This is a genomic window from Streptococcus sanguinis, assembly GCF_019928825.1.
GTDB lineage: Bacteria > Bacillota > Bacilli > Lactobacillales > Streptococcaceae > Streptococcus > Streptococcus sanguinis_L.
In genome coordinates, this window is record NZ_JAHZOP010000002.1 from 345625 (window position 1) to 402313 (window position 56689).

59 protein-coding genes and 1 pseudogene (2 of these 60 running past the window's edge) are annotated in these 56689 nt (G+C 43.8%); 47 read left to right on the plus strand and 13 right to left on the minus strand.

Annotated elements, in window-relative coordinates:
* On the plus strand, nt 1–965 hold the 3' portion of the coding sequence (locus K1J09_RS05240) for a 2,3-butanediol dehydrogenase (protein ID WP_223323207.1). It extends 82 nt beyond the left edge of the window; the window shows 965 of its 1047 coding nt (coding positions 83–1047); the start codon falls outside the window, past its left edge; it ends in the stop codon at nt 963–965.
* Nucleotides 966–1068: 103 nt separating this feature from the next.
* Here the strand turns inward: K1J09_RS05240 and K1J09_RS05245 are convergent.
* Together K1J09_RS05245 and K1J09_RS05250 are read right to left on the minus strand one after the other, a co-directional pair.
* Nucleotides 1069–1173: pseudogene (locus K1J09_RS05245) on the minus strand (transposase); the annotation flags it as partial.
* A 68-nt stretch (nt 1174–1241) separates the two neighbouring features.
* The gene (locus tag K1J09_RS05250; RefSeq protein WP_223323209.1) at nt 1242–1868 is read right to left on the minus strand and encodes a TVP38/TMEM64 family protein; all 627 of its coding nucleotides are present in this window, start codon (nt 1866–1868) and stop codon (nt 1242–1244) included.
* A gap of 134 nt (nt 1869–2002) precedes the next feature.
* Here K1J09_RS05250 and K1J09_RS05255 point away from each other — a divergent pair, with 134 nt between their 5' ends.
* The 32 genes from K1J09_RS05255 (at nt 2003) to K1J09_RS05410 (ending at nt 28856) form a co-directional block, all read left to right on the plus strand.
* Nucleotides 2003–2530, plus strand: coding sequence for a YqeG family HAD IIIA-type phosphatase (locus K1J09_RS05255; protein ID WP_223323211.1), 528 nt, complete (start codon nt 2003–2005; stop codon nt 2528–2530).
* 2 nt (nt 2531–2532) lie between these two features.
* Nucleotides 2533–3639 carry a ribosome biogenesis GTPase YqeH gene (gene yqeH, locus K1J09_RS05260; protein WP_223323213.1) on the plus strand — a complete coding sequence of 369 codons (1107 nt, stop codon included), beginning with the start codon at nt 2533–2535 and terminating at the stop codon, nt 3637–3639.
* Between the two features lie 107 nt (nt 3640–3746).
* Nucleotides 3747–4058 carry a ribosome assembly RNA-binding protein YhbY gene (gene yhbY, locus K1J09_RS05265; RefSeq protein WP_002896287.1) on the plus strand — a complete coding sequence of 104 codons (312 nt, stop codon included), beginning with the start codon at nt 3747–3749 and terminating at the stop codon, nt 4056–4058.
* A 28-nt stretch (nt 4059–4086) separates the two neighbouring features.
* Complete coding sequence (locus K1J09_RS05270; protein ID WP_125445290.1) at nt 4087–4719, plus strand: nicotinate-nucleotide adenylyltransferase; 633 nt, start codon at nt 4087–4089, stop codon at nt 4717–4719.
* Nucleotides 4716–5303: a bis(5'-nucleosyl)-tetraphosphatase (symmetrical) YqeK gene (yqeK, locus tag K1J09_RS05275; RefSeq protein ID WP_125445289.1), complete on the plus strand. Its 588-nt coding sequence runs from the start codon at nt 4716–4718 to the stop codon at nt 5301–5303. The genes K1J09_RS05270 and yqeK overlap by 4 nt, the downstream gene beginning before the upstream one ends.
* 25 nt (nt 5304–5328) lie before the next feature.
* Nucleotides 5329–5694 carry a ribosome silencing factor gene (gene rsfS, locus K1J09_RS05280; RefSeq protein ID WP_223323215.1) on the plus strand — a complete coding sequence of 122 codons (366 nt, stop codon included), beginning with the start codon at nt 5329–5331 and terminating at the stop codon, nt 5692–5694.
* A gap of 75 nt (nt 5695–5769) precedes the next feature.
* The gene (locus K1J09_RS05285) at nt 5770–6504 is read left to right on the plus strand and encodes a class I SAM-dependent DNA methyltransferase (protein ID WP_009659918.1); all 735 of its coding nucleotides are present in this window, start codon (nt 5770–5772) and stop codon (nt 6502–6504) included.
* 1 nt (nt 6505) lies between these two features.
* Nucleotides 6506–7600 carry a nucleotidyltransferase gene (locus K1J09_RS05290; RefSeq protein ID WP_223323217.1) on the plus strand — a complete coding sequence of 365 codons (1095 nt, stop codon included), beginning with the start codon at nt 6506–6508 and terminating at the stop codon, nt 7598–7600.
* A 205-nt stretch (nt 7601–7805) separates the two neighbouring features.
* Nucleotides 7806–8609: a DUF6612 family protein gene (locus K1J09_RS05295; RefSeq protein WP_002911901.1), complete on the plus strand. Its 804-nt coding sequence runs from the start codon at nt 7806–7808 to the stop codon at nt 8607–8609.
* Between the two features lie 226 nt (nt 8610–8835).
* On the plus strand, nt 8836–9201 hold the full coding sequence (locus K1J09_RS05300) for a hypothetical protein (RefSeq protein WP_317627843.1): 366 nt from the start codon (nt 8836–8838) through the stop codon (nt 9199–9201).
* Between the two features lie 267 nt (nt 9202–9468).
* The gene (locus K1J09_RS05305; protein WP_002907099.1) at nt 9469–10185 is read left to right on the plus strand and encodes a YebC/PmpR family DNA-binding transcriptional regulator; all 717 of its coding nucleotides are present in this window, start codon (nt 9469–9471) and stop codon (nt 10183–10185) included.
* 123 nt (nt 10186–10308) lie between these two features.
* Entirely contained in the window at nt 10309–11415 is a 1107-nt protein-coding gene (locus tag K1J09_RS05310; RefSeq protein ID WP_002907098.1) for a DUF4352 domain-containing protein, read from the plus strand.
* Nucleotides 11416–11527: 112 nt separating this feature from the next.
* Entirely contained in the window at nt 11528–12673 is a 1146-nt protein-coding gene (locus tag K1J09_RS05315) for a M20 peptidase aminoacylase family protein (RefSeq protein WP_223323220.1), read from the plus strand.
* 115 nt (nt 12674–12788) lie between these two features.
* Nucleotides 12789–13616 (plus strand): amino acid ABC transporter substrate-binding protein, encoded by an 828-nt coding sequence (locus K1J09_RS05320; RefSeq protein ID WP_011836610.1) that lies wholly within the window; start codon nt 12789–12791, stop codon nt 13614–13616.
* Nucleotides 13617–13733: 117 nt separating this feature from the next.
* Entirely contained in the window at nt 13734–15116 is a 1383-nt protein-coding gene (locus tag K1J09_RS05325; RefSeq protein WP_223323222.1) for a M20/M25/M40 family metallo-hydrolase, read from the plus strand.
* Nucleotides 15117–15137: 21 nt separating this feature from the next.
* Nucleotides 15138–15731 carry an MptD family putative ECF transporter S component gene (locus tag K1J09_RS05330; RefSeq protein WP_223323224.1) on the plus strand — a complete coding sequence of 198 codons (594 nt, stop codon included), beginning with the start codon at nt 15138–15140 and terminating at the stop codon, nt 15729–15731.
* Between the two features lie 31 nt (nt 15732–15762).
* Nucleotides 15763–16608, plus strand: coding sequence for an SAM hydrolase/SAM-dependent halogenase family protein (locus K1J09_RS05335; protein ID WP_223323227.1), 846 nt, complete (start codon nt 15763–15765; stop codon nt 16606–16608).
* An 11-nt stretch (nt 16609–16619) separates the two neighbouring features.
* The gene (locus tag K1J09_RS05340; RefSeq protein WP_002907093.1) at nt 16620–17162 is read left to right on the plus strand and encodes an ECF-type riboflavin transporter substrate-binding protein; all 543 of its coding nucleotides are present in this window, start codon (nt 16620–16622) and stop codon (nt 17160–17162) included.
* 705 nt (nt 17163–17867) lie between these two features.
* Nucleotides 17868–18512 carry a fructose-6-phosphate aldolase gene (fsa, locus tag K1J09_RS05345; RefSeq protein ID WP_223323228.1) on the plus strand — a complete coding sequence of 215 codons (645 nt, stop codon included), beginning with the start codon at nt 17868–17870 and terminating at the stop codon, nt 18510–18512.
* Nucleotides 18513–18789: 277 nt separating this feature from the next.
* Entirely contained in the window at nt 18790–18990 is a 201-nt protein-coding gene (locus tag K1J09_RS05350) for a hypothetical protein (protein WP_223323230.1), read from the plus strand.
* Nucleotides 18974–19171 (plus strand): helix-turn-helix transcriptional regulator, encoded by a 198-nt coding sequence (locus tag K1J09_RS05355; protein ID WP_002896268.1) that lies wholly within the window; start codon nt 18974–18976, stop codon nt 19169–19171. Before K1J09_RS05350 ends, K1J09_RS05355 begins: the two co-directional genes overlap by 17 nt.
* Before the next feature lie 14 nt (nt 19172–19185).
* Entirely contained in the window at nt 19186–19677 is a 492-nt protein-coding gene (locus K1J09_RS05360) for a DUF6773 family protein (RefSeq protein ID WP_125381913.1), read from the plus strand.
* A gap of 138 nt (nt 19678–19815) precedes the next feature.
* Entirely contained in the window at nt 19816–20802 is a 987-nt protein-coding gene (gene trhO, locus K1J09_RS05365) for an oxygen-dependent tRNA uridine(34) hydroxylase TrhO (RefSeq protein WP_060553014.1), read from the plus strand.
* Between the two features lie 158 nt (nt 20803–20960).
* On the plus strand, nt 20961–21764 hold the full coding sequence (locus tag K1J09_RS05370; protein ID WP_223323232.1) for a helix-turn-helix transcriptional regulator: 804 nt from the start codon (nt 20961–20963) through the stop codon (nt 21762–21764).
* A 56-nt stretch (nt 21765–21820) separates the two neighbouring features.
* On the plus strand, nt 21821–22234 hold the full coding sequence (locus tag K1J09_RS05375; protein ID WP_223323234.1) for a VOC family protein: 414 nt from the start codon (nt 21821–21823) through the stop codon (nt 22232–22234).
* Between the two features lie 9 nt (nt 22235–22243).
* Nucleotides 22244–22603, plus strand: a complete 360-nt coding sequence (locus K1J09_RS05380) for a TfoX/Sxy family protein (RefSeq protein WP_223323236.1) — start codon at nt 22244–22246, stop codon at nt 22601–22603.
* Between the two features lie 293 nt (nt 22604–22896).
* Nucleotides 22897–23814, plus strand: a complete 918-nt coding sequence (locus tag K1J09_RS05385) for a DUF4299 family protein (RefSeq protein WP_223323238.1) — start codon at nt 22897–22899, stop codon at nt 23812–23814.
* Between the two features lie 181 nt (nt 23815–23995).
* Complete coding sequence (locus K1J09_RS05390; protein WP_049553433.1) at nt 23996–24256, plus strand: hypothetical protein; 261 nt, start codon at nt 23996–23998, stop codon at nt 24254–24256.
* Nucleotides 24257–24474: 218 nt separating this feature from the next.
* The gene (locus tag K1J09_RS05395; RefSeq protein ID WP_049553434.1) at nt 24475–25236 is read left to right on the plus strand and encodes a nucleoside phosphorylase; all 762 of its coding nucleotides are present in this window, start codon (nt 24475–24477) and stop codon (nt 25234–25236) included.
* A 9-nt stretch (nt 25237–25245) separates the two neighbouring features.
* The gene (locus K1J09_RS05400; protein ID WP_223323240.1) at nt 25246–26931 is read left to right on the plus strand and encodes an ABC transporter ATP-binding protein; all 1686 of its coding nucleotides are present in this window, start codon (nt 25246–25248) and stop codon (nt 26929–26931) included.
* A complete protein-coding gene (locus K1J09_RS05405; RefSeq protein ID WP_223323242.1) occupies nt 26924–27760 on the plus strand; it encodes an energy-coupling factor transporter transmembrane component T family protein in 837 nt (278 codons plus the stop codon). The genes K1J09_RS05400 and K1J09_RS05405 overlap by 8 nt, the downstream gene beginning before the upstream one ends.
* Before the next feature lie 106 nt (nt 27761–27866).
* Entirely contained in the window at nt 27867–28856 is a 990-nt protein-coding gene (locus K1J09_RS05410) for a hypothetical protein (protein WP_223323244.1), read from the plus strand.
* Between the two features lie 101 nt (nt 28857–28957).
* Here K1J09_RS05410 and rsmG read toward each other — a convergent pair whose 3' ends face one another.
* The 5 genes from rsmG to K1J09_RS05435 form a co-directional block, all read right to left on the minus strand.
* Nucleotides 28958–29671 (minus strand): 16S rRNA (guanine(527)-N(7))-methyltransferase RsmG, encoded by a 714-nt coding sequence (gene rsmG / locus K1J09_RS05415; RefSeq protein ID WP_223323246.1) that lies wholly within the window; start codon nt 29669–29671, stop codon nt 28958–28960.
* Between the two features lie 81 nt (nt 29672–29752).
* Nucleotides 29753–30496 carry an ABC transporter ATP-binding protein gene (locus K1J09_RS05420; RefSeq protein ID WP_223323248.1) on the minus strand — a complete coding sequence of 248 codons (744 nt, stop codon included), beginning with the start codon at nt 30494–30496 and terminating at the stop codon, nt 29753–29755.
* Between the two features lie 57 nt (nt 30497–30553).
* Nucleotides 30554–32890: an ABC transporter permease gene (locus K1J09_RS05425; RefSeq protein ID WP_223323249.1), complete on the minus strand. Its 2337-nt coding sequence runs from the start codon at nt 32888–32890 to the stop codon at nt 30554–30556.
* Nucleotides 32865–34148, minus strand: coding sequence for an MFS transporter (locus tag K1J09_RS05430; protein ID WP_223323252.1), 1284 nt, complete (start codon nt 34146–34148; stop codon nt 32865–32867). Before K1J09_RS05430 ends, K1J09_RS05425 begins: the two co-directional genes overlap by 26 nt.
* 62 nt (nt 34149–34210) lie before the next feature.
* The gene (locus tag K1J09_RS05435) at nt 34211–34828 is read right to left on the minus strand and encodes a TetR/AcrR family transcriptional regulator (protein ID WP_223323254.1); all 618 of its coding nucleotides are present in this window, start codon (nt 34826–34828) and stop codon (nt 34211–34213) included.
* A 153-nt stretch (nt 34829–34981) separates the two neighbouring features.
* Between K1J09_RS05435 and K1J09_RS05440 the strand changes: the two genes are divergently transcribed.
* From K1J09_RS05440 to K1J09_RS05460, 5 genes are all read left to right on the plus strand, one after another.
* Nucleotides 34982–35551: a LemA family protein gene (locus K1J09_RS05440; protein WP_002898080.1), complete on the plus strand. Its 570-nt coding sequence runs from the start codon at nt 34982–34984 to the stop codon at nt 35549–35551.
* A 1-nt stretch (nt 35552) separates the two neighbouring features.
* Complete coding sequence (htpX, locus tag K1J09_RS05445) at nt 35553–36449, plus strand: zinc metalloprotease HtpX (RefSeq protein WP_223323255.1); 897 nt, start codon at nt 35553–35555, stop codon at nt 36447–36449.
* Nucleotides 36450–36525: 76 nt separating this feature from the next.
* Nucleotides 36526–37905: an ABC transporter permease gene (locus tag K1J09_RS05450; protein ID WP_317627835.1), complete on the plus strand. Its 1380-nt coding sequence runs from the start codon at nt 36526–36528 to the stop codon at nt 37903–37905.
* Between the two features lie 455 nt (nt 37906–38360).
* A complete protein-coding gene (locus K1J09_RS05455) occupies nt 38361–39242 on the plus strand; it encodes a helix-turn-helix domain-containing protein (protein WP_223323259.1) in 882 nt (293 codons plus the stop codon).
* 69 nt (nt 39243–39311) lie between these two features.
* Nucleotides 39312–44015 carry a glycoside hydrolase family 70 protein gene (locus K1J09_RS05460; protein ID WP_223323261.1) on the plus strand — a complete coding sequence of 1568 codons (4704 nt, stop codon included), beginning with the start codon at nt 39312–39314 and terminating at the stop codon, nt 44013–44015.
* A gap of 131 nt (nt 44016–44146) precedes the next feature.
* Here the strand turns inward: K1J09_RS05460 and K1J09_RS05465 are convergent, their stop codons facing one another.
* Nucleotides 44147–45388, minus strand: coding sequence for an MFS transporter (locus tag K1J09_RS05465; RefSeq protein ID WP_223323262.1), 1242 nt, complete (start codon nt 45386–45388; stop codon nt 44147–44149).
* 349 nt (nt 45389–45737) lie between these two features.
* On the minus strand, nt 45738–46607 hold the full coding sequence (locus K1J09_RS05470) for an Rgg/GadR/MutR family transcriptional regulator (RefSeq protein ID WP_223323264.1): 870 nt from the start codon (nt 46605–46607) through the stop codon (nt 45738–45740).
* A gap of 99 nt (nt 46608–46706) precedes the next feature.
* Between K1J09_RS05470 and K1J09_RS05475 the strand changes: the two genes are divergently transcribed.
* Nucleotides 46707–47237: a DUF177 domain-containing protein gene (locus K1J09_RS05475; RefSeq protein ID WP_223323266.1), complete on the plus strand. Its 531-nt coding sequence runs from the start codon at nt 46707–46709 to the stop codon at nt 47235–47237.
* Nucleotides 47238–47341: 104 nt separating this feature from the next.
* Nucleotides 47342–48820, plus strand: a complete 1479-nt coding sequence (locus K1J09_RS05480) for a flotillin family protein (RefSeq protein ID WP_002896230.1) — start codon at nt 47342–47344, stop codon at nt 48818–48820.
* A 255-nt stretch (nt 48821–49075) separates the two neighbouring features.
* Here the strand turns inward: K1J09_RS05480 and K1J09_RS05485 are convergent, their stop codons facing one another.
* Genes K1J09_RS05485 through K1J09_RS05500 form a run of 4 tightly spaced genes read right to left on the minus strand, consistent with a single transcriptional unit; the run spans nt 49076 to nt 51814 of the window.
* A complete protein-coding gene (locus K1J09_RS05485; protein ID WP_223310843.1) occupies nt 49076–49369 on the minus strand; it encodes a DUF5960 family protein in 294 nt (97 codons plus the stop codon).
* Nucleotides 49347–49721, minus strand: a complete 375-nt coding sequence (locus K1J09_RS05490) for a hypothetical protein (RefSeq protein ID WP_023915864.1) — start codon at nt 49719–49721, stop codon at nt 49347–49349. Before K1J09_RS05490 ends, K1J09_RS05485 begins: the two co-directional genes overlap by 23 nt.
* Nucleotides 49718–51133 (minus strand): Y-family DNA polymerase, encoded by a 1416-nt coding sequence (locus K1J09_RS05495; protein ID WP_223323268.1) that lies wholly within the window; start codon nt 51131–51133, stop codon nt 49718–49720. Before K1J09_RS05495 ends, K1J09_RS05490 begins: the two co-directional genes overlap by 4 nt.
* 3 nt (nt 51134–51136) lie before the next feature.
* On the minus strand, nt 51137–51814 hold the full coding sequence (locus K1J09_RS05500; protein ID WP_223323270.1) for a helix-turn-helix domain-containing protein: 678 nt from the start codon (nt 51812–51814) through the stop codon (nt 51137–51139).
* Nucleotides 51815–51956: 142 nt separating this feature from the next.
* Between K1J09_RS05500 and K1J09_RS05505 the strand changes: the two genes are divergently transcribed.
* The 7 genes from K1J09_RS05505 to K1J09_RS05535 form a co-directional block, all read left to right on the plus strand.
* On the plus strand, nt 51957–52445 hold the full coding sequence (locus tag K1J09_RS05505; protein ID WP_002910357.1) for a YcxB family protein: 489 nt from the start codon (nt 51957–51959) through the stop codon (nt 52443–52445).
* A 70-nt stretch (nt 52446–52515) separates the two neighbouring features.
* Nucleotides 52516–53064: a 16S rRNA (guanine(966)-N(2))-methyltransferase RsmD gene (rsmD, locus tag K1J09_RS05510; RefSeq protein WP_002910356.1), complete on the plus strand. Its 549-nt coding sequence runs from the start codon at nt 52516–52518 to the stop codon at nt 53062–53064.
* Complete coding sequence (gene coaD / locus K1J09_RS05515) at nt 53054–53548, plus strand: pantetheine-phosphate adenylyltransferase (protein WP_223323272.1); 495 nt, start codon at nt 53054–53056, stop codon at nt 53546–53548. The genes rsmD and coaD overlap by 11 nt, the downstream gene beginning before the upstream one ends.
* Nucleotides 53535–54578, plus strand: coding sequence for a SepM family pheromone-processing serine protease (locus K1J09_RS05520; RefSeq protein WP_223323274.1), 1044 nt, complete (start codon nt 53535–53537; stop codon nt 54576–54578). The genes coaD and K1J09_RS05520 overlap by 14 nt, the downstream gene beginning before the upstream one ends.
* 181 nt (nt 54579–54759) lie before the next feature.
* A complete protein-coding gene (locus tag K1J09_RS05525; RefSeq protein WP_223323276.1) occupies nt 54760–55341 on the plus strand; it encodes a YutD family protein in 582 nt (193 codons plus the stop codon).
* On the plus strand, nt 55338–56426 hold the full coding sequence (gene rlmN / locus K1J09_RS05530; protein ID WP_223323277.1) for a 23S rRNA (adenine(2503)-C(2))-methyltransferase RlmN: 1089 nt from the start codon (nt 55338–55340) through the stop codon (nt 56424–56426). Before K1J09_RS05525 ends, rlmN begins: the two co-directional genes overlap by 4 nt.
* Nucleotides 56413–56689, plus strand: the 5' portion of a protein-coding gene (locus K1J09_RS05535; RefSeq protein ID WP_223323279.1) for a VanZ family protein. Its footprint extends 263 nt past the window's final position; the window shows 277 of its 540 coding nt (coding positions 1–277); it begins with the start codon at nt 56413–56415; its stop codon lies off the right edge, out of view. The genes rlmN and K1J09_RS05535 overlap by 14 nt, the downstream gene beginning before the upstream one ends.

A 56689-nucleotide genomic window follows, 5' to 3' on the forward strand; every position in this document is an offset into this window, starting at 1 on the left:
ATCAGGTTAAAATTGCGGTCAAGTTCACAGGAATCTGTGGTACTGACCTGCATGAATATATGGACGGACCGATTTTTATTCCGACAGAAACAGAGCATGTCTATTCTGGCCAGAAAGCGCCTGTAACTTTAGGACATGAGTTTGCTGGGGAAATTGTTGAGGTCGGCAGTGCCGTGAAACGGGTCAAAGTTGGCGACCGGGTGACAGTTGAGCCCATTTTGGCTAAGAATAATCTTGTCGGTGATTATAATCTGGACCCTAATCTAAACTTTGTCGGTCTGGCGGCAGACGGTGGTTTTGCCAAATACTGTGTTTTGGACGGAGACATTGTTCACAAAGTTCCAGACAGCCTTAGCTATGAGCAGGCAGCTTTGACAGAACCTGCTGCTGTAGCTGTTTACGCAGTCCGTCAGTCAGCTCTTAAGACGGGCGATACAGCGGTTGTCTTCGGTTTGGGGCCAATCGGGCTCTTGATAGTTGAGGCTTTGCGGGCAGCCGGTGCCTCTAAGATTTATGGAGTTGAATTATCTCCAGAACGTCAAGCCAAGGCAGAGGAGCTTGGGGCGATTATTGTGCGACCAGAAGAAGGCGAAGACGTGGTAGCTGCTATTCATCGTTTAACTGGTGGCGGGGCAGATGTGTCTTATGAAGTGACTGGGGTGCCGGTTGTGCTGGGACAAGCTTTGGCTGCTGTTCACAAGGCTGGAGAATGTATGGTAGTTTCTATTTGGGAGCGAGAAGCCAGCATCAATCCTAATGAATTTGCCATTCAAGAAAAATCACTCAAGGGCATTATCGCTTACCGGCATATTTTTCCTAAGGTGCTGGAACTGATGGAGCAGGGCTATTTCTCTGCAGATAAGCTGGTGACCAAGAAGATTAAGCTAGAGGATATTGTGCAAGAAGGCTTTATCGAGCTGACTCAGGACAAGGCGCAGATCAAGATTTTGGTGTCGCCAGAATAAATCTTTGCTTAATCATGAGATGAAAATCAGTCAAAACTGGCTGATTTTTCTTTATGGTTTGTGCTGTAATAAGTAAAGTTTTAGAAAGAGGTTGGGATGTCAAAAGTTTTGAAAGGTTCATTCCATATTTTTCTGAAAGTCGCTTTAAGCTGATTCCTTGTTTTCTTAGTTCATAGATTCGAACTTTATCCTCATAAGTTAGTTTCATTTAAAAACCCCCCAAAAGTTAGATTTTTTCTGTCTAACTTTTGGGGTGCGGTGCAATTCAACTTCTTTTCATTTGGAGACCATTTTCCAGAAAAAATCAATGATATAGGTCAATCCGTAGGTATAGATGACGAGAGTGATAGGCTTGCAGAGAAGGATAATCAGCATGTACTTTTTAAAAGTCATCTTGGTCAGGGCGGCCAGCATACATAGAAAGTCGGCTGGACTGATGGGCCAAATCATCATGAAAATAAAGAAGCGCTCAAAGCGGTTGCCCTTATCCAGCCAGCCGATATATTTATCATAGGTGCGCTTGCTGACGACAGACTGGACAAAAGCCGGACCGTAGGTGCGGGCCAGGTGAAATATAATGGCGCAACCAATGACAATACCGATATAGTTATAAATGGTGCCGACGATATGACCGTAGATGAAAACACCAGCAACAGAGGTCAGGGCGCCAGGGATAATGGGCACGACCGTCTGTAGAATCTGCAGGAAGATAAAGAGGGGTGGGCCCCAAATGCCCGCCTGCTGGATAAAGGCTGAGAGAGTTTCCTTGGACTGGAGAATACCTGCGAAATAGGCCCAAAGACAAAAGGCCACCGTTCCTAGAGCGCCAATAGCGGACGACCAGTTGATGATTTTTTGCAAAAGAGGGGCAACAGCTTGCATCTGCCTGTTTTTTTCTGCCATACAAACCTCCAGAACATTTATACTATCACTACTATAATATCATCTTTTTTTCTTTTTGTAACCTTTGAGGCTGAAGGTGCCAAAAAGCCCATTTTATGCTATAATAATGAGAATACGAATTTTTGGAGAGAGATGTGGCGATTGAAGATTATATGCCGGACTTTGCGGTCGAGGCAGTTTATGATTTGACAGTAGAGAGTTTGAAAAAACAGGGGATCAAAGCAGTTTTGGTGGATTTGGATAATACCCTGATTGCTTGGAATAACCCTGATGGGACCCCAGAGATGAAGAAGTGGCTCCATGATTTGCGGGACGCGGGTATTCGGATCATTGTAGTGTCCAATAATAACAAAAAACGGGTCAAGCGAGCTGTTGAAAAGTTTGACATTGACTATGTCTACTGGGCCATGAAACCCTTCACTTGGGGAATTGACCGGGCGCTCAAGCTTTTTCATTTTGAAAAAAATGAAGTGGTCATGGTGGGCGACCAGCTCATGACGGATATTCGGGCAGCACATCGGGCCGGGATTCGTTCGATTTTGGTTAAACCACTGGTCGAGCACGACTCTATCAAGACCCAGATCAATCGGGCGCGTGAACGCCGTGTGCTCAAAAAAATCACTGAAAAATACGGCCCAATTCAATATAAAAAAGGAATTTAAGCATGGAAGAACTTCTCTGTATCGGCTGTGGAGCCACTATTCAGACAGAAGATAAGGGCAAGCTAGGCTACACGCCCAAATCAGCTCTAGAAAAAGGCTTGGAAACAGGCGAGCTCTATTGCCAGCGTTGTTTCCGCCTGCGCCATTATAATGAAATCAGCGATGTTCAGCTGACGGATGATGACTTTCTGCGGCTTCTCCACGAAGTTGGAGATAGCGACGCCTTGGTTGTCAATGTTGTCGATATTTTTGACTTTAATGGCTCGGTCATCCCTGGCCTGCCTCGCTTTGTTGCTGGAAATGATGTTCTCTTGGTCGGGAATAAGAAAGACATTTTGCCTAAGTCGGTCAAGGATAGCAAGGTGACCCAATGGCTGACGGAGCGCGCTCACGAAGAAGGCCTGCGTCCAGTCGATGTGGTCCTAACCTCTGCTCAGAACAAGCAGGCCATCAAGGACTTGATTGACAAGATTGAGCATTGCCGCAAGGGACGTGACGTTTATGTGGTCGGCGTGACCAATGTGGGCAAGTCCACTTTGATTAATGCGATTATTCAGGAAATCACGGGCGATAAGGATATTATTACGACTTCGCGCTTCCCGGGTACAACTCTGGATAAAATCGAGATTCCTTTAGCAGATGGCAGTCATATCTATGATACACCAGGCATTATCCATCGTCACCAGATGGCTCACTATCTTTCTGCTAAGAATCTCAAATACATCAGCCCCAAAAAGGAAATCAAGCCCAAAACCTATCAGCTTAATCCAGAGCAAACCCTCTTTTTGGGTGGTTTAGGTCGTTTCGATTTTGTGGCAGGCGATAAGCAGGGATTCACGGCTTATTTTGACAATGAGCTCAAGCTTCACCGGACCAAGTTGGAAGGTGCCAGCGATTTTTATGACAAGCATGTCGGCAGTCTCTTAGTTCCGCCGGTTGGCAAGGAAAAGGAAGAATTTCCAGCTTTGGTCAAGCATGAATTTACCATCAAGGACAAGACGGATATCGTCTTCTCAGGTTTGGGCTGGATTCGCGTCAGTGGACCTGCCCGAGTAGCTGGCTGGGCGCCAGAGGGTGTGGCGGTTGTCACTCGGAAAGCTATTATTTAATACTCAAGAAACCAAGGGGAATAACTCCCCTTAAAATAAGGAAGGAAAAGGCTGTGAACAGTGATGAGATAAACAGGTCCTAACTGTCTCAAGCCTTATAGAAGAACATGACACTAACATCAAAACAACGCGCCTTTCTCAACAGTCAGGCACATAGTCTCAAGCCTATCATTCAGATTGGGAAAAATGGACTCAACGACCAAATCAAAACCAGCGTCCGTCAGGCACTGGACGCACGAGAGTTGATTAAGGTCACGCTCTTGCAAAATACGGATGAGAATATCCATGAAGTTGCGGAGATTCTGGAAGAGGAAATCGGAGTGGATACAGTGCAGAAGATTGGCCGGATCTTAATCCTCTACAAGCAGTCCAGCAAAAAGGAAAATCGCAAACTCTCTGTCAAAGTCAAGCAAATTTAAGGAAAAATTTCTGTGGAGATGTCAGCCTATGGCTATTGAATTACTAACCCCCTTTACCAAGGTGGAATTAGAACCAGAAGTTAAAGATAAAAAACGCAAGCAGATTGGCATACTAGGCGGGAATTTCAATCCAGTCCACAATGCTCATTTGGTCGTGGCGGATCAGGTCCGGCAACAGTTAGGCTTGGATCAGGTTCTGCTCATGCCAGAGTATGAGCCGCCCCATGTGGACAAGAAAGAAACCATCGATGAAAGGCATAGGCTGAAAATGCTGGAGCTGGCTATTGAGGGTATTGAAAGCCTAGGAATTGAAACTATTGAGCTGGAGCGCAAGGGAATTTCCTATACCTACGACACCATGAAGCTCCTGACAGAACAACATCCAGATACGGACTATTACTTTATCATCGGTGCGGATATGGTGGACTATCTGCCCAAGTGGTACCGGATTGATGAGCTGGTTGAGCTGGTTCAGTTTGTCGGTGTTCAGCGGCCGCGCTACAAGGCGGGGACTTCTTACCCTGTTATCTGGGTGGATGTACCCCTTATGGATATTTCCTCCAGTATGGTGCGGGATTTTCTGGCTCAGGGACGGACTCCTAATTTCCTGCTGCCTCAGCCGGTCTTAGACTATATTGAGAAAGAAGGGCTTTACCTATGACCTATGAAAGTTATATCAGTATGAGTCGTGAGGCCTTACTGGCTAAGATGGAAACTGTCATGCCTGAGAAGCGCCTGCGGCATTGTCTAGGTGTGGAAAAGGCTGCCCGAGAATTAGCGGAGCGCTTCGGTCTTGACGTCGAAAAAGCGGGTCTGGCAGGACTTCTACACGATTATGCCAAGAAGGTTTCAGATGAGGAATTTCTGGCCTTGATTGACAAATACCAGCTGGACCCCGACCTGAAAAACTGGGGCAATAATGTCTGGCATGGCATGGTGGGCATTTACAAGATTCAGGAAGATTTAGGCATCGAAGATGCTGAGATTCTGCGAGCCATCGAGGTTCATACGGTGGGCAGTGGCACCATGTCTGAGCTGGACAAGGTCGTCTATGTCGCTGACTATATCGAGCACAACCGGGACTTTCCGGGAGTAGACAAGGCCAGAGAGCTGGCCCAGCGGTCGCTCAATCAAGCTGTGGCCTACGAAACAGCAAGGACTGTGGAGCATCTAGCCCATAAGGGAATGCCCATCTATCCGCAGACCTTGGAGACCTACAATGCCTTTGTAGGATATTTGAAGTAATATAGAAGAAAATTAAAGAGGAACTATGAAAGAACAAGAATTATTGGAACTGGTCGTGAAAGCGGCCGATGAAAAGCGTGCAGAAGAGATTGTGGCTTTGGACTTGCAAGGTCTGACTACTGTGACAGATTATTTTGTTATCGTCAGTTCTATGAACAGTCGTCAGCTAGATGCGGTCGCTGAAAATATCCGTGAGAAAGCTGCAGCGGCGGGTGTTTCTGCTGGTCATGTTGAGGGTGATGCAGCTGGTGGCTGGGTACTCTTAGACTTGGGAGGCATCGTCGTCCATATCTTTTCTGAGGAAATGCGGGCGCACTATAACCTTGAAAAACTCTGGCATGAAGCAACCGGTGTGGATGTTGCAGCCCTATTGGAAGAAAAGAATAAGTGATTTTTTGCCTTTAGGCAAGAAATCAGAATTCGGCTCAGTCAGCCTGCTGGCTGGGCTATTTTTGAAAGGAAAAGTATGGCAACTTATGAAACCTTCGCGTCGGTTTACGATGCGATTATGGATGATTCTTTGTATGAGAAGTGGACGGATTTCAGCCTGCGTCATTTTCCCAAGGATAAGAAAAAGCTGCTGGAGCTGGCCTGTGGAACGGGCATTCAGTCTATTTATTTTAAGCAGGCAGGGTTCGAGGTGACGGGGCTGGATCTGAGTCAGGAAATGCTGGAGTTGGCAGAAAAACGTAGCAGAGAGGCTAGTTTGGACATTCCCTTTATTCAGGGCAATATGCTGGATTTGAGTGGCATCGGTCAGTTTGATTTGGTGACGTGCTATTCAGACTCGATTTGCTATATGGAGGACGAAGTCGATGTCAGTCAGGTCTTCACTCAAGTTTACCAGCATCTAAATGAAGGGGGCCGCTTTATCTTTGATGTGCACTCGATTTACCAGATTGACGAGGTTTTTCCAGACTATTCTTATCATGAAAATGCTGAAACCTTTGCTATGGTATGGGATTCCTATGCGGACGAACCGCCTCATTCTATCGTGCATGAGCTGACCTTCTTTGTTCAAGACGAGGATGGGCGCTTCACGCGCCATGATGAGGTGCATGAGGAGCGGACCTATGAGATTCTGACCTATGATATCTTGCTGGAGCAGGCTGGTTTTAAGAATGTCAAGGTTTACGCGGACTTTGAGGACAAGGAGCCAACAGACAAGAGCGCTCGCTGGTTCTTTGTGGCGGAGAAATGAGATGACAGTTACTGGTATTATCGCAGAGTTTAATCCTTTTCATAATGGGCACAAATATCTGCTGGAGCAGGCTTCTGGTCTGAAAATTATCGCTATGAGTGGCAATTTTGTTCAGCGAGGGGAGCCGGCTATCGTGGACAAGTGGACTCGGACACAGATGGCTTTGGAAGCGGGAGCGGATTTGGTCCTTGAGTTGCCTTTCTTGGTCAGCGTTCAGGCGGCAGACTTTTTCGCTAAGGGGGCGGTAGACATCTTAGAGAGACTGGGCATTGATCATCTAATGTTTGGAACTGAGGAAGTGCTGGACTACGAGAGTATTTCCAAGGTCTATGATGAAAAGGCAGAGCAGATGGAGGGTTATCTGGCCAGCTTGCCTGATTCCCTATCTTATCCTCAGAAGACTCAGGCCATGTGGCAGGAGTTTGTAGGGCTCAATTTCTCAGGCTCTACTCCCAATCATATCTTGGGCTTGGCTTATGCCAAGGCTGTGGCGGGAAGAGATATAAAACTGTGCCCGATTCAACGTCAGGGAGCTGGCTACCATTCCTTATCAGCTAATCAAGAATTTGCCTCTGCAACTGCCCTTCGTCAGAATCTGGACCAGCCAGACTTTCTCAAAAAATTCACCCCAGCCCATCACTTGATTGAAGCGGCTCCCAAGGTGACCTGGTCGGACCTCTTTCCTTATCTCCGTTACCAGATAGTGACCTGTCCGGATTTAACAGACTCTTATCAGGTCAATCAGGAGTTGGCCGTCAGGATTAGAGAGGCCTTGAGAAGCAGTGAGACCATAGAAGAGCTAGTTTATCAGGTGGCAACCAAGCGCTATACCAAGGCTCGGATCCGGCGTCTGCTGACCTATATCCTAGTCGGAGCTAGGAAAGAAGAGCTTCCGTCAGGTGTTCATATTTTAGGCTTTTCCGAGCAGGGACGCCAGCATTTGTCCAAGCTTAAGGGAAAAGCTGAATTGGTCAGCCGTATCGGCGAGAAGCCATGGGATAGTCTAACCCAGCAGGCTGATAAGGTCTATCAACTAGGCAATCCTGCACTTACGGAACAGAACTTTGGACGAGTTCCGATTATGAAAGACAAGTAAGGCTGAATGTTCAGCCTTTTTGCTTTGTTTGCGACGGTAAATAAAAAATGGTATAATAAAAAAATAAACTTGTTTTCACTAAGAAGCACGATTTGCTTTTTAGTGATTTGACTGTAGATATGAAAGCTAGCATTCGGTCCATAAAACATTGCTGTGCTGATTGAATGCTTATCTTTCCTATCCATGTCTCAAAGGAGGAAGACTCATGAAATTCAAAAAGATTACCTTTATGGCCCTTACAGCTTTACTGACGCTTAGTTTAGGGGCTTGTAGCTTGATTGGGCAGAAGCATTCTCAAAAGAATCAGGGTGGGACTGAGAATAGCTCCCGTGAGAGCCAAAAGAATACTTCTTCTGACGATATTGAAGAACTCTTGGAGAAAGCAGAAACTGCGAATGAAGATCTAACTTCAATGAAAATGAAGGTGAAATTATCTATCACTGTAGATGGTTCCAATAAAACTCAAACGATGAGCGGGGATCTTCTCTATGATAAAAGCACTGATGAGCTGGCCAAGGGGCATTTAGTCATAGATGGAAAAGAGAGCGGTCAGGAGAGTTATCAAGAAGCGATTATGCCAGGTGGAGAGGATAAACTTTTGTATACTCGTTCTTCTAAAAATGGAACATGGACTAAGCAAGAAATGGGAAGCGGGGCAGATTATTATGTTCAGCCCGATTATTTCAAACTCATGGATGGCTTTTATCAAATGGCTGATGATGTCACTGTAAAGGAAAGCGGTGATGAATATGTCTTTAAATTAAGCAGTAAAAATGCTGATTTACTGGGGCTTTTTGGTGAAGAATTCAAACTAGAGCTGACAGGTGTTACTCAGGCTGATATGGATAAAACGTTAGAAGTACGCTTGGATAAAAAGACCTTATTCTTAAAAGACTTTAAGTTAGGTCTATCTTATAAGGGTGAAGAAGGTAGTTTGGATGTTCAAACAGATACTCAATATTCTGACTGGAATAAGGTAGAGGAAGATGAGTTTAAGGCGCCTCAGTAAAGCATAAGCAAAACTATTAGCTGAGAAAGGAAAAATCATGCCTTTATTGTTTGCTTTTCGCTACCGTAGAGGACTCTATTTGACCATAGTCATCTTGGCATCTGTCTTCTTAGTCTCAGGCATCATTTTCGGTGCTTTAGCTTGCTTGCTCTTGTTTTCAATTGATAAAGCCATGCCTGGAGCAGGAATACGCTCGTTCAGTTTGCCTTTTATACTTGCTTTTTTCATGACTGCTGTAGTCGAAATCTTTGCAATAGTTCATGCGGGACGCAAGCTGAGTAAAAAGTGCTTTGTTCTTGCAGGAACAGAATGGGGTTTGACCGTGCGAGGAGCTTTCTTGAAAGAGCATAGCTTTGCTTGGAATCAGCTGGAAAGCATCTTGTACCGGCCGGCTTGGGGCCGGACTTCTGACGGGCAGGCTTCTTTTCGACTGGGAGTCAGGTACTATCGGAGAGACTACCTATATGTCAAGCCTTATCATGGCAAGTCCGTTCGAGTAGATGTCACGTTTTTGGATGGCAGAATAGAAGATGTCTTTGCCTGCTTAAGCAGATGCAAACCGGATTTGCCTATTGTGAAAAATTATCAGTGATATTTTTGATAGATTTCGGTAAAGGTCCGCTATGACAGACCTGCTAGTTTCAGGAAATAGAATTTACCGTCCAGTTGCTGTGTTAGCGGCTGGATTTTTTGTGGAAGGAAAACTGAAATCAATTTTGTCTCGATTTCAGTCCAGCAGAAGTTGAAGAATGTAGGCTGAATCTTCTAGAAGCTATCATTTTTTCTTAGTGATTTTTCTGATTCCCTGTGTTATAATAAGAAAGATTAAAAATGTAATTTATCAAAAGGAGAATCTCCAATGGGACGTAAATGGGCCAATATTGTGGCAAAGAAAACGGCCAAAGACGGCGCAAACTCAAAAGTGTATGCTAAGTTTGGTGTAGAAATCTATGTAGCAGCTAAAAAAGGTGATCCAGATCCAGAGTCTAACACAGCTTTGAAATTCGTTATTGACCGAGCTAAGCAGGCTCAGGTGCCGAAGCATGTCATTGACAAGGCCATTGATAAGGCAAAAGGAAACACGGACGAAACCTTTACTGAAGGCCGCTATGAAGGATTTGGGCCAAACGGTTCTATGCTGATTGTCGATACTCTGACTTCAAATGTCAATCGGACTGCAGCCAATGTCCGTGCTGCTTTTGGTAAAAATGGCGGCAATATGGGAGCTAGCGGCTCTGTAGCCTATTTATTTGATAATAAAGGCGTGATTGTCTTTGCGGGGGACGATGCTGACAGCGTCTTTGAACAGCTGCTGGAAGCGGATGTGGATGTTGATGATGTTGAAGCAGAAGAAGGAAGCATCACTGTCTATACAGCGCCAACTGACCTTCACAAGGCTATCGTGGCTCTGCGTGAATCTGGCATTCAAGAATTCCAAGTAACCGAGCTGGAAATGATTCCTCAGTCTGAAGTAGAGTTGACTGGTGAGGACCTCGAAACCTTTGAAAAACTTTATAGCGTTTTAGAAGACGACGAAGATGTCCAAAAAATCTATACGAATGTAGATGGATTCTAAAGATACTTGACCTGTAGTTGGAGCTACAGGTTTTTCTGTGATGAGAAGTCTCAAACTGTATTTACCAGTCAAGATAAGTATGGTAAAATAGAAAGGTCATATTATTAAGTTATTAAGGAGACAATGATGAAAAAAGTATTTCAATACGCGACCTTGCTTCTAGCAGGAATGAGCTTAACAGCCTGTGCCTTTCTTCCGACTTCAAATCAGGATATTCCAAGTAAGCAAAGTCAGGAGAAGAAGGACAAGAAAGCAGCCAGCAATGGGCAAGTAGAGGTCAAGATTAAGGAAGGCCAGTTTATTTTGCCAAGCAATGGGGCCGCTGATTCAAAATACTTAGCTTTGTCATTGGAAATTAAGAATAAAACGGATGAAAAAATCATGATTTCCTCTTCAGACATTGGCTTTTATGATTCAGAAGGTGAGAAAATCCAGCCTGTCGGAGTTTATGATGATGCAGAAAACTTTAAAATACTGAAATATGAAGATTTAGCTAAGGGAAAGACTCTTTCTGGTTATCTTGTATTTAAGGTTGAAAAGGATGAAAAATATGAACTGCACTATGAGAAGAAAACTTATGATGCTGATGAGAAAACAGAAGAAATCAAGCTAAATGTTGATCCTTCAAGTTATCCTGATCAAATCGAAGAGTCAAAGAAATTAGCTTCTGATTATCTGAATGCTGTTTTCTTAGGTGGAGACGCCAAAAGCAAAGACAAGGCAAAGTCATCCAAGGGCAAGGAAGATTTTGTCTTAGGCGGTAATTTGGAGCAAGATAAAAATGACTTTAGAGCAGCTTTTGCTGAAGACTTCAAACGTAAATTGCATGACTATCCCTTTACTGATAAGGAAGTCAATGCCTTTATCGATGCCTATGTGGAAAATAATGCAAAACGCTCCGAAATTTCTTATACAGTAGCCCAGTACATGCCGAATGAGATAGTGATCAAGATTAAACCGAGAACGGTCAGTCTAAGCAAAACCATCCTGAACTACAGTAAAGAGTTTTCTGATAAGCATCGTTCTGAGTATGCGAATCTTTCGGAATTCTATAAAGCACAAGATAAGAATTATGCTGATGACATGATGGCTGGATTGGACTCACGGCCGCTTCTCACCCCAGAACGAGATTATCAGCTGAAATTTGTCAAGACAGATGGCAAATGGGTCTTGGAGCGTGATTTTTCTTATGAATCCATTGTCATTTCTTTCGAAGGCGATATCTCATAATAGCAAAATTAGAGGGCTAATTATTGATTATTTGCTCTCTATTTTTGTATCCGCGTCCAGCTTTGTGCTATACTGGTTGATAGATAGGTGTATTCGAGTAAAGGAGTCGGCCATGAAAAAATTTTATGATAAACTGATACAAACACGGCATTATCTTCATCAGCATCCAGAGCTGTCTGGGCAGGAATTTGAAACGACGGCTTTTCTAAAAGGCTATCTGGAAGATTTGGATATTAGGATTTTAGAATCCGGTCTGAAAACCGGCCTAGTTGCCGAGGTTGGTTCTGGCAAGCCGGTTATTACCCTGAGGGCTGATATCGATGCTCTGCCCATTTTGGAGCAGACTGGTCTGTCTTACGCCAGTCAGAATTCAGGTGTCATGCACGCTTGCGGCCATGATTTTCACCAGACCAGCCTCTTGGGGGCAGCTGAGCTGCTCAAGGCTATGGAAGGAGATTTGAGAGGGACGGTTCGTTTGATTTTCCAGCCGGCTGAGGAAACTTCTCAGGGAGCCAGTCAGGTTCTTGCGACTGGTCTGCTGGACGATGTGTCTGCTATTATCGGCTTTCACAATATGCCCCAGCTTAAGGCGGGGCAGCTGGCACTTAAAGCTGGAGCCATGATGGCTGGGGTTGAGAAGTTCAAGGTTGAGGTAGAAGGAGTCAGCAGTCATGCGGCTAGGCCAGATCTAGGTGTTGATACAGTATTGACCTTGACTAGTATGATTCAAAACCTGCAGCCTCTAGTGGCTCGCACAGTGTCTCCTTTTGAAGCAGCTGTCTTATCTGTGACTCATATCGAAGCTGGAGCGACCTGGAATGTACTGCCGCAGTCGGGCTTTTTTGAAGGGACCATCCGCAGCTTCAATCCGACCTTGCAGCAGCGTCTCAAGGAAGAATTTATCCGAATTGTAGAGAATACAGCGGAGAATTTTGGAGCTCAAGTCAGGATTTCTTGGGACCATACTCCTCCAGTGACCTATAATGATCCCGAATTGGCCGAGCTGCTCTATGAGCACTCACAAAATCTTGCTGAGGTCCTGCCTGCCAGTCCATCCTCGGCTGGAGAAGATTTTGCCTTTTATCAGGAGAAGCTTCCAGGCGTCTTTGCCTTTATCGGCTCAAATGGGGCAGAAAATGCTCCTGACCTCCATCACGACAGCATGGTCATTGACGACGAAGCCTTCAAAGTTTCCGTTCCTTACTATGTCGAAAGCGCCCTCTTTTTCCTGCAGCACTACAGGCAGAAAGTCGAGTGAATGACTGCCTCAAAGCTGATAAAGAAAAGCTATCACCTCCATAAAAAATATATAATGGTCAAGCTTCTCCTTATTTGATATGATAAAGAAAGACTTTTTAGGAGGAATTCGAAATATGAACCTGAAGAAAACCTTGAAATACTTCTCTCTGGCAGCTGTCAGTGTCTTGGCCATTGGTGCCCTAGTGGCTTGCTCATCATCAAGTGAGAAGAAAACAGAGAAAACAAAGGTAGAAGTCGGAACAGTAGGAACGACCAAACCATTTTCGTACGAGGATAAAGACGGTAAACTGACAGGCTACGATATCGAAGTCCTTCGTGCTATCTTTAAGGACTCAGACAAGTATGAAGTCAATTTCAATAAGACCAAGTGGGCTTCTATTTTCTCAGGTTTGGACAGCGACCGCTACCAGATCGGTGCCAATAATATCAGCTACTCTGAAGAACGGGCTAACAAATATCTCTATGCTAGTCCATATGCGAAAAATCCAACAGTTTTAGTTGTCCGTAAGGGTGAGGGGATTAAATCGCTGGATGACATTGGCGGCAAGTCTACTGAGGTTGTTCAGGGGACTTCAACAGCTCAGCAACTAGAGGATTACAACAAGGAACATAGCGATAATCCGACAAAAATCAATTATACGGACGGAACCATTCAGCAAATCTTGGCCAATCTGAATGACGGCCGTACGGACTATAAAGTTTTTGAGCGCATAACTGTAGAGTCTATTATCAAGGACCAAGGCTTGAAAAATCTGGAAGTGATTGAGCTTCCAAGCGACCAGCAGCCTTATGTCTATCCGATTATTGCAAGCGGTCAGGAAGACTTGCAAAAATTTGTCAACAAGCGAATTAAGGAACTCTATGAGGACGGTACGCTTGAAAAACTTTCACAAGAATTCTTTGGCGGTTCTTACCTGCCAGATGCAAAAGACATCAAGTAAGAAATCCCATCAAGTTGGGTCTGCAATTTGGCTGACTAGACTTTGATACAAGAAATACGATAAGGGCGGGGAAGCTTATTTCCCCAGCCCTTTATCTGCTGTTAATAGGAGTAACGCATGCCTTTCTCAACTGAGACTGAACAAATCAAGAAATTTGAAAACGACGAGGTTGCCCAGCACTATTTTGAAGTGCTGCGAACCTTGATCTCTAAAAAATCAATCTTTGCCCAGCAGATTGGTCTGCATGAAGTAGCCAACTATTTGGGAGAGATTTTTACAGCTGCAGGTGCCAAGGTCATGATTGACGACAGCTACACTGCTCCATTTGTTTTGGCGGAGTTTCTTTCTTCAAATCCTGCTGCTAAGACCATTATTTTCTACAACCACTACGATACAGTGCCGGCAGATGATGACCAGCCTTGGACCAATGATCCTTTTATGCTGTCAGTTCATTATGGGGTTATGTATGGGCGAGGAGTGGATGATGACAAGGGGCACATTACTGCTCGTTTGACGGCTGTTCGCAAGTATATTCGAGAGCACGGTGATTTACCAGTCAATATCATCTTTATGATGGAAGGGGCAGAAGAGTCTGCTTCGACAGACTTGGATAAATATTTGGCCAAACATCGCAAACGCCTGCGAGGATCAGATTTGCTAGTCTGGGAGCAAGGCAGCCGCAACAATCTTGGACAGCTAGAAATCTCAGGCGGTAACAAGGGAATTGTTACCTTTGACATGACGGTCAAAAGTGCAGATGTAGACATTCATTCCAGCTTCGGTGGTGTTATCAATTCAGCTTCTTGGTATTTGCTCAATGCTTTATCCAGCTTGCGCAGTCCAGACGGCCGCATTCTAGTTGAAGGCATTCATGAGCAGATTCAAGAGCCAAATGAACGAGAGCTGGCCCTAATTGAGGAATATGCCCTGCGGACTCCTGAAGAGTTGAGTCAGGTCTATGGCTTGAAATTGCCGGTTTTGTTGGACGAGCGGAAGGAATTTCTCCGTCGCTTTTACTTTGAACCTTCGCTGAATATTGAAGGCTTCGGATCAGGCTATCAAGGCCAAGGGGTTAAAACCATTTTGCCTTCAGAGGCCCAGGCTAAGATGGAGGTTCGTCTGGTGCCAGGTCTGGAGCCAGAGGATGTGTTAGACAAGATTCGTCAGCAGCTGGACAAGAATGGCTATCCGGCAGTTGAGCTGACTTATACCTTGGGAGAAATGAGCTATCGCAGCGACATGAGTGCACCATCCATTCTTAATCTTATTGAGCTGGCTAAAGATTATTATCAAGAGGGCATCTCTGTTCTGCCGACTTCAGCTGGAACTGGTCCGATGCATACGGTTTATGAAGCCTTGGAGGTTCCTATGGCAGCTTTTGGACTTGGCAATGCTAACAGCCGAGATCACGGCGGAGATGAGAATGTGAAAATTGCTGACTACTATACGCACATAGAGCTCATTCAAGACTTGATTGGCAGTTACCATCAAACTGACTAGACTAGTGGGAAAGGAAGGCTTATGCTATACTCTATAAGAAAAGACAAACTGAAGCAGGCTGGCTTCTTTTACCTCTTTTATTTTTTAGCCATGCTCTTAGGCGTCTTGGTTGGGCTTCTATTTGACCGCTCGGGCAATATGTTTTACGCTCCGGCTTTTACAGCTTTCTTTGGCGGAGTTCTGTTCATCTTCTACACTGAGAAAATAAAGACCTTCGGTCTAATCAGCGGCCTAGGTTGTCTGCTAGGTCTCTTCTTTCTGCTCAGTCGACATGGCTTTGGAGCCTTTCTACCAGGTTTGATTTGCGGTATTTTAGCGGATCTTATAGCTCGGTCAGGCAGCTATCAAAAGACTGTTAGAAGCTTGCTGGCTTTTATAGTTTTCAGCTTTAGCACAGCGGGTCCTATTTTCCTAATGTGGCTGGCACCCAAGCAGTACGAAGCTAGTCTTCTTGCTAGAGGAAAGACTCAGGCTTATATCGAGCAGGTCATGCTTAAGCCAGAACCCAGCTTAGTCCTCTGGTTTGTAGCTAGCATTTTACTGGGTGCTTTTCTTGGAGCCCTGTTAGGAAGGAAGATCCTTAAAGCTAGACATTCCAAGTCAGCTTCGGTCTAACTATCATTGAAAATATAACTAAGGAGAAAACATGAACAATTTACTCGTACTCCAGTCGGACTTTGGTCTGGTAGATGGAGCTGTGTCAGCCATGATCGGAGTGGCGCTAGAAGAATCGCCCACTCTGAAAATTCATCATCTGACTCATGATATCACCCCTTACAATATCTTTGAGGGAAGCTATCGTCTCTTTCAGACAGTTGATTACTGGCCAGCAGGAACGACCTTTGTGTCAGTAGTGGATCCGGGCGTTGGCTCCAAGCGTAAGAGTGTGGTAGCCAAGACTAAAAAGGGCCAGTACATCGTCACGCCTGACAATGGTACCCTGTCTTTCATCAAGAAGCATGTCGGAATTGAGGCCATTCGGGAAATTTCTGAAGTGGAAAATCGCCGCAAGGATACGGAGCATTCCTACACTTTCCACGGCCGTGATGTCTATGCCTATACAGGTGCTAAGTTAGCCAGCGGCCATATCAGCTTTGAAGAGGTTGGACCAGAGCTTAAAGTTGAAGACATTGTCGAAATTCAGGTAGTAGAGACCACGCTTGCGGATAATTATGTCAGCGGAGCTATTGATATCCTGGATGTCCGTTTCGGCTCTCTCTGGACCTCTATCACCCGCGAGGAATTCTGCACCTTAAAACCGGAATTTGGCGACCGCTTCGAGGTTACCATCTACAACAATGACATGCTGGTTTATCAAAACCAAGTAACCTATGGCAAGTCCTTTGCGGATGTCCGCATCGGTCAGCCTATCCTCTATATTAACTCCCTCTATCGGGTTGGCTTAGCGATTAACCAAGGTTCCTTTGCTAAGGCCTACAATGTTGGCGTCGGTGCCCAGTGGCATATTGAAATCAAGAGAATTGAAAATTAAGGAAGAAGAAAATGAAAAATAATACAATCAGAAACGTAGTCGCAACAGGAATTGGAGCTGCCCTATTCGTGGTCATCGGAATGATTAATATTCCAACGCCTGTACCCAATACCAGTATCCAGCTCCAATACCCTCTGCAAGCTCTTTTTAGCGTCATCTTTGGACCAATTGTCGGTTTCCTGATGGGCTTCATTGGCCATGCCATTAAAGACGCTATGAGTGGTGGCGGACTTTGGTGGTTCTGGATTGCTGGCAGCGGAGTCTTTGGTCTATTGGTTGGTTTCTTTAGAAAATTCTTCCAAGTAGAAGATGGCAAATTTGAAGTCAAGGATATTATCCGCTTTAACTTGATTCAGTTTGGAGCCAATGCAATCGCTTGGCTAATCGGGCCGATTGGTGACGTGATTGTATCTGGTGAGCCGGTCAATAAGGTTATTGCTCAAAGTATTGTAGCAATTCTGGTGAATTCTGCGACAGTTGCAGTTATCGGAACTGTCCTGCTGACTGCCTACGCTCGCACCCGCACCCGCGCAGGAAGTCTGAAAAAAGATTAATCATAGTAGTTTCTATCAAAGAATAGCTGCCTATACGACTGGGCGGCTTTTTTTGCTAGTGGTGAATCATACAGTTGTCCACTAGGAACTGGAAAATTTAAGAAATTTATGACTTCCTAAAAGTACTTACAATATAAGACGATATATTTAGATGAGATAAAAGACAAGAGTAAATTTTAGAACAGCTCTTGCGAATCAGAAATTTGTAGATTTTCCTAGTCTTTTTTTGAAAACGCTTTAAATTTGTACTATAATGGGGAATAGGAGTCGGTAAGTTCGTTGCCAACGAATCAAGAACAACCAAAGATTTGAATAGTTTAAAGTCTCTTTGGTTCTTATGTGACTCAGCTAGTTCCAACGTGTTATTGATGTTTGTGCCTACATAGTTTTAGCAGCAGAATCAGGTGCTCTGACGGCTGGATGTCTGGACCTCTGGACCTCTAAGATATAGATATGGTGTGGGTAGAAAATGTTTCAGCTGAGTTGGTTGTAACTTGCAATTTCCCGCTTCTTGATTCGTAAAAGAGAGCCCTTTTAATTTTTAGGCTCAGGGATTATCGATTCCAATGTGTATTTTAGGTAAAATTGGTCAGTTTGGCTGGATGGCCTTCATGATGACCATTGTTGTATTTGTTCTACTTGTTGTGATGACAAGTGCTATTTTTAATAAAGGCTTCAATTAAGAAGTCTAGGAGGACATGTGGTATGAAATTTTTCTTAGATACAGCTGATGTGGCGGCTATCAAGGCGATTAATGAATTAGGTGTTGTGGATGGCGTAACAACTAACCCAACAATTATTTCACGTGAAGGACGCGATTTTAAAACGGTTATTCAAGAAATCTGTGAGATTATAAGTGGTCCTGTTAGTGCAGAGGTTACTGGCTTGACAGCACCTGAAATGATTGCAGAAGCACGGGATATTGCTAAATGGGCTGATAACGTTGTTGTCAAAATTCCAATGACAACGGAAGGCTTAAAGGCTGTCTCTATCCTTTCAAAAGAGGGAATTAAAACGAATGTTACCTTGATTTTTACAGTTTCTCAAGGACTCATGGCTATGAAAGCTGGAGCTACCTTCATCAGTCCTTTTGTTGGACGTTTGGAAGATATCGGAACAGATGCCTATCAATTGATTGCAGATTTGCGTACGATTATTGATATTTATGATTTTGAAGCTGAAATCATCGCAGCTAGTATTCGTAATGCAGCGCATGTTGAAGCTGTTGCAAAACTTGGTGCTCACATTGCGACCATTCCGGATAATTTATTTGAAAAAATGACGCAGCATCCACTGACTACCAATGGAATAGCCCAATTTATGAAGGATTGGGAAGCATTTAAAAAATAAGTTTTAGGGTAGGTATGGGAAATAGAAGTCTCTGCCTCTGACTATATTTTAAGCAGGCCATAGCGACTGAGAAGACTTTGGCTCTTTGTCAAGAGAGGTAGATTGCTGATAAGCTAAGATTTGGAGAAGATCAAACTGGTCTTCTCTTTTTGATGTTTAGAAGCGTGGAGATTACTTCTGAAATAATGTAAAAAATAAAAGATAAAATGTAAATTATATATTGCATTATTTAAAATATATTGTATAATAGACTTATAATGATGAAAGGAGCGATAGCATGAATAGGAAAATAAATCATCTGCTTATTCCTCTTACTTGGCTAGTATTAGCTGTTGTGTTTATAATTCTAGGGATAATTCAGAAAAATCAAATGTTGCTTATTTTTGGTTTTGCTGATATCACTTTTGCTTGTTCTTTCTATGTTATATTCGGGCAAAGGAAAGACGATAAGGACGATGGACATGGCAAAAAATCTTAGACTAAAAATGGCACGAGCTGAGCATGATATGACCCAGGGGGACTTGGCAGATGCTATCGGAGTGACCCGCCAGACCATTGGCCTGATTGAGGCAGGTAAGTACAATCCTAGTCTCAGTTTATGCTTAGCGATTTGCAAATGTCTCAATAAGACGCTAGATCAATTGTTTTGGATTGAATAGAGAAAGGACTAGTCATGAAAATTAAACTTATTAAACGACAGATCTTGGACGAGCGGGAAGAGCAGCTGGTTAATAAGGCTGGTATGGAGGCTTTTAGTCTCTTCTTGTATGGTGGTTTAGCCTTATATGCTGGTTCTGTAGCTATGAATGCTAGAGCCATTAACTATCAGCCCTTCTTGGTTTTGATCATTATCGCCTGCTTATATTTCTTCTTTCGGGCTCAGTATCTGGGAGCCAATTATTACAATAGTTTCAGTCTGACTATTTGGGGTATAGCAGCTTGGACGGGGTCTCTAACTCTTTTGATTGCCTGCCAGAATTTCCAACTGAATCATGTTATTTATCATAACAGTGTTTTTCACCCCATGTTTCTATTTGTTATTTTTATTACGTTTGTCATTCACTTTCCCTTTATGCTGCTGGTCAATATTTTCTTGGAGTATATAAATAAATGGCAGAAAAAGCGCTTTGAAAAGTATTTGGATCAATTGGAAGAAGAGCGATAACTTGTCATTCTCATTTAAACTTTCCAGCTCAGCTATTTTTCAAACAAATATTTTGCCCAGCTTTTCTTCTCGGGTTATAATAAATAGATGAATTAAAAAATTCAGAAAATTTTATAGAGAAAAGAGAGTTGAAATCTTATGGCAAAAGATATTCGCGTCCTACTTTACTACAAATATGTTCCGATTGAGAATGCTGAGAAATTTGCAGCTGATCATCTGGCCTTCTGTAAATCTATCGGTCTGAAAGGCCGTATCCTGGTAGCAGATGAGGGAATCAATGGAACGGTTTCTGGTGATTATGAAACCACTCAAAAATACATGGATTATGTCCACAGCCTTCCGGGCATGGAAGACCTTTGGTTCAAGATTGACGAAGAAAACGAGCAAGCTTTCAAGAAAATGTTTGTTCGCTACAAGAAAGAAATTGTGCACTTGGGCTTGGAAGACAATGATTTTGACAATGACATCAACCCACTAGAGACGACAGGAGCTTACCTATCGCCTAAGGAATTTAAGGAAGCCCTCTTGGATGAAGATACTGTTGTCCTAGATACCCGTAACGACTACGAGTACGATCTGGGTCACTTCCGTGGAGCCATCCGTCCAGACATCCGCAACTTCCGTGAGTTGCCACAATGGGTTCGTGATAACAAAGAGAAGTTCATGGACAAGCGCGTGGTTGTTTACTGTACCGGTGGTGTTCGCTGTGAGAAATTCTCAGGCTGGATGGTCCGTGAAGGATACAAGGATGTCGGTCAGCTTCATGGCGGTATCGCGACTTACGGCAAGGATCCAGAAGTTCAAGGTGAGCTTTGGGATGGTAAGATGTATGTCTTTGATGAGCGTATCTCGGTTGATATCAACCATGTCAATCCAGTCGTGATTGGGAAAGACTGGTTTGACGGGACTCCTTGCGAGCGCTATGTCAACTGTGGCAATCCAGAGTGTAACCGCCGTATCCTGACTTCAGAAGAAAATGAAGACAAGTACCTCCGTGGCTGTTCTCACGAATGTCGCGTTCACCCTCGTAACCGCTATGTGGCTGAAAACGGGCTGAGCCAAGCAGAAGTGGTGGAGCGTTTGGCTGCGATTGGAGAAAGCTTGGAAACATTGGTGGCTCAGTAATTTAATCGTGAAGATAAAAAAACTTTAGATGTTTCAAGCATCTAAAGTTTTTTCATTATTTATTTGCAGCTTAGCTTTTCTTTATTCAGGTTTTGGTTTTTGTCCTTTCTTTTTGATGTGATATAATGGGCTTAAATAAATGGGAAAGGAGCAGGTCTATGTCTAAAGCTATCATGGAAGAAGTGGCAGCTTATCTGCGTCAGCATGCAGATGAAGAACTGAGTCTGACTGATTTGTCTCAGTATTTCCATTATAGTCCTTCCCATCTATCCAGAACTTTCAAGAAAAAGATGGGCTTTTCTATCAAGCAATATGTGGAAGCTCTTAAGATGGAAAAAGGGATTCAGGAGATTGTAGAGGGCCGGCAAAATGTGACCGAGACCTCTATGGAAGCTGGTTATGATAGTCTAGGCAGTTTTTCCAATACGTTTAAGCGGCATACTGGACTTTCGCCTAAAAAATATTATCAGGAATCAACCAAGGCTTATGATTTTATGGTTAAACAGCTGGATGAGAAGGGAGCTTTGTTGCATCAGGATCCTGACCACAAAAGTGGCAATCGCTTGACTGTAGCGTTATCTTATCCCGAGGGGTATGAACCTCGTATCAGCTGTGTCGGGCTTTTTAAAACTCGCATACCCAAAGAAGAGCCGATTATCGGAGTAGCACTGAGCCAGGAGAGACAGTTTACTTTTGAAAATGTACCGGATGGTCACTACTATCTTTTGGCCTGTGAATTGCTGGAGGATTTACGCCTGTCTAAAAACTATGTCTTGAAGCATAACTTTCGCTGGGGCAGCGATGAGCCTCTCACTTTTTCAGGCGATAGCATCTATCAGGAGGAAATCAGCATGCGCAGGCCCTTGCCCAGCGATCCACCTATTACAGTTAATCTTCCAGTTTTAATCATGCGTTCCCTAGCCAAACAAGCGCAATTGAGAATAAGAAAATTTTTATCCTAATTGATAAACTGATACTAGAGATTTATTCTCAGATATAAAAAATTGGAGGAACAATAATGAAATTAAACGTGTTTTTAAGTTTTAATGGTCAGGCAGAAGAAGCTTTTCGTTTTTATGCTGACCTTTTTCAGACAGAGATTAAGGGACTTGTCCGAGCCAGTGAGATGATGGATCCAGCAAACCTTCCTGCAGAAAAACGGGATAAGCTTGCCTGGATTGCCTTAGATACGGAAAACTTAACCCTGCATGGTGAAGATGTAGGCATTTTTAACGACCTATCTATTCCTAGCAATCATCAGCCCAATCAATGGTTGGTTCTGAGTCCAGATAGTAGAGAAGAAGCTGATGAGCTCTTTGCTAAGCTTGCTGAAGGTGGGCAAATTCTCTATCCTTTAGAGGAACAAGCTTTCGCAGAGTTTTATGGCCGCTTGATTGACCGTTTTGGTATCGGCTGGGATGTGATGAAATGAGGTAGGAGGATGGCTTATAGTGAATCCTTAGCCCAGCAAGTCCGTGCCATTTTAGCTACTGCTCTTCCCCCTCATGTTTTTGAAGAAGAGGTAGAAGAGAAGAAGATGTTTGGTGGTTTGGCTTTTATGGTCCGAGGTAAGATGACCGTTACTGTGAGTTCGAGAAGTCAAGAGCTTATCATGGTACGCATCGGTAAGGAACTGGAAAAGCAGGTTCTGCCTAAAAATGGTGCCAGTGTGACGTTAATGAAGGGCAGGCTTTATCATGGCTATATTGATTTAGATGGCGAAGGACAAAAGGAACTGCCTTACTGGATCAAGCTAGCCTTGTCCTACAATCAGGAGCTGACACAGCAGGATAAAAAGTAAGAAGTGCTCAGATGAGCTTGGCCTTCTTAGAAGTTTATTCGTTGCCTTTTTATCAAGTTCAAATATATTCTTAGAATCTGTATTGATGAAGCTTTCAATCGGAAAGTCTCTTCATGGATACAGGTTTTTTCGTCTTTTTCTTCCAAAAATGTTATACTAATACCAGAGTCCGTTTTGCGAATGAAGTTTATCCTTAAAAGTCTTGGAGAAAATCTAGTTTGTACCTGTATTGAGTGTTGATTTTGCATTTTCTCGCTTTCTGAAAGGCTTTTGTCGTTAGAAAGGAGCATGGTATGAGTATTTCTTTTTACATTCAGAACCGAAAGGGCTTGTTTAGCTATAAGGCGGTCGAAACACCCTTGTCTCTGGTTTCCTTGGTGGAAGGGCTGGAGGTCGTAGGCCTCGAGGGCGATAAGGCTTATCAATCCTTGGATCAGGTCGGAACTTTTCTTGCTGTCTATTGGGAAGGAGCAGGCCGTGGGTTTGAAGTTTATTATCTGCCAGACCGGGAAACCTACCAGGTCCGCGTCTTGACACCATCAACGGTGGGCGACTGGAAAGGGGCTATTCTCTTCATGAGTCGTTTGGCTCAGAAGATGAAGCAGGATATTGTCGATGAATACGGCACCACTTACACGGCTGACGGGATTTTTAATATTGATTTTGAAGCGGATATTCTCTATGGCCTGAACGATGCTAGAGTTGCAGCTGTGCCTATGCATGTTTTCGAAGGCTATGCTCATGATTTGTACATGTCGCAGGAAAAACTTCTGGAACTTTTCAAGGCAGAAGATCCTGTGGAGGAGTTTGGCAGGCAGATGGCCGAGATGCAGCAGGTTCAGAGTCAATTTTCTACTCCGAAGTATTATAAGGATCAGGATGGGAAATACCTGGGTTCTTATGTCTTGGCAGAAGGAGTGGATACAGTCCTTCCGACTCAGCCCATGCCCAAGGGATACTTGGTTAAAGAGATGATTGAGAGCGGTGCTAGTCAAGACATGGAATGGCATCTCCATATCCTGATAGAGGATGCCAGCAGTCCGCAGGGCTATAAATACTTGACAACAAAGGATTTAAAAGCTTTTTTGGAAAAGATTCCAGATATTCACCGCACCTATCTGGATTCCAGTCAGATCCGGATTCAGCCACTCAATCGGCTGGAACTAGAAGCCATTTTGGACCAACTTCCCGATGGAGAACCGAAGTTTTAGCGCTAGGAAAATTTACTTTTTGAATCTTAACAGAGCTGCCAAAAGGCGGCTTTTTTAGGTCTGTCAGCATTTCTCACAATTTTGTGACTCTTTTCGTTTTGATAACATTATTGAAAATATCTTGAGAATTTCAAATGAAGCTATAGAATAGAGGCTAATCCTATGAAAAAAGCAGAACGAAATGAAAGAAAAACACATGCTAATCTTGGGCTGGGCGGCTACTTTGATGTCTGTTATGATGTCTGTTTCCTATATCTCGCGGATTATGAATAATCTAGCTGGCAATAAGGGTGACTTTATCCAGCCTTCAGTAGCTGCTCTAAACTGTACTCTCTGGGTCATTTATGGCCTATTTAAAGAGAAACGGGACATTCCTTTGGCAGCAGCTAATATGCCGAGCATCGTATTTGGCTTGATTACTGCTGCAACGGCCCTTGTGTAAGATGAGATTGGGATTTATGCCCAGTCTTTTTTTGTTGGAAAATCATTGGATAAAGTACTCACTTCACTTGTAGCTATAGAGCCTGCCTATGGCATTTCCTATGTAGAAAATATGCAGGCAGCGTTCAGCAGACCGCCTTTTTATGATACAATGGTAAGATGAAGTCAGTAGACATCTGCTGGCTGTTTCATCAGGAAGAGAGATAAGAGAGCAAGCCTATGATACTTGAAGAATTTGACCAAAGTCGCAAGGCCATCATCAACCCAGAGGACTTGAATGAATCCATAGAGGGTTTTCCGGAGACGGCTGTTTCCTGCTTTGCCAGAGAGACTTTTGCGCGGATGCTAGCGGATTTTGAGCATGAGCTGATTACGACAACTAGCATGGCTAATATTGAAATTCCTATCTATCGTATTTTCGCGGATGGACGAGAACTGGCTCTCTTCAATGCACCAGTTGGAGCTTCGGCTTGTGTAGCTATTTTGGAAGACTTGATTGCTTTTGGCATGAAGAAGCTGGTTCTTTTCGGTACTTGCGGCATCTTGGATGAGGAGATTAAGGAAACATCCGTCATTATCCCGACGGAGGCCCTGCGAGATGAGGGGACTAGCTATCACTACCAGCCGGCTAACCGTGAGCAGGAAGTCAATCTTGGCTTGAAAGATTTTCTGACGGCTTTTCTAGATGAGCGCAGTATTTCCCATAGCAAGGGCAAGGTCTGGACGACAGACGGCATTTACCGTGAGACGCCTGCTAAGCTCCGCCAGAGAAAGGCTGAGGGAGCCATCTGTGTGGATATGGAATGCTCAGCTGTAGCGGCTTTGGCAGCCTTTCGAGAGATAACCGTCTGCCAGTTCTTCTATGCAGCCGATCACTTGTCTGAGGAAGCTTGGGATATGCGCAACCTAGCCAATCATGCAGACTTAGACGAAAAAGATAAGATTGCCAATCTAGCGGTTCAAATCGCTCTGGCACTATAGAGAAATAAGATGAAAAAACCAATTATCCAATTTGAAGACTTTAGCTTTCAATATCAAGCCCAGTCTGAACCGACCCTGAAGCAGATCAATTTGACTATTTACGAGGGGGAGAAGGTTCTGATTGTTGGACCATCTGGCTCTGGTAAGTCAACGCTGGGTCAGTGTCTCAATGGAATTATCCCTAATATTTATAAAGGTGAGGCCAGTGGTCAGCTCTTGATTAAGGGACAGCCAGCTTTTGAATCCAGCATTTATGATAAGTCCAATCTTGTCAGCACGGTCTTGCAGGACACGGATGGCCAGTTTATCGGGCTTAGCGTAGCAGAAGATCTGGCCTTTGCGCTGGAAAATGACGTGATGGAGCTGTCGCTTATGCGCGAAAAAGTCCAAACCTGGTCAGAGAAGCTGGATTTATCAGAGCTTTTGCAGCATCGGCCCCAGGATCTATCAGGCGGTCAAAAGCAGCGCGTCAGTCTGGCTGGGGTTTTGATTGACGAGAGTCCCATTCTGCTCTTTGACGAGCCCTTGGCCAATCTGGATCCTAAGTCAGGTCAGGATACCATTGATTTGATTGACCAGCTTCATCGGGAGACGGCAACGACGGCTCTGATTATCGAGCACCGCTTGGAAGATGTCCTCTATCGTCCAGTAGACCGGCTAGTTCTTATCAATGACGGACGCATTCTCTTTAATGGACAGCCGGATGACCTGCTCAGAACCCAGCTGCTAGCTGAAAATGGCATCCGCGAACCGCTCTACATTACGACCCTGCGCCAGCTGGGCGTTGAAGTGGAAAAGACTGAAGGATTGTCCCGATTGGATCAGCTGCAGCTAGCAGATGTGACCTTTGAAGGCAGAGATTGGTCTGACTCTGACAAAGAGCCTCAGGAGCCCTTACTGGAACTGGAGCACGTTTCCTTTTCTTACCAGAGCGGCGGCAAGCCTATTTTGCAGGATATCAGTCTGAAGATTTTCAAGGGTGAGCGGATAGCCATCGTTGGTAAAAATGGAGCTGGTAAGTCAACTCTGGCCAAGGCTCTTTGTCAGTTTATCGAGACTGAAGGAAGCTATAGCTGGAAAGGTCAGGACATCAAAGGAGACTCTATCAAGGAGCGGGCTGAGCGGATTGGCTATGTCCTGCAGAATCCTAATCAGATGATTTCAGCAGCCATGATTTTTGATGAAGTGGCTCTAGGCTTGCGCTTGCGCGGACTGGCAGAAGCAGAAATCGAAGAGCGGGTCCATGCAGCTCTTAAGACCTGCGGACTCTATGAATTTCGTAGTTGGCCGATTTCGGCCCTGTCTTTCGGCCAGAAGAAGCGGGTGACTATTGCGTCTATCTTGGTGCTGAATCCGGAGATTATACTCTTGGATGAACCGACAGCTGGCCAGGACCAGCGCCATTATACCGAGATGATGGAATTTCTAGATGAGCTCAATCAGCAGGGACATACTATTATCATGATTACGCACGATATGCAGCTGATGCTGGATTACTCAGTTCGGGCAGTGGTTGTGGTAGATGGTCAGATTTTAGCCGATAAGGCGCCTGCTCAGGTGCTGACAGATCAAGAGTTGATTGCGGCGGCTCATCTAAAGGAAACGTCAATCTTTGCTCTGGCTGAGAAGATTGGTGCCGACCCTCTGGCTTTGACCGAGTTTTATATGCAAAAAAAGGAGGACAAGCATGCTTAATCAGCGAAAATTAATCGGCTATCATGCAGGCGAGACGTTTCTTCATAGTTTGTCCGGTGCCAGCAAGATGCTCTTCTTCGTTCTGGTATCAGTGGCAGCCATGATTAGCTATGATACTCGCTTTTTGCTGGGGCTAGCCCTGCTGTCTCTCTGCCTCTTTCGGCTGTCCCATATCCGCATCCGAGACATTTCATTTGTTTTAGTCTTTGCGGCATCCTTTGCTGCTCTTAACTTAGTGATGGTCTATCTTTTCGCGCCTCAGTATGGTATCGATATCTACGGATCCAAAGATGTCCTCTGGACCGGATGGGGAGCCTATAATCTAACAGCTCAGGAGCTGTTCTACCTCTTTAATCTCCTGCTCAAGTATGTTTCGACCATACCTCTGGCAGTTATTTTCCTCATGACAACCCATCCCAGTCAGTTTGCTTCCAGCCTACATCAGCTTGGTATTTCCTATAAAATTGCTTACGCGGTCAGTTTGACGCTCCGCTATATTCCAGATTTGCAGGAAGAATTCTTCCTAATCAGGATGTCCCAGGAAGCGCGTGGGCAGGAATTATCCAAGAAAGCTAAACTGTCTCAGCGCGTGAAAGGAAATCTGCAGATTATCATTCCTCTGATTTTCAGCTCGCTAGAGCGCATCAATACCATTGCTACAGCCATGGAGCTGCGCCGCTTCGGGAAAAATAAAAAACGGACCTGGTATACTTATCAGGTTCTAAGCAAACGAGATATGCTGGTGCTGACACTGGCAGTCGCCTTTCTATTGCTCTGCTTTGCCCTCTTCGCAGTCAATCACGGTCGCTTTTACAATCCGTGGAGGTAGGATTTAAGCATGTTTCTTATGAATGTACGGTTTCCTAAAGTATCTTCTATTTAGATGCTATTTTAGGAGCTTTTGGAGACTTACGTGCTGAAAGGGAAGGAGTAATATGAAGAAAAAATGGAAATTAATAGCAGTTCTCGTAGTTGTTTTGTCTTTAGTTGGTGCTTATGATGCGTATCGGTATTTAACGCAGAGCCGTTATCAGGAAGTTAAAACTGCTATCGAGCCAAATGATTATGAGTTTATTGCAAATAGACAGGGGTTGGTAATTTCTTGGAAATCGGTAGATTCTAAAAATGATGGTCAAAATGCTTCTGAAAAATTAAAAAATGAGAATATACCGCTAAGATATGGAGAGGTAATCCATGGTAAGCATTATTTGTCTACTGAAAGCTATCAACTAGTCCATGAATCTAGCGATAAAAATTTTGATGTAAATAAGTTGAGCTTGGGAGAATTTTGGAAAATTCAGGTATATGACACAAGTACGAAGAATTTGTCTTTAAAAGAATATGATTTAATAAAAGCGGTTAAGAATTATGATGATCAATACTCTCCCATTCCTGGGCGTAATGTTAGTTTCTACACCTACAATAATCAAGAATATAGGACTCTTCCTTTACAAAAAACTGGAGTAGGAACGAAAGAGGGTAAATGGGTACTATTTAATATGTCTAATGGGAGAATAGAGGATTTTCCTAAGGGGACAAAAAAGACATTTGACAAACGTTTAAATTATAATTTAGGCTTGTTTACGAATTTAAAGGTTTACTATTCTGATGATATAAATAGTTTCAATTCAATCCATTTTACTTCCTCCGTTGTTAAACAATCCTTAGACTGGCGCCTAAAGGACGAATACCCTAAAGCTTACGATTTGATGACGAAGCAAGGAGGTCAATTATATCTTTTGACGGATAAGACAGATCCTAAACTGATGTCAGACATTTACAGTCTTTTAATTCCAAAAGATAAGCAGTTATTTGATAACTTAACTGTTTATGGCAGTATCACAAAAGACAGTCGAGATCATGTGGTCAATTCTTATGAAGAATTTATCAGTGTTTTAAAACTGGAGGAACAGGACAGTAAGTAAGTGACTTTTTATACTTGCGGTAGTCTTGTAGCATCTCTTTTCTATATTGAGCTTCTAGTCGGTGACATAAAAAATCAGGCAATCCTTGCCTGATTTTTTTCTTATAACGGTCTTTTATTTGGCATACCGGCTTTGCGGGGGTATTTATTGGGGGTTTCTTTCTTCTTTTCTACCACTGTGATAAAGCGGGGATCGCCGTTTGGTAGGGCATAGCTGAGGTTGTCTTGGACCTTGCTAAAGAGTAAATTGAGGGCATTTTTTGCTTCTTCCAGTTCCTCCGGAGCATTGGAAGCCTTGAGCGCCAGGAGCTTCCCGCCAACTTTCAGGTAGGGAATGGTCAGTTCAGACAGGATTTGCATGCGAGCGACTGCCCGTGCAGTGACCAGGTCAAATTGGGCCCGAAAGGCCTTGTCCTGAGCAAAGTCTTCTGCACGACCGTGGTAGAAGTGAACCTTGTCCAGCCCGATCTCTTCTGCCAGCAGTTTGAGGAAGTTGATGCGTTTGTTGAGCGAGTCAATGATAGTCACATCCAGCTGAGGATAGATGATTTTCATAGGGAGACTAGGAAAGCCGGCCCCGGCTCCGATATCTAGTAGCTTAAGCTCCTGATTATCAATCAAACCTTGCAAAACGGGTGCTATTGAATCATAGAAATGCTTGAGATAGACTTCATTTTTCTCGGTGATAGCTGTCAGATTAATTTTTTCATTCCATTCAACCAGAAGTTCAAAATAACGCTCAAACTGGTATTTCTGGCGGTCGTTCAGCTCGATTCCCTGCTGGCTCAATAGCTGATAAAATTCTTGCGGTGTCATAGTTTCATCCTTGTTTGTCAGTATTCATCCTATTATATCATAAAAAGGAGACCCCGGCATTCTGTCAAAATGCCTCTTTTCTTATATGCCAATCTGATTGAGGTCCGCCAAGAGCAGCTGGCGGCGCTCATCTTGATTAGTAGCTGGGTCAAAGAGAATTTCTTTTTTTATCTTGCCATCTAAAATGAGCAGAACCTTGTCTGCATAGGTAGCCACGCTGGCATCGTGCGTCACTAGGAGAATACTGGCGCCCTGCTGGTGGAAGTGCTGCATGAGCTCCATAGCTTGACGGCCAGCCTGAGAGTTGAGCGCTCCTGTCGGCTCGTCAGCAAAAATGATTCGAGGCTGGTTCATGAGAGCCCGGCAGATGCCGGCTCGCTGGAGCTGGCCGCCCGATACTTGATGGATAGAGCGGTTGGCAATGTCCTTAATCCCGGTCAGAGCCATTAACTCCTTGGCTCGTTCATAGGCTGCCTTTCGCTCACTGCCTTTCTTACCAATGATACTCGGTAGGCAGATATTGTCTAGGATATTGAGATTTTTCAGGAAGGTTGCCTGCTGGAAGACAAAGCCGAAAGCCTCTCTGCGAAGGCGGTCTAAGTCCTTATCTTTCATAGCTAGCAAGTCCTGTCCCTGGTAAAGAATCTGGCCTTGGTCAGGTCTGTCAATGGTGGACAGAAGATTGAGAAGAGTGGATTTCCCGCAGCCAGACGGCCCCATGATGGCGATGAATTGGCCGCTTTCAATCTCTAGCGACAAATCACGGAGAATGGGCTCCTGATTTTCCTGATAGCTTTTGCTGAGGTTATGTGCTTCTAATAACATAGGCTTCTCCTCGGATGTAAAATAAATGCTAAGCTCTCGAAAGCTATCTGCTTAAGATTAATGTTCCTTGAGATAGCGTCCAATTTCCAGCTTGTTCAGAGCTCGGAGACTGATGTGTGCTGCTGTAAGTCCGCTAAGAAGCAGAGCCAGCGGTGTCCATAGAAAAGTAAGGGGCTTATTGATGATGAGCTGGAGTTTGCTGATACCGAAGCTGCTGAGCAGCAGACTGCAGACTTCTTGCCCTAGACTAAGGAGCAGCAGGTCGGCTATTGCCAGAGCCAGCATCAAGATGAAGCAGACAGCGAGCAGGTAGTGGCTCCTGAGTCGTTCACTGCCAAATCCCAGCATCCGATAAAGTGCCAAGTCAGCTTGGTCCTTGGTGAAAATCATATAGACAAAGAGGGTCATAAGGATGAAGATGATTCCCAGTCCTGTCCAGAAAACGCTGGTCTGAATCAGGCGGAGCATGGCTAGCGTGTCATCAAAAGTCTGATGGAAAAAGTCTTCTACATCGGTTAATTTATAGTTGGAATAGCGTTTTTTCCATTCGTTGATTTTTTGAGCTTTGTTGCTAGCATCTTTAAGACGGATGGTCGTCAGACTATTGAGCGTTTGCGCTTGCTTTGTCACAAAGACAGCCTTGGCGGTCTTGCCTCCGTAGGTCAGGTCCGAGTAGATACCGACTACTTTTAGTTTTCTGGTTTGACCGTCTACCGTCAAGGTCAGACTGTCTCCAACATTTAGCTTGAGCTCTTCTGCCTTAAGCTTGGAGAGAGCAATTTCATGCTCGTTTTTAGGATAGCGGCCTTGGCTGTATTTGACTGGAAATCCCGCATGGTTTCCCAGAGTTACCCGCAACTGCTGGGTCTGACCTTGCTGGTCTTGATAGGAGAAATTCTGGCTCTGGTACTGATTGATCTCTGCGATATCCTTGTCTGCCCGCAGTTCTTTCAGAAGCTGGGCAGCCTTGGTATCAATATCTTCAGTCTGAGAAATATCAACCAACACATCTGCCTGACCGGCTCCCAGATACTGAATGAAATTCTTGTCCATCACAGTGCTGTAGAGACTGGCTGGCAGCAGGATAAGCAAGCTAATCAGACTGACAATGAGCAAGATAGTCAAATAGAGTTTCTTATGACTGAGAATCGTTTTCAGGGCGAAATAGGGCCTGTCTAAGAAGGGGATAGTCGGTAAACCCATCTTCGGAGTAGAACGCGTCTCGGTCAGACTGTTGGAAGAAGCTAATCTTAAAGCTTGGCCGGGTGTCATTTTCTTAAAGGAGCTGAGAGGACGGACAGTCAGCCAGAAGACCAAGAGACAGAGCAACAGAGCTACTAGCATTTCCAGAAGATAGCTATAGAAGGGCGTCGGACTTTGCCCCATAGACAGTGCCATCTGCTTTTTAAAAGGACCACTCAGAAGAAAGGACAGTCCCCATCCTACGATGGTTGCCAGAGCTAGGCAGAAATAATACTTGGTCAGGTAGACCCTGCTGATAAAGCTTTGGGGCAATCCCATCACCTTCATAACGGCAATCTGCTGCAGTTCTTCTTGAATCTTGGTCAAGAGGGCAAAGCGCATGCAGAGAAAGGTGATGCCAATGATAGCCACAACCAGCAGCCCCATGACTAGGATGACTAGAGCATCATTGAAGCCGTTAATCATCTTGATAGTCGGATAGGTAATCATAGGCGGTCCGTTGGACTCGAGCTCGGCATTTTTATAGGCTTGCTCGACAGCTGAGATCTGACTAAGCTTATGCACTCGAAAGGCAATCAGGTTCTCATTAGATGCAAATGCTTCTTTTTTCAGAGTCTGCAAATCAGTCTGTGAGATGAGGAAGCGTTTGGAGGAGACTAGACCGGCATTCATCTGGGCATCTCGGATAAATCCCTGGACAGTTAGCCGTAGCTTGCCGACCCTTATTTTGTCGCTGATTTTGATTTTTCCGCTATTGTAATAATAAAGGGGGATATAAACTTGCCCTGGCTGAGGCTGGGCAGGCTGGTTATTCTGATCCAGCAGAAAGTCAAAGTTTTGGTTCTGACTGGAAAAGCCATTATCCTGGGAGCTGTCCTGAAGTGAGTTTTTCTCATTGATGCGGATGGCTGATCCTTCCACATTGACAAAGTCTGTCAGCTGCCAAGAGGCAATTTCCGGATGCTGCTGGACGAAGTTTTGCAGGCGTTCTCGGTTGACGTTTCCGCTGTGCATCTGTAGCAGGTGAGGACTTTTAGCTGTTTCCACAAAGCGCTCAATCGAGCTAGTGAGACTAACGGTCAGGCGAGTGGCTGCAAAGCTCAGAGTCAGAGTCAGAAGCAGGAAAAGTCCAATGACTAGCATGCTGACTTTGTTTTCTTTTAAATCATTTTTTATCAAGCGTTGAAACATATTCCAGCTCCTTTACTGAACGTGCTCGGGAGAGCAGATAAGCACCAATGCTGATAGAGATACCGGATAGGATAAAGAGCAGACCATAGCCTCTGCCTCCTCCGACACCGATGATTTTTCCGACAGAATTTGCCAGCCAGCCAAAGTAAGTCAGTGAGGGCTTGAAAAGAGTGTCCGCGACCCAACCCATGCCGGCATAAGCTAGCACATAGCCCAGCTGAGAAATAATCCCTATGGTCCCCCAGACCTTGCCTTGGTCAGCTTTGTTAATATTGATGCGGACCAGGTAGTCAATGGCTGTATTGGCGAAAGGTAGGGCAGCAAAGAGGAGAAAGCCAAAGCTGCAAATCCAGATGAAGTTTTCCTTCATTCCCAGCCCAACCATGAAGAATCCCAGTAGAAATAGTGAGAGGCAGAGCATACGATGGAAGTGTTTTTTGATAGCAAATATCCCCAGAACCAAGCCTCCTATCAGCATCCCGCTGCTAGAGATGGTCATGACCCAGCCGGCTGTTTTGGCGTCTGCGAAAGCCAGCACCAAGGGAGAAAGCAGGATTTGGACAGTTCCCAGAAAGAAGGAAAAGCCTGTTCCAGCTAGGACTAAAATCCAGATTCCTTTTTTCCCATAGACGATTTGAAAACCTTTAAGGAAATCTGCCCAGAAACGACTGTCACTGCTATAAACTTGCGAATGAATGGCTCTACGAGCCAGCAAGGTGCAGGCTACTGTCACGAAAATGGTCGAAAAATCCAGCAACAGAATCGTGCTGATATGTCCACTCGCCAAAATCATTCCAGCCAAGGCTGGTGAAATCAGATAGCGGGCAATGCCATTAATCTGAGACAAACCGGTTGCTTTTGATAACTGGTCCTCAGGCAGCAAGTCGGAAATCGTAGCCCGAAAGGCCGGATTGACCAAGGCTGAAAAGAGCGAACTAATGGCAGCTCCGATACAGATAAAAATCAAAGCAGGATTCTTCAGACTAAAGTAAATCCAGAGAACTCCTAAGCCTGACAGGCCATCTCCCAGGGCAATCAGCAATCTTCGGTCATAGCGATCGGCCAGAATTCCAGCTAGAGGAGTAACCAAAAGACCGGGTAGAAAAGCACAAAGAGTAACAAAAGAAGAAACAGAAACCAAACCGGTCAGCTGGAAGATATAAACTCCTAAAGCGAAAGAAGTCATACCAGAGCCGATTTCCGAGATGAGGCTCCCAATCCAAATCAATAAAAAGAGTCTAAAGCCTGATTGTTTCATAGTTACCTCCTTATTCTTGCAATGTCAAGTAAGTGTAAATAGTAAATCTAGTAATTAGCTGTCTAGCTGCTTTGAGTCTGAATCAAAGATAGAAAGGGATCGAAGTAGCCTTGCCGGCTGTGAAAAAGAGTTTCTAAAAGATAGAGAAAAGCCTGCAGTTTTTGCTGCTGTTTTTCTAGGGATAGAGCTTGAAAGCTGCTGCCAAAAACTTGAAGCGAATAAGTTAAAACCATTTCCAGGCTTTCGTAGGCATAGTCAGTCCTCATATGTCCAGCGATGATGCCGTCTTGGATGATGGGAAGTAGAATCTGAGGCGCCCGTTCAAGAAGAATTTGATTGGTCTTTTCGTGCAGGAGTGCATTTTGTGGCTGATTGAGATGCAGTAGCACTTCCTCTCCCTCTTGGTGATTGAGATTCAGTGCAGCTATGCTGCCAGCCAAGCGTTCTAGGACAGTTAGTTCACGATTATTAGCAAAGGCTTGAGAAGCTGTAAATGCTTGTTCAATAGTTCGCTCAATGATGGCATCCATTATCTCTTCCTTAGAAGAAAAGTAATAGTAGAGAGTACCGCGGGCGATTTGAGTCGCTTCTAAAATCTGGGAGATAGAGGTCTGGTCAAAGCCTTGCTCCATAAAAAGCTTTTGTGCGGTATCTAAGATAAAGTCTTTTTTATTAGCCATGCTTGCATCCTTTTTGGTAGTAAAATTTTATTCGACTGACAGTCGGTCCATTTTTTTCTTTATCGTACATCTTTTCTAAATCAATGTCAAGAATAAAGACAGTTCTACTATTTTTTGATATAATAAGTCTAATCAAAATTGAAGGAGTATATCATGACTTTTATTATTATTCTTATTATTGTCGCGGTTTTAGCATTCTTCGTTGTTGGTGCTTACAATACCTTGGTTAAAAGCCGCATGCAGACTCAGGAAGCTTGGAGTCAGATCGATGTGCAGCTCAAACGCCGTAATGACTTGATTCCTAACCTCTTGGAAACTGTCAAAGGCTATGGCAAGTATGAGCAGGCAACCTTGGAAAAGGTAACCCAACTGCGCAACCAGGTAGCTTCAGCTGCTTCACCAGCCGAAGCTATGCAAGCCAGCGACGCCCTTTCTCGTCAGATTTCTGGAATCTTTGCAGTAGCTGAAAGCTATCCAGATCTGAAAGCAAATACCAACTACTTGAAGTTGCAGGAAGAGCTGACCAATACTGAAAATAAAATTGCTTATTCTCGTCAGCTTTATAATTCAGTTACTAGCAACTACAATGTCAAGCTGGAAACTTTCCCAAGCAATATTGTTGCAGGAATCTTTGGCTTTAAAGCTGCGGACTTCCTCAAGACACCAGAAGAAGAAAAGGCTGTGCCAAAAGTTGACTTTGGCAGCACTGGACTAGGTGACTAAGATGTTATTTGATCAAATTGCCAGCAATAAAAGGAGGACTTGGCTCCTCCTTATCGCTTTTTTCGGACTCTTGGCTCTTGTTGGAGCAGCTATTGGTTATCTCTGGCTGCGGTCTGCTGTTGGTGGTATCTTGTTAGCTTTAATTATCGGCGCGATTTATGCCGGAGTGATGATTTTTCAGTCTACAGAGGTTGTCATGGCGATGAACGGAGCTCGCGAGGTCTCTGAGCAGGAGGCGCCTGAGCTTTATCATATTGTTCAAGATATGGCCATGGTCGCACAGATTCCTATGCCACGTGTCTATATCGTAGAAGATCCCTCTCCCAATGCTTTTGCGACCGGCTCTAAGCCTGAAAATGCAGCTGTTGCAGCAACGACAGGTATCTTGCAAATCATGAATCGTGAGGAGCTTGAGGGAGTGATTGGCCATGAAGTCAGCCATATTCGCAATTACGATATCCGAATTTCAACGATTGCTGTGGCTTTGGCCAGTGCTATTACCATGTTGTCTAGCCTAGCTGGCCGGATGATGTGGTTTGGTGGCGGACGTCGGAGTAGTAATGATCGAGATAACGATAGTGGATTAGGAATTATTCTACTTATCGTATCATTGATTGCTATCGTTTTAGCTCCTCTGGCAGCTACCTTGGTGCAGTTGGCCATTTCTCGTCAGCGGGAGTTTCTGGCTGATGCTTCCAGTGTAGAGCTGACCCGCAATCCGCAAGGGATGATCAATGCTCTACTTAAGCTGGATCGCAGCGAGCCTATGGAGCATCATGTCGATGATGCCAGTGCAGCTCTCTATATCAGCGATCCTAAAAAAGAAGGCGGTCTGAAGAAACTTTTCTATACGCACCCTCCTATCTCAGAGCGGGTGGAGCGCTTGAGGCATATGTAAAAGCTGGGAGAAATCTCAGTTTTTTTATTGTTTATGCTATAATGATAGACGAATAATATAGTAAGTAGGAAATATAATGAAAAAACTAAAAGCCTCTAAAGATTTATTTGCAATTTTTTATATTGTTAATTGGATTTTGTCTATAATAATAGCCCCTTTGGGTGGCTATGCAGTTATAGTTCTAATGCTATCTACTATAGAATTTCTGAGTTCAGGCAAGACAAGCATATTAATGCAGTTTATGATGTTTAGTATGATTTTTAAGTTTGTTGTTCTAATCTATCTGTTTATTTATCTGATTTTGAGCCTTCGTTCGCTGATTCAGAGTATAAAGACAAGCAAGGACTCGCTTCATCTGGCTCCAATCAGTTTAATTCTGACTCTGTTGCTTCAGCTATTTCCATTCATCTCTGCTTTGAAAGATACGCGAACCATAGAACCTTATCGCTGGTTGATAGGGGTTGTGCCACTATGCTCGATTTTGTCTTTCCTCAGCTATCTTTACGCTCGGTATGGACTCAAAGGACAAAGAAAGAAGGCACTGCTCTGGGCAGGGCATGTGGTTAATGGCATGCTAACTTTGCTCATGGTTGTAGCTTTTTTTCAGCCTATCATTCCCCAATTAACACGAACCAGCCGAGTTCTCAGCAGCTTGGAGCAGGAGTACAAAAAGCGGGGTATGGATGCTAAGGTAGAGACTGTACCGAGTGGATACGGGGAAGAAGATTCGAATAATCCAGACTTTAATGATATATACCCAATCGGGAAATTTAAAGTAACTATTGGCAAGCATTCTTTTTATGAAGAAGTTCGAGTCAATAAGGCAGGAGGCATTGAAGAAGCTGCGTTTATTGATCCGAAAACAACACCTTCTCCCATCCTGCGAGTTATTCTCCAAAAGGAAAATAGTCAAGAAAATCTAATCAAAACGAAAGAAAATGTAGAAAAAAGTCTAGATAATATAGATGAGAGTGTTAATATCATTCCTCATTATGGGAATACAGAGGTTTCCGTAGAGTACATAACTAATCCTAAGCGCTCAAAACCCAAGAGCTTTGAGGAAAAAGATTTCAAGTTAAATTCTCTCTTTGATCTTACTGATGAGAAATTGCTAGAAAAAGAAGATGTTTGGATCAGTATTAGAATTGAGCTGAATCTGAAGCAAAGGCTCTTTGCTTCAGATTCAGGAGAAAAATTCTTGCATGATATGGACTATTCCCTCTTTCAGACAGGAAACTATGTCTTTGAGATAGAGGAGACAGACAAGGATAATGTTACTAGCAAAAAGCAATTTTTTGCTAAAATTAAGGACGGAAAGTTAGTCCAGTTAAACAAGAACGACAGTGACCAAGACTTGACTGAAGGGTCAGTATCATTGCTAGAATACTCTTATCGTGGTAGTATAGGCTATTCCATAGACGAAGGGTATGACCACATGGTTGATTGGCCTGATTGATACGGAAGGGAATAGAAGAGGGGGGATTTTATGATTCTATTCCCTCTTTTTTTAGTCAAATCTATTTTAGTTCATTAGGCAGATTTATTTTTCTTCCTTTCATTCATGTCTAAAAAATATTCGTTTAGATTTTGTTACAGTTTTATTTCAGTCATCTATAAACCTTAGATCATCCAAGTTTATTTTTGTATAAGTAAGGAGGCTAGGTTTGAAAAAGCCAGTGTTTTCAAGTTGTCAGGTTGAACCCTTCTGAAATTCTTATAAAATCAATATTTTCTTGAAAACCATAAAACTTTCAGAAAAATCACTATATTGAGTATTCCTATCTTTCAAATTAATCTATTTGTATTATTTGGAAATATAAAGTATTTTTTTTGTAACATATTCGAAATATATTACTAGTATATTAAATTTAGTAAAAAATTTTATTGCATATATGAAACCGAGGGCTCAATATGTTGAAAACATTTGGAAAAATTTTCAAAGTCATTAGAGAATCAAAAAATATGTCTCTTAAAGAGGCGGCAGCCGGAGATATTTCAGTGGCTCAGCTGTCTCGTTTTGAGCGGGGAGTCAGTGGTATTACGCTTGATTCTTTCTATTGTTGCTTAAAGAATATGGCTGTTTCTCTAGACGAATTTCAGTATGTTTACCATAACTACATTGAGGCAGATGATGCGCTTTTCTCAAAAAAAGTAGCTGATGCTTATCAGGAAAACAATGTCGTCAAGCTCCAAAGTATATTAGCTAGCTCAGAAGCTTTGGCTAAAAAGTTCCCTGAGAAGAAGAATTATAGGCTTAATACAATTGTTGTTAGAGCAGTATTGTCTTCCTGCAGTCCAGATTTTCAGATTAGCAAGAAAGATGTAGAATTTCTGACCGATTATCTCTTTTCCGTTGAGGAGTGGGGGCGTTATGAGCTCTGGCTCTTTACTAATAGTGTGGATCTATTGACCTTGGAAACACTGGAGACCTTTGCTAGTGAGATGATTAACCGCACCCAGTTTTATAATAATCTACCGGAGAATCGCCGGCGTATTATCAAGATGCTGCTTAATGTTATCAGCGTCTGCATAGAGAGTAATCATTTGCTGGTTGCTATGAGATTCCTCAATTATCTTGACCATTCTAAAATCCCTGAGACAGATCTTTATGATCGGATGCTGATTAAGTATCATAGGGCTCTTTATTCCTACAAGGTTGGGAATAGCTATGCTCTGAGAGATATTGAGGAGTGCTTATCTTTCTTGGAATTTTTAGATTCTTTCGGTGTTGCCCAGAAGCTCAAAGCTCAGTTTGAAAGGATTTGCCTTTCGCAGTTGCAGATGTGCAAATAAAATAGACTCATTTCTAAAAATATACTAGAATAAGAGTATAACTTTATACCAAATTCAGAAGGAGGCTTTATGATGGAGAAAAAAATTCATTATAAGATGCATAAAGTTAAGAAGAACTGGGTAGCCATCGGTGTGACTACCTTAGCACTTATCGTAGCACCAAAAGTACTTGGTCTCGAAGCAGGTCTTGTCCACGCTGATGATGTTAAGCAGGTGGCAGTTCAAGAACCAACTGCAGCTCAGGATAGTGGCTCAGGGCAGCCAGTTCAAGTACAAGCTAACTCAGCTTCTCAGTTGGAAGCAGAAAAAGCAACTTCTGCAGACAAGGTGACTGATGCTGCTGTAGCCAGTGAAAAAACTGCTGAAACTGCAGCAAATACGGAAGCAGCTGCTACTCAAGAGCCAGCTAAGCCGGCAGTAGCAGAAGCAGCAACTACAGAAAAAGCGGCCGTTGCTGAAGAAGCAAAAGCAGCTAATGCAACATCAGAAACTGCTAAAACTGCAGCAATTGCTCAAGATAGACAAGCAAGTCCAGCAACTGCTGACAAACAAGCAAAGAAGACTGTTACAGACAAGATTGTTGCAAATCCAAAGGTTGCAAAGAAAGACCGCTTGCCAGAACCGGCTCAAAGACAGGGAGCGATAGCTGAAAGAATGGTGGCTGCTCAAGCCCAAGCGGCGCCTGTTAATGCTGAGCATGATGATGATGTCTTATCTCACATCAAGACCATTGATGGCAAGAAATACTATGTTCAGGACGACGGTACAGTTAAAAAGAATTTCGCTGTTGAGCTTAATGGAAAAATTCTTTATTTCGATGCAGAGACTGGAGCACTGATTGATTCAGCTGAGTATCAATTCCAGCAAGGTACTAGCAGCCTTAACAATGAATTCACCAGAATGAATGCCTTCCATGGCACTACGGAAAAGGACATCGAAACAGTTGACGGCTACCTGACAGCGGATACTTGGTATCGTCCAAAAGCTATCCTCAAGGATGGAAAAACATGGACTCAGTCTACAGAGACTGACTTGCGTCCGCTTTTAATGGCTTGGTGGCCTGATAAGCAAACGCAGGTTAGCTATCTTAACTATATGAACCAGCAAGGTTTGGGAGCAGGAGCTTTTGAAAACAAAGTGGAACAAGCTATCTTGACAGGTGCTTCTCAGCAGGTTCAGCGCAAAATTGAAGAAAGAATCGGTAAAGACGGCGATACTAAATGGCTGAGAACGCTGATGGGTGCATTTGTCAAAACTCAGCCAAACTGGAATATCAAGACAGAGTCTGAAACAACTGGTACTAATAAGGACCACTTGCAAGGCGGAGCTCTGCTTTATACCAATAGTGAGAAGACTTCTCATGCTAATTCTAAGTACCGCATCCTTAACCGCACACCTACCAACCAAACTGGTACACCTAAGTACTTCATTGACAAGTCAAATGGTGGTTATGAGTTCCTACTAGCTAACGACTTTGACAACTCTAATCCAGCTGTTCAGGCTGAGCAACTCAACTGGCTGCACTTTATGATGAACTTCGGTAGCATCGTAGCCAATGATCCGACTGCTAACTTTGACGGAGTCCGTGTCGATGCGGTGGACAATGTCAATGCGGACTTGCTCCAGATTACTTCTGATTACTTCAAGTCTCGCTACAAGGTTGGAGAAAGTGAAGAAGAAGCCATCAAGCATCTGTCTATCTTGGAAGCTTGGTCTGACAACGACCCTGACTACAACAAAGACACCAAGGGTGCTCAATTACCGATTGATAATAAGCTTCGTCTGTCCTTGCTTTATTCGTTCATGCGTAAGCTTTCTATCCGTAGTGGTGTAGAGCCAACGATTACGAATAGTCTGAATGACCGTTCTACTGAAAAGAAAAATGGCGAGCGGATGGCCAACTATATCTTTGTTCGGGCTCATGATAGTGAAGTGCAAACCGTTATTGCCGATATCATCCGAGAAAATATCAATCCAAATACAGATGGTTTGACCTTTACCATGGATGAGCTCAAGCAAGCCTTCAAGATTTACAACGAAGATATGCGCAAGGCAGACAAGAAGTATACGCAGTTCAATATCCCAACTGCTCATGCTCTCATGCTCTCCAACAAAGACTCCATCACTCGGGTCTACTATGGTGATCTCTACACAGATGACGGTCAATATATGGAGAAAAAATCTCCTTACCACGATGCTATCGATGCCCTGTTGCGGGCTCGGATTAAGTATGTAGCTGGTGGTCAGGACATGAAAGTCACCTATATGGGTGTACCTCGTGAGGCTGATAAATGGTCTTACAATGGTATTTTGACTTCTGTTCGTTACGGTACTGGTGCCAACGAAGCAACAGATGAAGGTACAGCAGAAACTCGTACCCAAGGGATGGCAGTTATTGCTTCTAATAACCCGAACCTGAAACTGAACGAATGGGATAAACTGCAAGTCAATATGGGAGCAGCCCATAAGAATCAATACTACCGTCCTGTGCTCTTGACGACCAAAGATGGTATTTCCCGCTATTTAACTGACGAAGAAGTGCCTCAATCCCTCTGGAAGAAGACAGATGCCAATGGTATTTTGACCTTTGATATGAATGATATCGCAGGTTACAGCAATGTCCAAGTTTCTGGTTATCTGGCTGTTTGGGTACCAGTTGGTGCTAAGGCAGATCAGGATGCTCGTGTAACAGCCAGCAAGAAGAAAAATGCCAGCGGTCAGGTTTACGAATCTAGCGCAGCTCTTGATTCTCAGTTGATTTACGAAGGCTTCTCTAACTTCCAAGACTTTGCAACTCGCGATGACCAATATACCAATAAAGTTATTGCTAAAAATGTCAACCTCTTCAAGGAATGGGGAGTGACTTCATTTGAGCTGCCACCGCAGTACGTATCTAGCCAAGACGGTACTTTCCTAGATTCTATCATCCAGAATGGTTATGCCTTTGAAGACCGCTATGATATGGCAATGAGTAAGAACAATAAATATGGTTCTTTAGATGACCTGCTCAATGCTCTCCGTGCTCTTCACAGTGTCAATATCCAAGCCATTGCGGACTGGGTGCCAGACCAAATCTACAACCTGCCAGGCAAGGAAGTGGTAACAGCAACTCGTGTCAACAACTACGGAACCTACCGTGAAGGCGCAGAAATCAAGGAAAAACTTTACGTTGCCAATACTAGAACGAATGGTACAGACTATCAAGGCAAGTATGGTGGAGCCTTCTTGGATGAACTCAAAGCTAAATACCCAGAAATCTTTGAACGAGTACAGATTTCCAACGGTCAAAAGATGACGACTGATGAGAAGATTACCAAGTGGTCAGCTAAACACTTCAACGGTACCAATATCTTAGGTCGTGGTGCTTACTATGTTCTTAAAGACTGGGCTAGCAACGAATATCTCAACAACAAGAATGGTGAGATGGTACTGCCTAAGCAATTAGTTAATAAGAAAGCTTATACAGGATTTGTTAGTGATGCTAATGGTACTAAGTATTATTCAACTAGTGGATATGAGGCTAAGAATGCCTTTATCCAAGATGAAAATGGAAATTGGTATTACTTCAACAACCGTGGCTATCTGGTGACAGGCGCGCAAGAAATTGACGGCAAGCAAGTTTATTTCCTCAAGAATGGTATTCAGCTGCGTGACTCGCTCCGCGAAGATGAAAACGGCAATCAGTACTACTACGATAAGACTGGTGCCCAAGTTCTCAACCGTTACTACACTACTGATGGCCAAAACTGGCGTTACTTTGATGCCAAGGGTGTCATGGCTAGAGGCCTGGTAACCATGGGCGGCAATCAGCAATTCTTTGACCAAAATGGCTACCAAGTCAAGGGCAAGATTGCGCGTGCCAAAGATGGTAAACTTCGTTACTTTGATAAGGATTCAGGTAATGCTGCTGCTAACCGCTTTGCCCAAGGTGATAATCCAAGTGACTGGTACTATTTCGGAGCAGATGGTGTTGCAGTAACAGGTCTTCAAAAACTTGGCCAGCAAACACTTTACTTCGACCAAGATGGCAAGCAAGTCAAGGGTAAAATCGTGACACTTGCAGACAAGAGTATCCGTTACTTCGATGCTAATTCAGGAGAAATGGCAGTCGGCAAGTTTGCAGAAGGATCTAAGAACGAATGGTATTACTTCGATCAAGCTGGTAAAGCAGTGACAGGTCTTCAGAAGATTGGCCAACAAACCCTTTACTTTGACCAAGATGGCAAGCAAGTCAAAGGTAAAGTAGTAACTCTGGCTGATAAATCAATCCGTTACTTCGATGCTAATTCAGGAGAAATGGCAGTCGGCAAGTTTGCAGAAGGTGCCAAGAACGAATGGTATTACTTCGATCAGGCTGGTAAAGCAGTGACAGGTCTTCAGAAGATTGGCCAACAAACCCTTTACTTCGACCAAAATGGTAAGCAAGTCAAAGGACAGCTAGTAACTCTGGCTGATAAATCAATCCGTTACTTCGATGCCAACTCAGGAGAAATGGCAGCCAACAAGTTTGTTGAAGGTGCCAAGAACGAATGGTACTATTTCGATCAGGCTGGTAAAGCAGTGACAGGTTTGCAGCAGATTGGCCAACAAACCCTTTACTTCGACCAAAATGGCAAGCAAGTCAAAGGTAAGATTGTCTATGTCAATGGTGCTAACCGTTACTTTGATGCCAATTCAGGAGAAATGGCGCGCAATAAATGGATTCAGCTGGAAGATGGAAGCTGGATGTACTTTGACCGAAATGGTAGAGGCAGACGCTTTGGCTGGAACTAAAAGCAATAGAATAGGCTAAATGAAACTTAATTTTTAGCTTTCTAATACACAAAAACGATAACTCCTTATTTGGAAGTTATCGTTTTTTGCTGTCTTCTGGGAGAATAAATTTAGAAACAAGATTAAATCTATCAAATTTCTTTAACATCTTTCTTTTTTTCGATAGATAGGAGCAGAGCAATCACACCGATAATGCTGAAGATGAGCCAGCTAGCGTTCATATTCCAGAGGGCCAGGCTGCTGAAGACCATAGTACCAAAGGGAACAGAGAAAGAAAAGAGCAGACTCAGAAAGCTGGAAGTCTGAGCGAGAACATCAGAAGGCAGTTTGCTCAGTAAGAGGGTGTTGATTTTGGGATTGATCTTGCCAGAGATATAAGCTAGTAAAAAACCAAAAGCAATGCCGACGAAAACAGGCAGATGCAAGAAATTGCTGACAGCAAGCAGAATCATGGTAAGAGCAGCCCAGAGGGTTAGTTGATTTAGAGAGAGACGGCTAAAGTAATCATTGGGAGTCAGGCTGGCTGCGATTATGGCTAGGACAAGAGTGGTCTGAAGAACCAAGAGAGACTGGCTAAAGGACAGCTGGAAGATGGGGTTATCCAGCAAGTAGAGATTATAAAGAGCTATAAGAGAACCTGCCATAGCGTTGACAATCAGGATTTGAGCCAGCAGTTTGAGAAAATTGTTAGAACCTTCCTGCTCAAAAATGAGCTTGGACGATGTGTACATTTTCTTCAATTCTTCTTTCAGAGGAGCTTTTTTCTCAGAAATTGCCACTGGGTCATGAGTCAATCTGCGACGGACTAGGTAGAGGATGGTGGAGGATAGGAGAAAGGTCAAGGCGTTAACCAAAGCCACTAGGAAGAAGTCTTGCTGGCTGACGGTTAAGAGCCAAACTCCCAAAGCTTGTCCGGCCAGGCTACAGAGAAAGCTGATAAGCTGGGTAAAAGAGAAGGCTTCCATAAGGTCTTTCTCTGGAACATTCTTTTTTAAAATCGGCATTTGCAGGCCGCTGCGATAGTCGCTGATGATATCTGAAAGAATATTCATCAAGCAGACGGCTGAAAAGGCTAGATAAGAGCTAGAGCGAGTCATGAAGGCGACAAGGACAAAGAGCAGGGCTTGAAGATAACCAAAATGAATCAGCCAACGAGCTTTATGGATAGTCTTGTCAGCTTTGATGCCGGCAAAGATAGTAAAGAAAGTCGGAACCAGAACGATAAAATTAGCCACAGCAATAGCAAACTTGGGATTGGGCATGCTGGAAGCAAATACCACAAAAACAATATTGAAAATAGAAGCTCCCAAGGTGTTGAAGATTCGGGAAAGACTGAGTGAGGCATAGACCCCATTTTTAAAAAATAATTTCATCGTAGACTCCTTTTCTAAACTGCAAGAATGAATGAAAGCTGATTGGGTGCATCTGTAATCTGGCTTTTGTTTTTCTCTTTCTGATGACCATTATAGACCGTTTAAAGCCAAAAACAAGGGCTTTTCGGCAACTGGTTAGGTCTCATAAGTAAGTGGTAAAATTCTGAAAGTGACTTGCGCTAGCTCTTTCTGCTTTTAGTATAAAATAGAAAATCTAAGCAGCAGGAAATATTGCATATATTCAACGATTTTTTGTGCAATTGTTAAGATGAGTAAGTTGGAGTGTATTTTACATCAAAAAAACCACTTTCCAACTCAATATCGCTGAGCTTAAAAGTGGAGATTTGCGTTATTTACTATATTTTTGAAAAGCAGTATCAAGGGCTTCTTGATAGTAGTCAGCACTATGCTGACAGTTCAAGATTCGGAAAATATCGACCGCTTTCTTCATTTGAGTGAGCCCCTCTTCTGTTTTCCCTTTCAAACAGATCAACTCTCCCTGAGCAAAGAGATAGACAATTCGGAAGTAAGTCTCATTTTCTTCATAAAAGTGTCGCTCAATGACTTGTTGGAAATAGTCTGCTTGGGTGATGTTTTCCTGACTAATGGCCAGAAGATAGCCATTAAGAAAGGTAGTGTGCAGGGTGTTGCGATTGTTGGCAAACAAGGCTGTAAAATCATTTCTTGAGAGGATTTCTTTGGTGTATTGGGAAAACAAGTCTAGAGATAAAACCGGAGTGCAGACAGAGAAGAGATTGAGCTCGTAGCGCCCCCAAATATCAACTGAAAAGAGGTAATCATCCAGGAAATCAAGCTCGCCTGGGCAGGCCTTTTCAGACTCTTTGAGGGCACAGAGATAGGCCTTTACAATCAGGCGTTCAACCCAATCACTAGCCTTCTTGCTTTTTTGAGTGATTTTTTCTTTCTCTAGATAAAGTTCTTCTAAGAGGTTGAGCTGATTGGCTTGCAACAGGTCTTGAATCTTGCTTAAGAGTTCCTTGTGAGAGTGATGGTTCTGGATGCCGGCTGCAACGGTAAATTCTTCCGTTTCCGTGTGGATGGCGCTGAGAGCGCTAAAAAGTTTCTGAGCCGACAGTTCGCTCTGCCCATTTTCAAAGCGAGAAAGCATAGATTTTGAAAATTCTCCGCCAGTCGCTTCGGATAAAGAGATGTGCCTTGCCTTTCGAAAAAATCTAAAAACCTGTCCTAGATGTTCCATTGTCTTCCCTCCTTGCATTTTATTATAACAAAATAATTTTCAATGACATCGAAGTGCTCAAACATGATATAATATAAAGAAAAAAACAAAGAGGAACTTATGTTGCATATTCAAGAAATTCGGAAGAATCCAGATGGACTAGCCTTTGAGAAAAAGCTGGACTTGGCAGAGGAGTTAAAAGAGCGCAATCCTGAGATTTTAGATGTTCAGGATATTGTAGCCAAAGGAAAGGTTCAATATGAAGACGGCCTTTATTTTCTGGATTATGACTTGTCATATACCATTACCTTAACGTCCAGTCGTAGCATGGAGCCAGTGGAACTCAAGGAGTCTTATCTAGTCAACGAAATTTTCATGGAAGAAGGACAGGCTCCATCGCAGGAACTGATTGATCAGGACTTGGTGCTTCCGATTGAAAATGGCGAGATTAATATAGCTGAGAGTGTAGCTGACAATATCCTGATGAATATTCCACTGAAAATCCTAACAGCTGAGGAAGAAGCCGGCCAAGGTTTTCTGTCTGGTCAGGACTGGCAGGTTATGACGGAGGAGGAATTTGCCACTGCCCAGGAAGCTCAAAAAGAGAAGAACAATCCTTTCGCCGGTTTGCAAGGACTTTTTGATGAATAATTCTTGTAAAAATTTTGAAAATGATTTGAGAATTTGAAATAATTTGTTATACTAAGTATAAAAAGAAAATAGACAATGGAAATTGTCTTATAGAAGGAGATTTAATGGATACATTTTTCTTTCCAACCTGGTTGATTCCAGTAATTATTGGTTTGGTTGTACTTGTTGTACTTTTAGTGAAAGGCTATGTTAACGCACGCCCTAACGAAGTAGTTGTAATTACAGGTCTTCGTAAACAGCGTCACCTTCGCGGTAAAGCTGGATTTATGATTCCTTTTGTAGAGCAGCGCTCTTATTTGGATATTGAGCAGTTCTCAACAGATGTTCGCACTTCTGAAGCGGTACCGACTCTGGATTTTATCAATGTTCGTGCTGATGCAGCTGTTAAGCTAAAAATCGGAACAACCGATGAAATGATTGCTCGTGCAGCAGAAAACTTTCTTAATTGGAATACAACAGATATTTCTAACTCTGTTCAAGATGTCTTGGAAGGAAATCTCCGGGAAGTAATTGGTCAGATGGAGTTGCGGAAGATGGTCAATGACCGTCAGGAATTTGCCTCAAAAGTTCAGGATAACGTAGCTCCGGATCTGGCTAAGATGGGATTAGAAGTCATTGCCTTTACCGTTCAGTCTTTCTCTGATGAAGGTGGTGTGATTGATAATCTCGGTATCGAAAATGTCGAAACCATCAAAAAAGATGCCCTAATTGCAAAGGCTAAAGCTGAACGTGAGCGCAAGGAAGTAGAAGCTGAGCAAGACAAATTGGCTAACGATAAGCGCGTAGCTGCTGACTTAGAAATCGCTCAAAAGCAAAATGAGTTGAAACTGAAGCAAGCAGCCCTCAAGCAGGAAGCGGATATAGCTCAAGCTAAGGCTGATGCAGCTAAAGGGATTGAGGCGGAAGTGCAGCGTCGCGAGCAAGAACGTGTGGCTGCCGAAGCTAATATCATGAAGCAAGAGAAAGAAGCTGAAGTCAAGGAACGCGAAGTTAAGGTTCGGGAGCAAGAACTGGATGCTAACATCCGCAAACAGGCTGAAGCGGAGAAATACTCTCGTCAACAAGCAGCTGAAGCACAATTGATTGAGCGTCAACGTCAAGCCGAGGCGGAGCTTTTTGAAACACAAAAAGAAGCCGAAGCCCGCAAGGCTCAAGCCGAGGCTGAGAAATTTGCGCAACTGCAAGAAGCTGAAGCCATTGAAGCCAAGGGACGTGCTGAAGCGGAGGCTATTCGTCTTAAATTAGAAGCCGAAGCAGAAGGTTTGGATAAAAAAGCAGAAGCTATGAAGAAGATGCAGGAAGCTGCGATTACTGAGATGATTGTAGACAAACTGCCAGAAATTGCCCGTGCTGTAGCAGAGCCGCTTACTAAAGTGGACAAAATCACTATGTATGGTGAAGGCAATGCTTCTAAGATGGTTGGCGACATCATGCAGAGTATTGACCAAGTGTCGCAAGGTGCAGGCTTCGATATCCGCCAACTCCTAGCAGGAGCTCTTGGTGTTAATATGACAGTTAACAAGCTAAAACAAGATGAGCAGCCGGTTATTGAAGCTGCAAATCTTGACACCGATAAAAAATAAAAGAAAAGATAATTCGCTTTGACTTTCACCCCAAAAGTTAGACAGAAAATCTAACGATTGGGGTGTTTTTAGTATGAAATTAGTTTATACAAATGAACTGAATAGATAACCTAAAAAGAATGGCGCTTCTTGGCTTTAAATATAGCTGGCTCAAATCTTTAATGTTATTTACCTGACTTAAAGCAATAAATAATTGAGAAGATTCTAGTAGATGGCCAGTTCCCTACAATAAGCTCCCAGACTCAGTTTGGGAGCTTATTGGTTTATATCTTCTGTTTGGCCTTGATAGTGGTAAATGCAGAGTCGGTTTGCTTGGTCTGGTCGACTGACGGTAAAGTGGAAGTAATGATCCTTTTTATCCAAGCTTTTGGTCTTGGAGAGTTTGAAATAAGTGGCTTGGCGGCTGGCCATGTGGAGTAGGATGTCATCTTCCATGACCATCAGAGGCTGGGGAAGATTGGAAAATTGATAAAAATCCTCTTGAAATTGATGGTAGTTCTGGGAAAAATAGTCGAATTGAAGTTCCTCATGTACATTCTGAGTGGTCATCTACGCCTCCTGAAGCATGTATCGAAAGAATCTGATGGATAGCAAGGCCTTTGTAATGGTCACCTTTCTGCAGGAGGACTTGCTTGCAGTCCAGATGAAAGATTGTAGCAGTAATGTCGGTCAGCCTTTCCTTATTAAGAAAGGTGATTCGGATGGGAACTTGCTGGCTGTAGGCTTGACTGAGCAAGTGGAATTTTTCCTGTCTATCAAGTTGGGGCAATTGGCTCATATCTAGTTCTTTTTTGGCCAAAGCAGTGCTATGTTCAGAGAGGAAAAAGCCAGCCCACTTAGCCATGCCTCGATCCTGAAAGTCACGAGCTGACTGATAGGGGAGGTAGGAGCGGTCGGTCATGATAAGCCCTCCAGCCCTCCAGCCGAATGGCCACCTGTCAGCTTGCTTCGAGCGATGGCACGGGAGGAGCCCAGCAAGGCATTTCCCTTAAGCAGAGAGGCGAAGCCGAAGCGATCTCTGATGCGGTCAATCGTCTGTTGGAGCTCCTCTTCTTTTTGAATTTGCAGAGGATCGTCAAAGAGAGAAATCAGACCATAACCTTGATCGACAAAGTCACTGTAAAAAACGCCAATCTGACGGATAGCCCCGCCCTGATATTTGGAACGAAAAAGCTGAACGACGATTTGAGCCAATCGATCGCTGTTGTTAGTGGGCTCAATTTTTTTCTGTGTATGAATGGAAGGCAGGAGCTCCTGCTTGGAATAACGGGCATAGATGGAGACACGCTGGCATTTCTTACCAGAGCGTCTGAGCCGAATGGCGACCTGCTCAGCCATTTCTCGGAAAACGAGCTCAATCTCTGCCTGCTGTCTATAATCTCGGGGGAGAATTTGCGAATTGCCCAGACCATGCGACTTGACCTGATAAGGCTTGTGAACATTGCTTTCATCAATGCCGTGAGCGTGAAACCAAAGCTGCAGGCCCATGACTCCCATTTCTTTTTTGAGAATATCGGGATTAAAGTGAGCCAAATCATAAATGGAGTGGATTCCCAGTTTCTTAAGACGGGTGGCCGTTCGGTGACCGATGCCCCAAAAATCAGTCATTGTCGGAATAGTCCAGACCTTACTTGGCACATCCTCGTAGGACCAGTTGACCCGCATCTGTTTTGTGTGCTTGGCTTCAATGTCCAAGGCTAGCTTGGCGAGAAGAGGATTGGCGTTGCTCAGGCCGATAGAGGCATAAATCCCAGTCTTCTTCCAGATAGCCTGTTGAATGCGGGCAGCCAGCAGGTCCAGTTTGGTCCTGCGGTCCAGCGTCTGATCGGGAATGAAGTAGTTGATAGAGCTTGTCAAATCTAGGAAGCCTTCATCAATTGAGTAGGGGAAAATATCATCGGGAGCTGCGAAATCCTGGAAAATTTTTTGAATTTCCATGTTTTTCTGGATGTAGTAGTTCATCCGAGGTGGGACCAATAAGGTCTTTTGAGCAGCATCTTCAATAAAGCGCACATAATCTGCTGTAATTGGTAGTCCCTGCTTGTGGGCAGTAGCATAGTTGAACTTGCGGGTGTGGACATCAAAAGGAAGATTATAGCTTCGGCTGACATTCTGGCTGCCGAAATTCTTTTTAAAGAGAGGAGTGGCAGCTAATATCAGTCCAGCAGAATTTTCAATTCGGCTCATGACACAGAGCGAGGTTTTTAAAGGGTCAAGGCCGAGGGAAATGCATTCGCAAGAGGCATAAAAACTTTTCATATCCACAAAAGCGATGTCTGAACGAGGCTCGCGTGAATAATCAAATAGGACCATAGCTTATACCTCAATTGGCAGAAAATGTCCGACTACGATACCAACAATGCTAGGTTGGTCTTCATAAGGAGCAAAGAGATCCTCGTAGTCAGGATTGATAGATTCTAAGCGTAGGCCTTCAGCTTCACGGTAGACTTTTTTAATATATGTCTTGCCATTCCACATAAGAGCATAGACTGCCCCATCGTAGTCAAACCCTGTCTGTTTCATAAGTGCAACAGATCCATTGGGATACTTGGGCTCCATAGAATCTCCAGAGACCCAGGATGCAAAGTCGTGCTGGATATCTTGATCGAAGTAGACCGTTTCGTAGTCTGTTTCATTGTCATAATAACTGTGACCGCGACCTGCAGCCAGCTCAACAGATAGAACCTTATAGGCTGTAAGGGAGCTAACCTTGCGCTGTCTCTCTAGGAGCCGACTAGCGAGCTTGTCTACTTCTTTTTTATGTGGTGCGGTTAGTAAAGGGTAGGTGTAGAGCGCGCTGGTCTCATCCACAAAGTAGTTCTCCTGGACCTTGAGACAGGTGGCCAACCTCCTGAGATTTTTTGCGTGGGGTTCTGCTAGACCATTTTCCCAAGCAGAGTAAGTCTTTCGAGAGATGCCCAGCTCTTGGTAAATGGAAGCCTGTGCCAGATTAAGCTCCAGCCGGCGTTTTTTTAATTTTTCATGCGAAAACATATCACACCTCCTATGTAACGTTTTAAAGGTTACATATAGTATAGCAAATGAAATCGAGAAAAGCAAGTTCTTTATTGAGTATTGTTATTTCTAGCAAGAGTGTGGTAAACTGTAGGGAGGAATATAACCTGGAGGTAGAGAGATGTTTCCTATGATAGCAAAAACGATCATGACAGAAGAAGCTTACCGCCGTTTCGCTTGGACCAATTTTTGGTATAAAAAGAATGGCATCTTCTCGCTGATTCTCCCTGAGATAGTGGTGCTGATATGCGGTGCAATCTGTTTTTTCATCGGGGAACCTTTGCCAGGCGCAGCTTTTCTTGTTACTGTGGCTGTCCTTCCTTTTCTTTACTATCTGTCCATGAATCGACATATTAAAAAGTTTTATAGAGGCAACCCCCTCTGGCATGATATAGAGCAGGAGTTTAGCTTCTATGAGACAGACTTTCGTGTCGTTAATCGGAATAACAATGCCAGATTTGACTACCAAGATATTGTGGCGATTATAGACAAGCCAGAAACTTTTTATATCATGGTTGGTCGGTCAATGGGACTGATCTTGGATAAGGCAGACTGTCAGCCTGAATTAATTGATTTTTTATTGAAATTAAAAGAAAACAGAAGTCTCTAATTTTGGGGGACTTCTGTTTTTTATCTGTCAAGTTTTCAAAAAATTGGCCTCCTGTGCGATGTGTGTTATAATGTTTTTTATGAGAGTTGTTGCAGGTAAATACGGGGGCAGGCCCCTCAAGACTTTGGACGGCAAGACGACCAGGCCTACGACCGATAAGGTCAAGGGGGCAATTTTTAATATGATTGGTCCCTATTTTGACGGCGGTCGGGTGCTAGATCTTTATGCTGGGAGTGGGAGTTTGGCCATTGAGGCTATTTCGCGAGGTATGGAGGAAGCTGTCTTAGTCGAAAGGGATCGCAGAGCTCAGGCTATTATTTCAGAGAATATTCAGATGACAAAGGAGCCGGAACGTTTTGACTTGCTCAAGATGGAGTCTGGCCGAGCCTTGGAAATATTGACGGGAGCTTTTGACTTGGTTCTCTTAGATCCGCCTTATGCCAAGGAGCAGATTGTGGAGGACCTTGAGAAGCTAGAGGAGCGCCAGCTCTTGGGTCAAGATGTCCTGGTAGTCTGTGAGACAGACAAGGAAGTTGAATTGCCAGAAGAAATTGCAGGGCTAGGCATTTGGAAGCAGAAGATATATGGAATTTCAAAGGTGACGGTGTATGTCAGATAAGATAGGATTATTCACAGGGTCTTTTGACCCGATGACCAAGGGTCATGTGGACCTGATTGAGCGGGCCAGCAGGCTTTTTGATAAGCTCTATGTAGGGATTTTCTATAACCGAGAAAAGTCTGGTTTTTTCACAATTGAAGCCAGAGAGCGCATGGTCAAAGAAGCTCTAGAACATTTGGATAATGTCGAGGTCATCATTTCGCAGAATGAGCTAGCAGTGACAGTGGCCAGAAGACTGGGAGCTAAGGCCTTTGTGCGCGGTCTCCGAAATAGTCAAGATCTAGACTATGAAGCCAATATGAATTTTTTCAATCAGGAATTGGCAGGAGAGCTGGAGACGATTTTCTTTCTCAGCAAGCCAGTCTATCAGCCTATCAGTTCATCACGTATTCGTGAGCTGATTGCTTTTCAGCAGGATATTGCGGCCTATGTGCCCCAAAGTGTAATCAAAGAATTAGAAAGAATCAACGATGAAAAGAATTAAGAAGTTTATATTGCCAACAGTCATTGGCGTCACTATTGCCTTTTTTATAGCAGCTCTTTGCGTTCGTCTGCCTTATTACATAGAAGTTCCTGGTGGTGCCGAGGATGTTCGTCAGGTCTTGCTGGTTGATAATAAGGCCGACAAGGAAGCGGGTTCCTACAACTTTGTGACGGTCGGAGTAGAGCAGGCAACCTTTGCTCATCTGGTCTATGCTTGGCTGACCCCTTTTACAGATATTTATTCTGCCAAGGATATGACGGGTGGCTCCACGGATGAGGAGTTCAATCGGATCAACCAATTTTACATGGAAACATCACAAAATATGGCTAAATATCAAGGGTTGACAACGGCTGGTAAAGAGATCAAAATGGACTATCTGGGAGTTTATGTCTTGCAGGTGGCTGATAACTCAACCTTCAAGGGAGTTCTCAATATTGCTGATACGGTAACTGGTGTCAATGATAAGACATTTGAAAGCTCTGAGGAGCTGGTTAAGTATGTCAACTCGCAGAAGCTTGGGGATAAAATCAAGGTGACTTTCCAAGAAGATGGTCAGGAGAAATCGGCAACTGGTAAGGTTATCAAGTTGGAGAACGGTAAGAACGGGATTGGGATTAGTCTGATAGACCGGACGGAAGTCAGCAGTAATATTCCGATTACATTTTCAACTGAGGGTATCGGCGGTCCTAGTGCTGGTCTCATGTTCAGTCTCGCTATTTATACCCAGTTGGCTGATCCGACCCTTCGTGACGGCCGCGATATTGCAGGGACCGGCAGCATCAGCCGAGAAGGCGAAGTTGGTGAAATCGGCGGAATTGATAAGAAAGTTGTTTCAGCAGCCCAAAGCGGAGCAGATATCTTCTTTGCACCGAACAATGAACTCACAGAAGAAGAGAAGAAGCTTTCTCCTAATGGGAAGAATAACTACCAAACGGCTCTGGAGACAGCCAAGAAGATTAAAACGGATATGAAAATTGTTCCAGTTAAAACGCTGCAGGACGCCATTGACTATCTGAAAAAGAATAAGTAAGATCTTAGCTTTTGCTAAGATTTTTCTTGTGAGACAGACAAGATCAGCTGGTCTTCTCTGCTTTAAATCGTCTGACTTTTTTCAGAAAGATATTTTTGATGAAAAGTCCGCGAAATACTGGCTGATTTATGATAAAATAAAGTGTTGTAGATAAACTATCCAAGATTGTTAAAGGAAGAGTATGCGTAAAGATATTTCACCTGAATTGTATAATTATAATAAATTTCCAGGACCGGAGTTTAAACAGATTGACAGCAAGATTCTTGCAGAAAAATTCGAGTTTGAATTGATTGAGAACTATAAGGAAGGCTTTGACTTGACGGCCTTTCATCAGCGCTTTTCAGAAATTCTCACCAAGTTTGACTATATTGTCGGTGACTGGGGCAACGAGCAGCTGCGCCTGCGCGGTTTTTACAAGGATGAGCGGGCTAATGAAAGCGATGAGAAGATTAGCCGCTTAGAAGACTATTTGCTAGAGTACTGCAGCTATGGCTGTGCTTATTTTGTCTTGGAAAATCCAAATCCCCAGCGCGCTTCCTTTGATAAGAAATCGCATGGCAAGAAAGAATCAGAGGGTCGGTCAAAACGTTCTCGCAACAGCCGTTCAGGCGGCAACCGCAATCGCAGAAGCGAGCGAGACCGAGACAGTCGTTCTAAAAGGGACAATAAGCGCTCTCGCAACAATTCCCAGCAAGATAGGCAGAAAAAGCCAAGAGACAGCAATCGCCATTTTGTAATTCGTCAGAATAAAGGAGAAAAATGAAACCATCTATTTATAGCTTAACGCGCCAGGAAATGATTGAATGGGCGGAAGCTCAGGGAGAAAAGAAATTCCGTGCTGCCCAGATTTGGGAGTGGCTCTATCGCAAGCGGGTCCAGTCTTTTGAGGAGATGAGCAATCTATCTAAAGATTTGATTGCCAAGCTAAATGATCAGTTTGTCGTCAATCCGCTTAAACAGCGCATTGTTCAAGAGTCTGCTGACGGTACGGTCAAGTACCTCTTTGAGCTGCCGGATGGTATGCTGATTGAGACGGTGCTCATGCGCCAGCACTATGGACTTTCAGTCTGTGTGACTACCCAAGTTGGCTGCAATATCGGCTGCACCTTCTGTGCCTCCGGCTTGATTAAAAAGCAACGCGACCTCAATAACGGTGAGATTGTAGCTCAGATTATGCTGGTTCAGAAGTATTTTGACGAGCGTGGTCAGGATGAGCGGGTCAGCCATATCGTGGTTATGGGAATCGGCGAGCCTTTTGACAACTATGACAATGTGCTCAAGTTTGTCCGGACGGTCAATGATGATAAAGGTTTGGCTATCGGTGCCCGCCATATCACGGTTTCGACATCAGGTCTGGCTCATAAGATTCGTGACTTTGCCAATGAAGGTGTGCAAGTCAATCTAGCTGTATCCCTTCATGCCCCGAATAATGATCTGCGGACCAGCATCATGCGGATTAACCGGTCCTTCCCTATCGAAAAGCTTTTTGCAGCTATTGAATACTATATCGAGACGACCAACCGCCGAGTGACCTTTGAATATATCATGCTCAATGAAGTCAATGACGGTGTAGAGCAGGCTAAGGAACTGGCTGAGCTGCTCAAGAACATTAAGAAGCTATCTTATGTCAATCTCATTCCTTACAACCCCGTTAGCGAGCACGACCAATACAGCCGCAGTCCCAAAGAGCGTGTGATGGCCTTCTATGACACCCTCAAGAAAAATGGAGTTAACTGTGTGGTACGTCAGGAGCATGGTACAGATATTGATGCAGCCTGCGGCCAGTTGCGTTCCAATACTATGAAGCGAGATCGTGAGAAAGCATTGGTAGAAAATGTTCAGCCTTAAAAATTATCTGACTTCAGACGGTGAGCTGACAGCTCGAGGCCGGAAATTGCTAGCAGGAGGATGCGGACTCTATTTCTTGATGCTTTGCATCCTGTGCTTTATTCCTCAGGTTCCAGAGCCAGGAATGGAAACGCCGGGAATCCAGTATTTTGGCCGAATAGTAGTTTTGCTAGTCCCGTTTAATTCCTTTGTCAATATTGGCGAAATTTCTTCTTGGATCCAGCTGGTCAAGGTTTTTGTTCAAAATTTGGCCAATATCTTTC

Coding starts and splice junctions, on each gene's coding strand:
- K1J09_RS05250 (WP_223323209.1), bottom strand. CDS start 1,868: ATGGCAGAAAAAAACAGGCAGATGCAAGCTGTTGCCCCTCTTTTGCAA.
- yqeH (WP_223323213.1), top strand. CDS start 2,533: ATGGAAGAACTTCTCTGTATCGGCTGTGGAGCCACTATTCAGACAGAA.
- yhbY (WP_002896287.1), top strand. CDS start 3,747: ATGACACTAACATCAAAACAACGCGCCTTTCTCAACAGTCAGGCACAT.
- K1J09_RS05270 (WP_125445290.1), top strand. CDS start 4,087: ATGGCTATTGAATTACTAACCCCCTTTACCAAGGTGGAATTAGAACCA.
- yqeK (WP_125445289.1), top strand. CDS start 4,716: ATGACCTATGAAAGTTATATCAGTATGAGTCGTGAGGCCTTACTGGCT.
- rsfS (WP_223323215.1), top strand. CDS start 5,329: ATGAAAGAACAAGAATTATTGGAACTGGTCGTGAAAGCGGCCGATGAA.
- K1J09_RS05285 (WP_009659918.1), top strand. CDS start 5,770: ATGGCAACTTATGAAACCTTCGCGTCGGTTTACGATGCGATTATGGAT.
- K1J09_RS05290 (WP_223323217.1), top strand. CDS start 6,506: ATGACAGTTACTGGTATTATCGCAGAGTTTAATCCTTTTCATAATGGG.
- K1J09_RS05295 (WP_002911901.1), top strand. CDS start 7,806: ATGAAATTCAAAAAGATTACCTTTATGGCCCTTACAGCTTTACTGACG.
- K1J09_RS05300 (WP_317627843.1), top strand. CDS start 8,836: ATGACTGCTGTAGTCGAAATCTTTGCAATAGTTCATGCGGGACGCAAG.
- K1J09_RS05305 (WP_002907099.1), top strand. CDS start 9,469: ATGGGACGTAAATGGGCCAATATTGTGGCAAAGAAAACGGCCAAAGAC.
- K1J09_RS05310 (WP_002907098.1), top strand. CDS start 10,309: ATGATGAAAAAAGTATTTCAATACGCGACCTTGCTTCTAGCAGGAATG.
- K1J09_RS05315 (WP_223323220.1), top strand. CDS start 11,528: ATGAAAAAATTTTATGATAAACTGATACAAACACGGCATTATCTTCAT.
- K1J09_RS05320 (WP_011836610.1), top strand. CDS start 12,789: ATGAACCTGAAGAAAACCTTGAAATACTTCTCTCTGGCAGCTGTCAGT.
- K1J09_RS05325 (WP_223323222.1), top strand. CDS start 13,734: ATGCCTTTCTCAACTGAGACTGAACAAATCAAGAAATTTGAAAACGAC.
- K1J09_RS05330 (WP_223323224.1), top strand. CDS start 15,138: ATGCTATACTCTATAAGAAAAGACAAACTGAAGCAGGCTGGCTTCTTT.
- K1J09_RS05335 (WP_223323227.1), top strand. CDS start 15,763: ATGAACAATTTACTCGTACTCCAGTCGGACTTTGGTCTGGTAGATGGA.
- K1J09_RS05340 (WP_002907093.1), top strand. CDS start 16,620: ATGAAAAATAATACAATCAGAAACGTAGTCGCAACAGGAATTGGAGCT.
- fsa (WP_223323228.1), top strand. CDS start 17,868: ATGAAATTTTTCTTAGATACAGCTGATGTGGCGGCTATCAAGGCGATT.
- K1J09_RS05350 (WP_223323230.1), top strand. CDS start 18,790: ATGAATAGGAAAATAAATCATCTGCTTATTCCTCTTACTTGGCTAGTA.
- K1J09_RS05355 (WP_002896268.1), top strand. CDS start 18,974: ATGGCAAAAAATCTTAGACTAAAAATGGCACGAGCTGAGCATGATATG.
- K1J09_RS05360 (WP_125381913.1), top strand. CDS start 19,186: ATGAAAATTAAACTTATTAAACGACAGATCTTGGACGAGCGGGAAGAG.
- trhO (WP_060553014.1), top strand. CDS start 19,816: ATGGCAAAAGATATTCGCGTCCTACTTTACTACAAATATGTTCCGATT.
- K1J09_RS05370 (WP_223323232.1), top strand. CDS start 20,961: ATGTCTAAAGCTATCATGGAAGAAGTGGCAGCTTATCTGCGTCAGCAT.
- K1J09_RS05375 (WP_223323234.1), top strand. CDS start 21,821: ATGAAATTAAACGTGTTTTTAAGTTTTAATGGTCAGGCAGAAGAAGCT.
- K1J09_RS05380 (WP_223323236.1), top strand. CDS start 22,244: ATGGCTTATAGTGAATCCTTAGCCCAGCAAGTCCGTGCCATTTTAGCT.
- K1J09_RS05385 (WP_223323238.1), top strand. CDS start 22,897: ATGAGTATTTCTTTTTACATTCAGAACCGAAAGGGCTTGTTTAGCTAT.
- K1J09_RS05390 (WP_049553433.1), top strand. CDS start 23,996: ATGAAAGAAAAACACATGCTAATCTTGGGCTGGGCGGCTACTTTGATG.
- K1J09_RS05395 (WP_049553434.1), top strand. CDS start 24,475: ATGATACTTGAAGAATTTGACCAAAGTCGCAAGGCCATCATCAACCCA.
- K1J09_RS05400 (WP_223323240.1), top strand. CDS start 25,246: ATGAAAAAACCAATTATCCAATTTGAAGACTTTAGCTTTCAATATCAA.
- K1J09_RS05405 (WP_223323242.1), top strand. CDS start 26,924: ATGCTTAATCAGCGAAAATTAATCGGCTATCATGCAGGCGAGACGTTT.
- K1J09_RS05410 (WP_223323244.1), top strand. CDS start 27,867: ATGAAGAAAAAATGGAAATTAATAGCAGTTCTCGTAGTTGTTTTGTCT.
- rsmG (WP_223323246.1), bottom strand. CDS start 29,671: ATGACACCGCAAGAATTTTATCAGCTATTGAGCCAGCAGGGAATCGAG.
- K1J09_RS05420 (WP_223323248.1), bottom strand. CDS start 30,496: ATGTTATTAGAAGCACATAACCTCAGCAAAAGCTATCAGGAAAATCAG.
- K1J09_RS05425 (WP_223323249.1), bottom strand. CDS start 32,890: ATGTTTCAACGCTTGATAAAAAATGATTTAAAAGAAAACAAAGTCAGC.
- K1J09_RS05430 (WP_223323252.1), bottom strand. CDS start 34,148: ATGAAACAATCAGGCTTTAGACTCTTTTTATTGATTTGGATTGGGAGC.
- K1J09_RS05435 (WP_223323254.1), bottom strand. CDS start 34,828: ATGGCTAATAAAAAAGACTTTATCTTAGATACCGCACAAAAGCTTTTT.
- K1J09_RS05440 (WP_002898080.1), top strand. CDS start 34,982: ATGACTTTTATTATTATTCTTATTATTGTCGCGGTTTTAGCATTCTTC.
- htpX (WP_223323255.1), top strand. CDS start 35,553: ATGTTATTTGATCAAATTGCCAGCAATAAAAGGAGGACTTGGCTCCTC.
- K1J09_RS05450 (WP_317627835.1), top strand. CDS start 36,526: ATGAAAAAACTAAAAGCCTCTAAAGATTTATTTGCAATTTTTTATATT.
- K1J09_RS05455 (WP_223323259.1), top strand. CDS start 38,361: ATGTTGAAAACATTTGGAAAAATTTTCAAAGTCATTAGAGAATCAAAA.
- K1J09_RS05460 (WP_223323261.1), top strand. CDS start 39,312: ATGATGGAGAAAAAAATTCATTATAAGATGCATAAAGTTAAGAAGAAC.
- K1J09_RS05465 (WP_223323262.1), bottom strand. CDS start 45,388: ATGAAATTATTTTTTAAAAATGGGGTCTATGCCTCACTCAGTCTTTCC.
- K1J09_RS05470 (WP_223323264.1), bottom strand. CDS start 46,607: ATGGAACATCTAGGACAGGTTTTTAGATTTTTTCGAAAGGCAAGGCAC.
- K1J09_RS05475 (WP_223323266.1), top strand. CDS start 46,707: ATGTTGCATATTCAAGAAATTCGGAAGAATCCAGATGGACTAGCCTTT.
- K1J09_RS05480 (WP_002896230.1), top strand. CDS start 47,342: ATGGATACATTTTTCTTTCCAACCTGGTTGATTCCAGTAATTATTGGT.
- K1J09_RS05485 (WP_223310843.1), bottom strand. CDS start 49,369: ATGACCACTCAGAATGTACATGAGGAACTTCAATTCGACTATTTTTCC.
- K1J09_RS05490 (WP_023915864.1), bottom strand. CDS start 49,721: ATGACCGACCGCTCCTACCTCCCCTATCAGTCAGCTCGTGACTTTCAG.
- K1J09_RS05495 (WP_223323268.1), bottom strand. CDS start 51,133: ATGGTCCTATTTGATTATTCACGCGAGCCTCGTTCAGACATCGCTTTT.
- K1J09_RS05500 (WP_223323270.1), bottom strand. CDS start 51,814: ATGTTTTCGCATGAAAAATTAAAAAAACGCCGGCTGGAGCTTAATCTG.
- K1J09_RS05505 (WP_002910357.1), top strand. CDS start 51,957: ATGTTTCCTATGATAGCAAAAACGATCATGACAGAAGAAGCTTACCGC.
- rsmD (WP_002910356.1), top strand. CDS start 52,516: ATGTTTTTTATGAGAGTTGTTGCAGGTAAATACGGGGGCAGGCCCCTC.
- coaD (WP_223323272.1), top strand. CDS start 53,054: ATGTCAGATAAGATAGGATTATTCACAGGGTCTTTTGACCCGATGACC.
- K1J09_RS05520 (WP_223323274.1), top strand. CDS start 53,535: ATGAAAAGAATTAAGAAGTTTATATTGCCAACAGTCATTGGCGTCACT.
- K1J09_RS05525 (WP_223323276.1), top strand. CDS start 54,760: ATGCGTAAAGATATTTCACCTGAATTGTATAATTATAATAAATTTCCA.
- rlmN (WP_223323277.1), top strand. CDS start 55,338: ATGAAACCATCTATTTATAGCTTAACGCGCCAGGAAATGATTGAATGG.